Origin of the sequence: Methylotenera sp. (assembly GCF_013141425.1) — a bacterium.
Taxonomy (GTDB): Bacteria; Pseudomonadota; Gammaproteobacteria; order Burkholderiales; family Methylophilaceae; genus Methylotenera.
Window position 1 is genome coordinate 1 of record NZ_JABFRA010000034.1, and the last position, 52,746, is coordinate 52,746.

Consider the following 52,746-nt stretch of genomic DNA (forward strand, 5'->3'; position numbering starts at 1 on the left):
GCTGGCGGCGCGATGGCTGCAGACAGACGCACTTCAGGCATTTATGTAGAAGATCAAAATATCGAGCTAAAAGCCTTTAAGAAAATGGAAACCAATTTAGGTGAAGACGCTCATGTAAGCGTTACCAGCTATAACCGCAATGTGTTGCTAACTGGCGAAGTCCCAGTGCCAGAATCTAAAACAAAGGCAGAATCCCTGGTTAAGGAAATCATCAATACACGCTCGATTACGAATGAAATTAGCGTTGGGCCTAAGTCATCCCTTAGCTCTCGCAGCAATGACAGCTACATCACTTCTAAAATTAAGACCAAGTTTGTTACTGAGAATAAATTCCCTGCCAACTATGTAAAAGTTGTAACTGAAAATGGCGTAGTGTATTTATTGGGCATCGTTACCAGTGCCGAAGCAGAAGCTGCGGTGGAAATCGCACGCAATACGGAAGGCGTAAGCAAAGTCGTTAAAGTCTTTGAATACTTACCATAAGTTACTTGGGCATACCCTACTGAGCTAAAGTGCTTAACGCTATAATTAAAAGCGCGCTTCAGGCGCGCTTTTAATTTTGACATGACATCTTTTGAAAATTCAAGCTTTGAAATGTTATAATTCATGCAAATAAAATTGCTGCGTGCAGCGCAATACATGGTAAACACTGAAATGACTATTGAACAAACTACAACACAAACCCAAAACGAAATCATCATTGAAGGCAACACGCGTGCTGGCAAGCCATTTAGACCGAGCGACTGGGTCGATCGCATGTGCAGTACCTATGCCACCTTTGGCGAAGATCGCAAACTGAAGTATTCGCCTTACTTAAAACCTAGGGTGGTCAATGGTGTGCGTTGCTTAGCGGTAGACTTAAAATTAAAAGTAGTAAATCCAGAAGGTTATGCGCAATTGATGCATTTTGCCGATGAAAACCAACTTAATGTGCTTGATGCTTCGGGCAATAGCATTGCAGTACCTCACTAAGCACAAATCAATATCTGACATTAATTGTTGCTGACACCAATAATTTTTTCTATATATTGTTTTGAAATTAACCCACGTTTAATTTTTACCAACTCACCTTTAGGATTGTAAATAAAGGTGGTTGGCATAACTTCCGCAGTGCCTATTTGAGCAGTAACCGCATCATCACCCAATACAATCGGGTATGACATCAGCATATCATCGACGTAATCGCTTACTTCCTTTTGATTTTTAAAATCAAAAATAACACCAATCACCATCAAATCTTTTTTTCTGCGTCTATCATACAAATTCACCAAATCAGGCACTTCTTCTAGACAGGGCGGGCACCAAGTTGCCCAGTAATTCACCAACACCCATTTCCCCTTGTAGTCAGATAATTGATGCTGAATACCGGCCGTATCCTTTAGCGTAAAACTTGCTGCAACATTAGCTTCTGCAGGCACTTTCAAGCTGTAGAAGGTGAGTGAGAGAGCGAATAGGAGATTAAATACAAATTTAGGCATGGTTGATTTTCAAAACAGTTTGATGCAAGTCTAAATGAAATTAAGCTTTATCAAAATGATGCAAAATATAAACTAGTGTAAATATAAACATTATCATACAATCATAAAACTACTTTAACAGCTGATAAAAATTAAACATGGCGTTAAACCTTTACATTCCGACTCTAAAAGATAATCCCATTATCATTGCGGAAACACGCCCACAGAAAATCAGCCAGTCGCTGATTGCACAGCACGGCAAAAACCTCTTAGATATTGCTTCTTTCTTGAACAGCGAACTCGAAATCCTGAATCGTCAGAAAATCTCTCCAAGTACACGCGTGCAGGCCTTAGATGCTTATCGCCCTATATTAATTAGCACGGCACAAGCACTTTCTGAAGACTACAGCATTGCGGCTCTGCCTCTGCATGATAAGGCTAAACTTGCCGCCGCGGCAGTTGAATCTTTATGGCTAGAACTGGGTTATGGTTACAAGCTAGTATTGGTTGATCTGCAAAACCAATTAATTAAACTAGGCACCGATAAAAGCTCTGCGAATGCGATTCAGCGGGCTATGCATGCAGTTGCTGAACATGCACTGGTGTATTACCAAACCTATTTCACCCCACCAGAACACATTTGGAGCGACTTACATCAACTCTATTTCTGTGCGATAAAGCTTGGCATTCAAAACGTAAAAGTCGATGAGGACAAGTCGGTAGTAGGCTCAACTTCAACACATGCAAATACGATAGAGAATACTTACAAGCATGCGCTGCTAATGTCACTTGCCGACCCGCAGCATCTCACACAAAAAAACATGCGCCTGGCGGCCGAATATTTAGCTTTCCACGTAGAAAACGCCAAGATCTCTGTGGTCGCCCCCCTTGAAATTACCACCAGTTGTTTTGTTGTCGATTTATCTTCGAACAAACCACCTGTGCCCTATAGCAAACAAAAAACTGCACCAAACCCAGATAGTGACATCTTGTTGCAAACCCTAGATTTAGTCATTGCCATTCATCAGGATTTAAGTTCATTACAAAATGAACAATTGCCGAAAGATGGCGGCATTCCTGTCAATGCTAACCGCGATGAATATATTGATTTACTGACCTATCTAATTAAACATTGGGGCGTCACTCAAAAACGAATCTTTAATCGCACCAAATCGCAAGGCGAGGTAGACATCGTCACAGGCATTCCAGCCATTCATTATTTTTCCAGCAGCTTAAATGAAGCCGCGAGGGCAAATAAAAGCCCGATTGGCAAAGCGCAAACCAATGATTTAGACACACCACATGCTTCAAGATGGCACATCATTAACATTAGTGCTATTGGCATGTCTGTTAGACGCCACCCAACTGCCGAGAAAAATATTCGCATTGGCAGCCTACTGGGCTTTAAAACAAAAGATGAGCAAAACTGGTCGGTTGGCTTAGTGCGCTGGGCAAGTTGCGGCAATCGAGATAGGCTGGACATTGGAGTGCAACTGATTGCGCCACGCGCACAAAGTGCGATAGCGCGCATCAATAAAACTGGCCGCGAGGAACTGGTCTTATTGTTACCTGAAATCATTGCGGTTAAACAACTAGCCACTATTGTGGCACGTGTTGGCACTTACGAACCCGCACGCCAGTTGTCCATTACCTACAATAACAATACCCATGTCATCATGCTAACCAAAGTAATCGAGCGCTCACATCATTTTGAGCGCATACAATATAGCGTTATCAGTTAAAATAATTGGCAAGATTATATTTAGTTAAGTATTTACAGTCATAAAAATAAAGTTTATCTTGCAGAGTTGCCACTTCACTAAAACAGTTTTTTTCGTTACGATACAAGTTATTTCTTAAAGCATTAATCAATTAGAGGTTTTACCATGAGCGAACACATTACACATCTTAACGACGCAAGTTTTGAACAGGATGTTTTACAATCACAACTCCCTGTTTTAGTTGACTATTGGGCCGAATGGTGTGGACCATGTAAAATGATTGCACCCATTCTAGATGAAATCTCTAAAGAATATGCAGGCCGCCTAAAAGTTGGCAAACTGAACATTGACGATAACCAACAAACACCACCTAAATATGGTATTCGTGGCATTCCAACGCTCATGCTGTTTAAAAATGGCAATGTAGAAGCCACCAAGGTGGGTGCATTATCTAAGTCCCAATTAACAGCTTTTATTGACAGCAACATCTAAACCCATTACGCTGTGCAAATAGTCATAAATGCTTGGTTTTATACAATAAAAAATTAAGCATTTATTCTAATCAATTAATAAATTTATCCTGTAGCATTCTGCCCTTATCCTTCCCCAAACGATTCTTGTTCTAGTGAGCCTCCATGCACTTATCCGACCTTAAACACCTGCCCGTTACTGAATTAGTTGAAATGGCAATTACCGATGAAATCGACAATGCTAGCCGCATGCGCAAGCAGGATCTGATTTTTGCCATCTTAAAAAACAAAGCTAAAAAAGGTGAAAGTATTTTTGGTGACGGTACGCTGGAAGTATTACAAGATGGTTTTGGCTTTCTGCGCTCGCCTGACACTTCATATTTGGCCGGGCCTGATGATATTTACGTTTCGCCCTCTCAGATTCGCCGTTTTAACCTGCACACTGGGGACAGCATTCAGGGTGAGATTCGTATTCCTAAAGACGGCGAACGTTATTTTGCTTTAGTTAAAGTTGACTCTGTGAATGGTGAAGCACCCGAAAATACCAAACACAAAATCTTATTCGAAAACTTAACACCACTTTTTCCTACAATTCCGCTCACGTTAGAGCGAGATATTAAAGGGGTAGAAAACATTACCAGCCGCGTAATCGATATGATTGCACCGATTGGCCGTGGTCAGCGAGGCTTGTTAGTCGCCAGCCCAAAAAGCGGTAAAACCGTGATGATGCAAAACATTGCACATGCGATTACTGCCAACCACCCTGACGTCATTTTAATTGTACTTCTCATTGATGAACGTCCTGAAGAAGTAACAGAAATGACCCGTTCAGTTAAAGGTGAAGTAGTTGCTTCAACTTTTGATGAACCTGCAACACGCCACGTACAAGTCGCAGAAATGGTGCTCGAAAAAGCGAAGCGCTTAGTTGAACATAAAAAAGACGTCGTAATTCTACTTGACTCAATCACACGTTTAGCGCGTGCATACAATACCGTTATACCGTCCTCGGGCAAAGTATTAACTGGTGGTGTGGATGCAAATGCACTGCAACGTCCAAAACGCTTCTTTGGTGCGGCACGGAATGTGGAAGAAGGCGGTTCACTCACCATCATTGCCACCGCTCTTGTTGACACTGGTTCGCGCATGGATGATGTCATCTACGAAGAGTTTAAAGGTACAGGTAATATGGAAATCCATCTTGATCGCAAGATGGCTGAAAAACGTCAGTACCCTGCAATCAATGTTAATAAATCTGGTACGCGACGCGAAGAACTACTTATTGAAAAAGATGTTCTACAAAAAATCTGGGTACTTCGTAAACTACTTTACCCCATGGACGACCTCGAGGCGATGGAGTTCTTGCTAGACAAGATTAAAGCCACTAAGAACAATGCAGACTTTTTTGACAGCATGCGTAGAGGTTAATGCCACATATTATTTTAGTTAACCTTGCTTGATTTCTTAAAAATCAATATAATACGCGGCTAATTTTATTAAACGTGCCGTATCGTTCGGCAAACATAGAGGCTCAAATTATGAAAGATGGAATTCACCCAGAATACCGCGATGTTGTATTTCAAGACATCGGCGCAGATTTTAGTTTTATCACACGCTCTACCATTAATGCTAGAGACACCATTAAATGGACAGATGGTAAAGAATATCCATTAGTAAAAATTGAAGTATCTTCAAAATCGCACCCGTTTTACACAGGCAAACAAATGATTTTAGATACCGCTGGCCGTGTAGATAAATTCCGTAAAAAATACGGTATGTAAGTTTTTTGTAAATTTAATTGCACTTGATTTAATTGCTCTAGGTTAATGGTACTTGAATTTACTTAACATACAGTCTTTTTAGTCAGACGAAGGCAGCTTAGGCTGCCTTTTTTTATTTTGCCATTACCTAAATTAAGGTTGGCTCAAATGCTTGTAAACGCCAGCAATCGGTTAAAATATAGCTAACAAACAACAGCGAACAATATGCGCTTTCAACTTGATCACGATTGGCAAGGCAATATGTCAACCCCACGCGCACGCGTCGGTGATGGCGTTAAAACGCAGTTATTACTTGTGCTGTGCGCTATATGGATTATTCTTGGTTTGGTTGGTCATGCTCCTTGGAAACCACTCGAATCAACCAGTATTAGCATCGTCAAAAATATCCTAGACGGTGGTAGCCTAATTGCGCCAAATGTTATTGGCACGTCATCCATTGAAACGCCACCATTATATTATCTAACTGCGGCCGCCAGCGCAAAATTACTCTCCCCAAATCTTGCCATGCATGATGGTGCAAGATTATTTAATGCAATATGGTTATCCATTCTGTTACTGATGGTCGGAATGTCGGGTCGTGAATTATGGTCACGTGGCATCGGTCGTCACGCGACATTTATCATGATAGGCACCATTGGATTAGTCTTTAGCGCCCATAGTTTAAGTGCAGAAATCGCCAACTTAGCATGCTTAGCGATGGGGTTCTATGCTTTAGCACTTTCTAAACGGCGCCCATGGCGCGCAAGCGGACTGTTAGGTATTGCTCTTGGAATTGGTTTTTTGAGTTATGGAATACTGCCGGTTTTAATATTGCTTAGTGTAGCGCTTAGTTTGCCAGTTCTTTTCAAAGTATGGAGAACTACAAGTTTTGCAAAGTTTTTGCTGAGTGCCTTTTTAATCGCCAGCCCAATTATTGGTGCATGGTTGCTTTTGTTGCATCAATACTACCCAACTGTTTTTTTAAGTTGGTGGCAATACAATCTCAGTATCTTTAATGAGCTTAACCACCTCTATTTTCTGCGCATTCTTGCTTGGTATGCGTGGCCGGCATTACCATTTGCCCTGCTTGGCTTATGGCGCTTTCGATTACAATTACTTAATAAACCTAAATTTCAGTTAATAATTGTCTTTTTCGTTTGCTCATTAATCATTTTAGGCTTCACTGAAACCACAAAAGATATAAACGCACTTCCACTATTATTACCGCTAGTAGCGCTTGGCGCAGGCAGTGTAGATCACCTCAAGCGTGGCTCTGCTGCTGCACTTAACTGGTTTGGCATTACATTATTTGGCTTAATTGGTGCTTTAATTTGGTTAGGGTGGCTCGCCATGCTAACTGGCTACCCAGTCAAAATAAAGCAGCGCATGCAGTTTTTATCTGGCAGTAACGATATTCATTTTAGTTGGATCACATTAGCCATTGCACTTGCAATTACGGTAATTTGGATAATCGTCTGCATTCGCGCCAAACAAACCAATAAATCCACCATCACAAACTGGGCGGTTGGCATGACCTTTGGTTGGACATTATTAATGTCACTGTGGCTTCCTTTACTAGACTCAGCTAAAAGCTATCAGTCAGTATTCACCTCATTGAATAACGCATTGCCTAATGAATATAATTGTGTAAATAGCCTTGGAGTAGGTCAACAGCAGCAATTATTACTCCATTATTACACTGACATTAAATTACAACCTTTCGAAAGCACGCAGAAACTGGACTGCAATTTCTATTTGCTTCAAGATGTACGTGGAGTCGGGAAAATGCAACCTGGCCAGGAATGGAGTTTAATCTGGAGTGGTAAACGAACTGCAGACAGAAAAGAATCGTTTAGATTATTTAAGCGCATCAATGGTGTTTAAAAATGGTGATTAAAAGAAAGCCTTAAAAAACCTCAAGTTTAAACGACCCCAAATAAAACTAGGCCATTTAGTTTCACCTAAGAATTAAGAGCTTTATTTCAATTAACAAACAGTACTCATTGCTGTGCAGATATACACCAAGTAATTTAGATGCTTTGTAAACCGCATCTGTTCTAAAGATGCAAATGTGCCTTTACTGCACTTGCTACTTGCGCATGCAGGCCTGCACCGCCTTGTTGCACATATTCCGCAATTTGCTTACGCATCGGCAATGCCCAGAATTTGTTCAAATGGCCTGCGATATCTTGCTGTGCATGGCTTTGATTTGGATAGGATTCGTAAAAATCTCCTATTTGATTAGCCATTGAAATTAAGCGTTGTATATCCATAGTATTTTTCTTTTACTCATTCAAAATATGTTCTGCGTGGCTATAGACCACTAATCGGTTTTCTCTTGCAAAGCCAACCAAAACTAACCCACATTGCTCAGCCACACGGACTGCCAAACCTGTTGGGGCAGAAACTGCCACCAGCATACCCACCCCTGCGCTGGCTGTTTTCTGTACCATTTCAAAGCTAGCGCGACTGGTTGTCACAATAAAGCCTTTTTTGTCTATGGTGGATTTAGCCAATGCGCCTATCAACTTATCTAACGCATTATGACGGCCAACATCTTCGCGCAGCAATGCAACTTCACCATTTGGACTCACGTAGGCACTGGCATGGGTTGCGCCAGTCTTTTGCTGTAAGGCCTGATGCATTTGCAGGCCCCGCAAGCTGCGTGTGATGCTACCTAACTCATACTTGCCCTGCACTTTTAAAATCGGCGGATAACGCATGGCTTGTGTCAAACTCTCTGCACCACACAAGCCACAACCCGTTTTACCTGCCAAGGTACGGCGACGTTCTTTAAGTTGCGAAAAGCACTTACTAGCAATTTCACAATGCAACTCAATGCCATTGGTTTGCGTTTTCAACTCTACACTATACAACTCACTTACACTGTTTATAATACCTTCGGATAACGAAAATCCTAAGGCAAAATCTTCCAAATCTTGTGCTGTTGCAAGCATAACTGCATGTGAAACACCATTGTAAATCAAGGCTACAGGCGTTTCTTCGGCCAGGCAATCTTGGGCATTTGTTATTTCACCAGTTTGCCATTGCGCTACATTAAAAATACTTAGCGGCACGTCTAGCACCGCAATATGCGCTGCATTCTCGTTAATTAAGCTCAATTTTAGCGGCTTCTAAATCTCTACCCGCATAGGCCAACTGCGCTTCACTAAAGGTTTTATAGTGTTTTTGCCAATCTGAAAGCTGATTCACCCGAGTCACTTGCACGGCCGTCACCTTAAACTCAGGACAATTGGTCGCCCAATCTGAATTTTCAGTGGTAATCACATTTGCGCCAGATTCAGGGTGGTGAAAAGTTGTATAAATCACACCCACTTGCACACGCTCGCTGATTTTTGCCCGCAACACTGTTTCACCCGCACGGCTTTTAATGCCAATCCAGTCACCATCTCGAATCCCACGGTCATCTGCGTCTTGCGGATGAATTTCAACGATATCCTCCGCATGCCATGCCACATTTTTTGTACGGCGCGTTTGTGCACCTACGTTGTATTGCGACAAAATACGCCCTGTAGTCAGTATCAACGGATATTTCGCATTTACTTTTTCTGTAGTTGGCACATATTGCGTAATAAAGAATTTACCTTTCCCGCGCACGAATTCATCAATATGCATCGTCGGCGTACCCAGTGGAGCTTCATCATTGCATGGCCATTGTATGCTACCGAGTTCATCTAACTTCTTAAAACTCACGCCTTTAAAAGTAGGTGTTAAGGCGGCGATTTCATCCATAATCTCGCTGGCATGATGATAATTCATGTCGTAGCCTAAAGCTTTTGAAAGTTTGGCCGTAATTTCCCAATCTTCATAACCTGCTTCCTGCTTGCCATTGATAGTGCCACCATTTTTTGGATTCATCACACGGCGCACAGGGGAGATTCTTCTCTCTGCATTGGTAAACGTTCCACTCTTTTCAAGAAAAGAAGCACCTGGGAAGAATACATGCGCAAACATCGCGGTTTCGTTAAGAAACAAATCTTGCACAATTACACACTCCATTTGCTCGAGTGCGTGCGTCACGTGTTGCGTATTCGGATCGGACTGCACAATATCTTCGCCCACGCAGTACAAGGCTTTAAAGCTACCCTCCGCTGCAAAATCTAACATATTGGGGATGCGCATTCCTGGCTCTTTACTGAGAGGCCTTCCCCAAGCAGTCTCGAACAGGGCGCGAGTTGCATCATCAGAAACGTGGCGATACCCTGGAAATTCATGTGGCATAGAACCCATGTCGCATGAACCTTGCACGTTATTTTGACCGCGCAATGGATTTACACCCACACCTTCCCGGCCCACATTGCCTGTTGCCATGGCTAAATTGGCAATGCCCATTACAGTAGTTGAGCCTTGCGCATGTTCAGTCACACCTAAACCATAATAAATGGCCGCGTTACCGCCCGTTGCATAAAGCCTTGCTGCAGCTCGAATATCCTCGGCCTTAATGCCCAATTCACTAGCTAAACTTTCTGGTGAATTTGCGTCTAGCGCCACAAAATCTCGCCATTCTACAAAAGAATCCCACTCACAACGCGCTTTGACATACTCTTCTTGCACTAATCCTTCGGTCACAATCACGTGTGATAACGCAGAAATTAACGCTACGTTTGAGCCAGGGCGCAATTTCAAGTGATAGTCTGCGCGAATATGCGGTGAATTCGCCACTAAATCAATCTCACGCGGATCTGCCACAATCAGCTTTGCACCCTCACGCAAGCGCCGTTTCATTTGGCTGGCAAATACTGGGTGGCCATCGGTCGGGTTTGCACCAATCACAAAAATTACGTCGGATTGCATCACCGAATCAAACGTCTGCGTACCTGCAGATTCACCCAAGGTTTGTTTTAAGCCATAGCCAGTTGGGCTATGGCAAACGCGAGCACAAGTGTCAACATTATTCACGCCAAATACTGCGCGAATGAGTTTTTGCATCACATACACTTCTTCATTCGTACAGCGGCTAGAGGTAATACCGCCAATCGCATCTTTACCGTATTGTTGGTTAATTCGAGCGAGTTCGCTCGCCGCGTAGTCAATCGCCTCATCCCAGCTCACGTTTTGCCAAGGGTCTTTAATACTTTTACGAATCATTGGCGTAGTGATGCGGTCTTGATGGGTTGCATAACCCCAAGCAAAACGTCCTTTAACACAGGAATGTCCATGATTCGCACCTCCATTCTTGTTCGGCGTCATGCGTACTACTTCCTCACCCTTCATTTCAGCATCAAATGAACAGCCCACACCGCAATAAGCGCAGGTAGTCGTTACTCTGTGCTCTGGCACACCATGATCAATCACGGTTTTTTCAATTAAGGTTGCTGTTGGGCAGGCTTGTACACAAGCACCACAAGACACACATTCGGAATCCATAAAATCGGCGATTCCTGCTGCCACCTTAGATTCAAAGCCACGTCCGGAAATAGTGAGCGCAAACGTACCCTGTGTTTCTTCGCATGCACGCACGCAACGTGAACAGACAATACATTTCGCGGGGTCAAAACTAAAATAAGGATTACTCTCATCTTTGACAGACTTAAGATGATTTTCACCTGCATAGCCATAGCGCACTTCACGCAAGCCCACTGCGCCAGCCATATCTTGCAATTCACAATCACCATTGGTTGCACAGGTGAGGCAGTCCAATGGATGATCGGAAATATAAAGCTCCATGGTGCCACGACGGATATCAGCCAGCTTGGGAGTTTGCGTATGCACTTTCAAGCCTTCTGCCACTGGCGTGGTACAAGAAGCAGGATAACCGCGACGACCTTCAATTTCCACCACACATAAGCGACATGAGCCAAATGGTTCAAGAGAATCCGTCGCACACAATTTAGGTACGTTAATTCCAGCTAGAATAGACGCGCGCATAATAGAAGTGCCTTCAGGCACGGTAATTTCTCTATCATCAATCAATAAAGTGACTTGCACATCAGAATCACTTGCAGGCGTGCCGTAATCTAACTGGTCATCATAATTAGTTCGGCTATGTTCATGTTGGTGATGCGTGTTGCTATATTTAATGTCATCCATTTTGCTTCTCCTACTCGCGGCTTAACAAATCACTCAAACTGCGGCTTTCGCCTTTTTAATTTCAAAATCTTCCGGGAAATGATTCATTGCGCTTAACACGGGATATGGCGTCATGCCACCCAATGCACACAAAGAACCGTTCAACATCGTGTCACTTAAATCGCGTACCAACTTAATATTTTTAACAGTATCCGTTCCAGCGATAATTTTATCGATTACTTCCACACCGCGCGTTGAGCCAATGCGGCACGGCGTACATTTTCCACACGATTCAATCGCACAAAATTCAAAGGCGTATCTTGCCATCTTCGCCATATCAACCGTATCATCAAACGCCACAATGCCACCATGGCCGAGCACCGCCCAAATACTGGCAAAGGCCTCGTAATCTAACGGAGTATCAAATTGCGATTCGGGCAGGAATGAACCTAGTGGCCCGCCAACCTGCACCGCTCGTATTGGCCTACCAGTGGCTGAACCGCCACCATAATCATAAAGCAATTCGCGCAAGGTAATGCCAAATGCTAGCTCCACTAACCCACCGTGCTTAAGATTTCCTGCCAACTGAATCGGCAAAGTGCCACGTGAACGCCCCATGCCGTAATCAGCATAAAATTGTGCTCCTTTGTCTAAAATAATAGGCACCGTTGCCAACGAGATAACATTATTCACCACAGTTGGCTTGCCAAACAAGCCTTCAATGGCTGGCAAGGGCGGTTTAAAACGCACCATGCCACGCTTGCCTTCTAGGCTCTCTAATAATGATGTTTCTTCGCCACATACATAGGCGCCTGCAGCACGACGAACTTCTAAATGAAAGGTATGCGTCGAACCAAGAATTTTTTCACCGAGATAGCCCGCCATTTCGGCTTTTGCAATTGCCTCATTCAACACTCTAAGCGAATGCGGGTATTCAGAACGTAAGTAAATATAGCCCTGTGTAGCGCCTACCGCAATGCCTGCGATGGTCATCCCTTCTATCAACACAAACGGATCATTTTCCATAATCATGCGATCTGAGAATGTCCCTGAATCACCTTCATCGGCATTACACACAATGTATTTTTGGTCAGCTTTACAGCCTAACACGGTATTCCATTTAATCCCTGTTGGGAAAGCAGCACCACCACGGCCACGCAAACCTGAGTCTGTAACTGCTTTTACAATTTCCACACCCGACTGAACCAGTGCATTTTTAAGGCCTTTATAACCATCGTGCGCAATATAGTCTTCAAGCGAAACTGGATCCGTCACGCCAACCCGCGCAAATGTTAAGCGCTGCTGCTTTTTCAGCCATTCAATTTCTTCAGTAAGCCCTAAGCTTAAAGCATGTGGCTTGGCGTTTAAAAAATCAGCTTCAAAAAGTGATGCAACGTCTTTCACTTTTACTGGCCCATAGGCAAATCGGCCATTTTCAGTAGCCACCTCCACTAGCGTTTCTAACCAATAAAGGCCGCGCGAACCGTTACGCACAATCTCTGCGTCTAAATTACGGCGCTTGGCTTCTTGCGCTATGGCAATCGCCACCTTTTCAGCGCCGACAGAAAGTGCACTGGAATCACGAGGGATATATATTTTAGTTGCCATATTAAACCCTTACCCTAGGTGATCTTGCCTCAAAAATTAGCGCATCTAGATCGGCTGCAGACACCCGCCCAAATACTTCTTCATCCAACGTCACGGCTGGCGAAAGCGCACAATTACCCAAACAGTATACGGGCTCTAAGGTAATCGCCTCATCAGTAGTAGTTTGGTGATAGTCGACATTCAAACATTTTTTTGCGTGTGCTTCTAGTGCGGCAGCGCCCATCGACTGGCAGGATTCAGCACGGCAGATTTGCAAAACATGGCGACCTGGTTTGTGAGTGCGAAAATGGTGATAAAAAGTCACGACTCCATGCACTTCAGCAATCGATAGTTTTAAAGCTTTAGCAATCGGCGCATAAGTAGATTCAGGCACATAGCCTATACTATCTTGAATGGAATGCAACAAAGGCATTAAAGCACCTGGTATATCCTGATGCTGTGCAATCAAGGTATCAATCTTTAAAGTATCTACCTCGCTGATTAAATCTTGTTTTGTTTGTAAAACTTGCAACTTAATTATCTCCAAAATTACTAACAGTAAATTGAACTACATATTAGTATAATACACCACTTACAAGCTACCAATTTCGACAAGCTAAGATGAAAAAAGTGCCTAATTCCCAACAAAATCTGCAACCTAGGCTAATCGACCAATTTGGTCGAAGTGTCGATTATATTCGTCTTTCCATTACAGACCGCTGTGATTTTAGATGTGTGTACTGCATGTCAGAAGACATGACTTTTTTGCCACGCGAAGAAGTGCTAAGTCTTGAGGAATGTGCACGCTTAGTAAAACTGTTTGTACGTTTAGGGGTTAGCAAAGTTCGCATTACAGGCGGCGAACCATTAGTGCGCAAAAATGCGTTGTGGTTATTTCAAGAAATCGGTAAGCTAAAAAATCTAAAGGAGTTAGTGCTTACTACTAACGGAAGCCAATTAATACTGCATGCAGCAGCACTTAAAGCGGCGGGAGTAAAACGTATCAATCTCAGTATTGATAGTCTAAATGCAGAACGATTTAAGAAAATCACCCGTACTGGCGATTTAGGTAAAGTATTAGCTGGCCTGCAAGCCAGTATTGACGCAGGGTTTGAAGGCATTAAATTAAACACTGTTTTAATGCATGGTAACAACGAGGGTGAAGCCTGTGATTTGGTGCAGTTCGCCATTGACAAAAAAATTGACATCAGCTTTATTGAAGAGATGCCATTGGGCGAAGTTGACCATACGCGAGCCAGCACCTATGTGAGCAACACCGATACGCTGAAATTGCTTAAAAGTAAGTATTCACTACTTGCAAGTACCAAGACCACAGGAGGTCCGGCGAGATATTGGCAAGTGGCAAATTCAAACACTAAGATTGGCTTTATTTCGCCACACAGTCACAATTTTTGCGAAAACTGCAATCGAGTACGCATCACCTGCAAAGGCGAGTTATATTTATGCCTTGGCCAGGAAGATAAAATTGAGTTGCTGCCACTATTGCGCACCTATCCAAACGATGACCAACCACTAATTGATGCTATTGTCGGCAGCATGAAAATCAAGCCTAAAGGGCATGATTTTGATTTACGCCGTGCAAAGCCAGCAGTTGTGCGGTTTATGTCACACACTGGTGGCTAATTTGGTAATCTCAGCCATCATTCTCTCAGGTGGACGAGCCACTCGTATGAACGGCGTAGATAAAGGTTGGGTGCGCTTGCAGCAAAAGCCTTTGATTCAACATGTAATTGAACGTTTGACGCCGCAGGTGGATGAAATTCTAATTAACGCCAATCGTGAAATCTCCAACTACCAATCCTTTGGATACAAAGTACTGCAAGATGAGATTGAAGATTTCTTGGGGCCATTAGCTGGCTTTAGCCTTGGCTTAAAGCATGCAAAACACGATTACCTGCTCACCGTACCTTGCGATTCTCCACTCTTACCCCATGATTTAGCGCAGCGCTTAATAACGGCACTGTTTAATAATGAGGCCAACATTGCCGTGGCAAGTAGCGACGGCAATCCACACCCAGTATTTTGTTTGTGTAAAAGGAATGTGTTGCCATCACTGTCCACTTATTTAGAACAAGGTGAGCGACGCGTGAGCGCTTGGCAAAAAAGCCAAAAATATATCGAAGTTGACTTTAGTGATTGCAGTGAGGCCTATGCAAACTTGAATACGTTTGAAGATTTGGCTGCGTTAGAGTTAAAGTTATCGCTATAATCACTCCACATTAACTTAATCAATAGGCATCATGACTACGTCACTTACTGACTTCATTTCAAACCCCAGTTGCATGGATGACTATGACCCAAATTCTATGCCTGTGAATAAAGCACGAGAATTGATTAAACAATTTTTAAGCCCAGTCTTTGAAACTGAATCTGTGTCGATTCGAGAAAGCTTAGAGCGAATATTAGCTCACGAAATATCATCGCCATCCAATGTCCCTAATTACGACAATTCTGCTATGGATGGCTTCGCGTTCAAAGCAGAGGACATGAAGCTTGAAAATCACACAGTATTAAAAGTTATCGGAACAACCTTCGCAGGTAAAGCTTTTGCGGGAGAAATTAAATCGGGTGAGTGTATTCGCATAATGACGGGAGGAATCATGCCCAAAGGCGCAGATACCGTTATCATGCAGGAAAAGGTAAAAATGGAGAATGATGTCATTACCTTTGCGGAAGCCCCCCAACCTAAAGCCAATGTGCGCTATGCCGGTGAAGATCTAAAAATTGGGCAAATGGTGTTAACTAAAGGCCACAAAATGCGTCCAGCCGACTTAGGCCTGCTAGCTTCTCTAGGCATTACTGAGGTATGCGTTTATCGCAGACTTAAAGTCGCTATCTTCTCCACCGGAGATGAGTTAGTGAGCATTCACAAATCATTAAAAACGGGGCAAGTTTATGACAGCAATCGATACTCACTTTACGGAATGTTAACTAAGCTAGATGCAGAAATAATCGATTTAGGAACAATTGCGGATATGCCTGAACTATTAGAAAGCACCCTGCTAAAGGCAAGCCAGCAGGCAGACGTAGTGATTACCAGCGGTGGCGTGTCGGTCGGCGAGGCTGATTACATGAAGTTACTGTTATCAAAACATGGCCAGATCGTATTTTGGAAAATTGCCATGAAACCTGGCAGGCCCTTAGCCTACGGCAAAATAGGGGGGGCTCATTTCTTTGGACTACCTGGCAATCCTGTTGCAGTGATGGTAACTTTTTACCAATTTGTGCGGGAAGCATTACTGATACTAATGGGGCAACCCAATCCCGTAGCACTACCAATTTTTAACGTTACCTGCACGGAAAGCATTAAAAAACAGGCTGGCAGAACAGAATTTCAACGCGGTATATTATTTGCAGATACCGATGGTAGTTGGAAAGTAAGACCAACCGGTGCTCAGGGTTCAGCTATATTAAGCTCTATGTCACTCGCCAATTGCTTTATAGTACTCAACGAGTCAATTGGTAACTTAGAAGCTGGCACTAAAGTACAAGTTCAAGTTTTAGATGGTCTTGTATAAAAATAAAATATAAAAACCTTGAATATAAAACCAAAATCGCTAAAAGACCTACTGCTCATTCATGAGCTGATTTTCATTTTTCTTATAGTATTAGCGGCCACTGCAGGCTCAATCGGCATCCATTTATGGGAAAAGTCTAGCCAAGAATCTTCAAGAATAAGTCTATTAATCAATGAAGTACAGCAAACCCGCGGCGATTTATATCGACAAATGAAAGAGTTGTTTGATGCATATTTTTTAGATGATTTAGAAGCCCAGTCTGAGTACGACAATTTCACCATTACCGTAGAATCGCATTTCGTTAAATTAAAAAAGCTTGCTGTGGATGAAACAGAAAAAGCCGTCATCAATGACCTCCACGGAAACTACAAAAAATTTGTCATTGAAACCCCCGCACTCTTTGATCAGTTTAAAAATTCCAATACCGATGAATCAAAACGTGCAATTAACACTGATATTGAAACAGGACTATTCAAGCGCTACGAAGATATTCTTGCACGTACAGAAGTGATACTGAATCAAAAACAGATTGAACTCGATAGTCGCCTTGCTGAGTCGAAACGTATGACCATTATATTATTAGTGATTCCATTGCTACTTTCAATATTGCTACTCATTTTCTCCAGGATATTTTTAAAGCGCGCTATCGTAAAACCACTCAACGATGTTTTGAAGGCCACCGCGCAAATTAGTGCTGGGAACCTCTCATATAAAGCGCCAGATGAAGGCATTGAAGAACTGGTAGCGGTTTCAAGTGCAATCAATCAAATGGCTGATAGATTATTGGTCAGTCAAGAGTCTTTAGTGCGAACAGAAAAGCAAGCGGCACAAGGTCTTTTAGTACCTATGCTAGCGCACAATATTCGCAACCCGCTAGCAAGTATTCGTGCGACTGCACAAGTGATTGATGACCCTGGACTAGACAGCGATACACAAGATTCACTAAGAGGGATTATTGATACCGTTGACAGACTGGAACGCTGGACGGGCGCTCTTTTAGCCTATTTATTACCCTTAAAACCACAACCCAATAACACCAGCATCAAGGTCATCGTAGAAGGCGCATTGGCCCCACTTCAACAAAAAATAAAAGAAAAATCAATAAAACTTAAACTGCCTAACTGGCAGGAAAATAATCGCATTTACACTGACCAACACCTATTAGAACAAGTGATTTACAACTTAGTATTAAATGCGATTGATGCCTCAACAAAAGACGCAGAAATTGAAATTATTCTTAAAACAAAACCAAACACATTCATCTTGCTATTACTGGATAATGGATGCGGCATGCCATTTACACCCGACCCCAGCGCCATGAGCGCTCCTACCACCAAACGTTTTGGCACTGGCTTAGGCATTCCATTTGCTTTTAAAGTATGTGATGCCCTAGGAGGTGAATTAAAATTTAATGCTCGGCCTGAGGGGGGAACCGCAATCACCATCTTGCTGCCTAAAACACTAAACTTAACTATTAATTAATCAAACTTTTTAACTTAATTCTATTGAACTAGGCTTTTCAAAAACTACTCATTACCAAATATTTTTATTTATATGACCTAGGCTATTGCCTTAAACTGGCTTTTTATCAACAATGTAGGGAGTCAATAATTCATCATGGAAACCTCAATGCTAAATCACGTAGTACCTGATTTTCAACTTCCCGCAACCAGTGGCAAAACATTCCAGTTAGCAAACCAACTTGGTCAACATCTCATTCTTTATTTTTATCCTAAAGATTCGACGCCGGGATGTACCACGCAGGGCATTCAATTTAGAGATACGTATGATGATTTTAAAAATCTGAACGCTGAGATTTTTGGCATATCACGTGACAGTTTAAAATCGCACGAAAATTTCAAAGCCAAATTTACTTTTCCGTTTGAATTGCTAGCCGATACCGAAGAGTTAGCCTGTACACTTTTTGGTGTAATTAAAATGAAGAATATGTATGGAAAACAAGTACGTGGCATAGAACGAAGTTCCTTTATTATCGATAAAAATGGTGTATTAGTGAAAGAATGGCGTGGCGTTAAAGTCGATGGACACGCGGCTGAAGTGCTGGCTTTTATTAAGACCTTATAATTTTCAACAATCAATAAACCATCTAATGAAAGATTTTCATGGCTAAAAAACAATTGAACGCCACCAAACTGTTTGTGCTGGACACCAATGTACTTATTCATGATCCTTCCAGCCTATTCCGATTTGAAGAACATGACATTTTTTTGCCAATGGTCACGTTGGAAGAGCTGGATAACAACAAAAAAGGATTAACAGAAGTTGCAAGAAATGCGCGCCAAGCGAGCCGCAATTTAGAAGAAATTGTAGGTACCGATTTAACCAACCTAGAACTTGGCTGCCCGCTCAACATCAACGGTAATCGTCACCTATCGGGTCGACTGTTTTTACAAACCATGCAAGTTACCACTGAACTGCCTGGGTTGGCTGGCCTAAAGGCGGACAATCAAATACTGGCAGTAGTGCTGGATCTACAAAAAACGAATCCAGATCGCCATGTAATTCTAGTCAGTAAAGATATTAATATCCGCATCAAAGCCCGTGCAATGGGCATGCCAGCAGAAGATTATTTCAACGACAAGGTACTAGAAGATACTGACCTCTTATATAGTGGTATTAAAGAATTGCCGGCTGATTTCTGGGAAAAGCACAGTAAAGCCATGGAATCATGGCAAGAAGCTGGGCGCATGTTTTACCGCATCAATGGCCCGCTATGTAAATCGTTTCTAATTAATGAATTTGTCTACTATGAATTTGAAAAACCATTTCATGCCATAGTTCGGAGTGTCGATGGCAACAGCGCCGTGCTTGAAGTGGTAAAAGACCACATCAACCCGAAACACAGCATTTGGGGCATCAATGCACGTAACCGCGAACAAAATTTTGCACTTAATTTATTAATGGATCCAGAAATTGATTTTGTCAGTCTGTTAGGGCAAGCGGGGACGGGTAAAACCTTGCTCACTTTAGCGGCCGCACTGACGCAAGTGCTAGATAAAAAAATCTATTCTGAAATTATCATGACACGGGTTACGGTTTCAGTCGGTGAGGATATTGGCTTTTTACCAGGCACCGAAGAAGAAAAAATGGGGCCTTGGATGGGCGCACTAGACGATAACCTTGATGTGCTGAATAAGAGCGATGAAGATGCAGGTGAATGGGGACGGGCGGCTACACAAGACTTGATTCGCAGCCGCATTAAAATCAAATCGCTCAACTTTATGCGTGGCCGCACATTCTTAAATAAATTTTTAATCATCGATGAAGCGCAAAACCTGACACCCAAGCAAATGAAAACATTGATTACCCGCGCAGGCCCTGGCACTAAGGTGGTATGCTTAGGCAACATTGCCCAAATTGATACCCCTTACCTAACAGAAGGTAGCTCAGGGCTTACTTATGTTGTAGATAGATTCAAAGGTTGGGGTCACAATGGACATATCACGCTACTTCGTGGTGAGCGTTCTCGATTAGCAGATTTTGCTGCAGAAATTTTATAGCTAATTTATCAGGCCAAAATCTCAATGCATTCTTTAAAATCAAACCATGCGTTTCATGACTACCGGACTAAAGGCGTAATGAAATGAACATGTGTAAAGGTTTTTACACATTGCTCATGGCCCAGTTTTTATCGGCATTAGCAGACAATGCCTTATTATTTGCAGCGATTGCCTTGCTTGCCCAGTTAAGTGCACCTGACTGGCACACCCCACTGCTACAACAGTTTTTCGTCATTTCTTACATTATACTCGCACCTTTTGTCGGCTCATTTGCCGATGCTTTACCTAAAGGTCGTGTGATGTTCATTGCCAACGCCATTAAATTTATTGGCAGCCTATCCATGGTATTTGGCATGCCCCCGCTATATGCCTATGGCATTGTAGGAATCGGGGCAGCAGCCTATTCGCCTGCGAAATATGGCATCTTAACCGAGCTTTTACCACCTGAAAAACTTGTAAGTGCTAATGGCTGGATGGAAGGCTCAACAGTCATGGCAATTATTTTAGGTGCGATTATAGGCGGCATCATGGCAAGTAAAGACCCCTACTTTGCCATGATTATAATTACCTTACTCTACTTACTGGCGGCAATATTCAATACCTACATACCAAAGTTACCTATCGACCATAAACTTCCGAAGAAAAATCCAGTGTTTATGCTGATTGACTTCTGGTTTTCATTCAAGGCACTTTGGAAAGACACGCGCGGTCAAGTATCCCTAGCAGTAACCACCTTATTTTGGGGTGCAGGCGCCACCTTGCGCTTAGTGGTAATTGCATGGGCGGCAAGTGCTTTAAATTTTGGCTTAGAACAAGCAACCCAACTGATGGCATTACTCGCCGTTGGTATTGCGGTAGGCTCTGTAATTGCTGCGCGCTATATAACATTAGAGCATTCAACTAAAGTATTGCCCGCTGGCATCTTGATGGGCATACTCGTCGTCATTATGGCGTTGGTTCAGCACTGGCAATTAGCAGCTTTACTGCTTTTTATTATCGGCGCGCTGGCTGGGTTTTTTGTGGTGCCCCTTAATGCGCTTTTGCAGCACCGTGGTCATGAGTTAATCGGTGCGGGGCATTCCATTGCGGTGCAAAATTTTAACGAACACATTGGCATCTTACTGTTACTGGGCGCCTATTTGCTCATGGTAAAAGCCAACATTCCCATCAACGCGATTGTGATTGCCTTTGGCATCTTTGTCAGTCTATGCATGACAATTATTCATCGCCGCTACCGCCACTTAAACTAAGCGCAAATATTCAGCAATTCTTGAGAAAAACACTTAAGGCTTAGTTTAATGAAGCTTTACCTGAGATTCTGTGCGTCTTGTAATTGTGCGTGCCAATGTTTGTAAGGCCATACTCCAAAAGCCATGCAGCGCCATCAAGTGCATTTTATACAAGGATTGATACATAATTCTTGCAAACAAACCTTCTATAAACAAGCTGCCTCCAGAAAGAGCACCCATCAAGTTACCAACTGTCGTGTAACTACCCAAATTTACTAGAGAACCATAGTCACGGTAGGTAAACTGCGGCAATTCCTTTTTACCTGAAATACGATATTTAATGGTTTTAATTAACATTGTCGCTTGCTGGTGCGCCGCCTGCGCGCGCGGTGGCACAGTATCTCCAGCATGCCCAACCCATGGGCAAGCCGCACAATCTCCAAAAGCAAATATATTTTCATCTAAAGTTGTTTGCAGCGTTCGGTTAACAATCAACTGATTGATACGATTTGTTTCCAAGCCATCAATTTCATGCAAGAAATCAGGCGCTTTAATCCCTGCAGCCCAAACTACTAATGCAGAAGGTATAAATCTACCACTGTGTGTTTGTACGCCTTTATCTGTTACCTCAGTAACACGCTCACCCGTATAAAGATGCACACGAAGCTTACTTAACTCTAATTCAACAGAGTTTGATAGTTTGGGAGGCAAGGCAGGTAGCACCCGACTATTTGCCTCAATTAAAGATATTTGAATGTCTCGATCTGGATTGATTTTATCTAAACCGTATGCGGCTAGTTCACGCGTTGTATTGTGCAACTCAGCCGCCAGTTCCACACCTGTCGCACCTGCCCCTACAATAACCACTTCAAGCTGCCCAGCCTGTACTGGCGCCACTTGGGTTTGCGCACGCACCAAAGCGTTATGTAAGCGCCGATGAAACTTCTCCGCTTGTTCTTGGGTGTCTAATGCAATTGAATATTCACCTGCACCTTTTACACCAAAATCATTCGTCGTACTGCCAACCGCAATAATCAGCGTATCGTACGACAAAGTCCGCTGCGGGATAACTTCCACTCCATCTTCATCAAAATGTGGCGAAATCGTAATTTCACGTTTCGCTCGATTGAGACTGGCCATACTGCCCAAGCGAAATTTAAAATGATGCCAGTGCGCCTGCGCAAGATAGTTCAGTTCATGCTTATCTGGATCCATACTTCCTGCAGCTATTTCATGTAACAAAGGCTTCCAAACATGGGTCTTAGTCTTATCAATCAAGGTAATAAGCGCCTTGCCCTTACGCCCAAGCGAATCGCCGAGTTTCGTCGCCAACTCCAAGCCACCTGCGCCACCACCGACAATGACGACATGATGCAGAGAATTATTATCTAGTTTTTTCAAAATAGCCTTTATTGGTCATAGAATTATGCTTACAAAGTAAAATGAAAACGGCTACTGCAATTATACAGTAGCCGTTTAAGTCATTACAGCAACAAGCAATATGACTGGATGCTTGTTAAAGTAAAATTATTTCAACCAAGTTTTTTCGCCATCGCCTTTATATACAGTACGAATATAAGCAACAGCTTTTAAAATATCATCGGTTGGCAAGCCTTCGCCTGTTTTACCTGGCAATTGGTTATGCCAAACAAACATAGTGCCTCCAGAAGTACCTGGCGTACCACCCGCGATTGTTTCAAACATACCTTTATCCGTTGCATTTTTCTCGTAAACCCATTTTGTATCAAAAGCGCCTGTACCACCATTTTTAACAAGCGAAGGTGCCATGAGTCCGCCTAAATTACCACCATGACATCCTGTACAACCGTTGTAGGTCATCACTTTTCTACCTGCTTTAGCCGCTTCGGCATCTGCGGCATATTTTTTTGTATAGGGGTTCACACACGTTGCTAAAAACTCCTTCGCTTCAGGTGTATCTGTTGCCACCACTTTAATTGCTAACGGGCTGTTATCTTTAGTTGACACCAAATTACATACACCTGCAGCTGCTTCTTTTGTAGAACCGCCAGAAGCATCTGAACCTGATTTCCCACATGCTGCCAAAGCACAGACAAGCACTAACACCAACGCACTATTACTATATTTACTCATGTAAGCCTCCCTTTAAAACATATAATTTTACACGAACTTCAGATTTTGATAAAAAAAACGACCATCTAATATGGTCGTTTTAATAGTAGAAATTGAGATCTATTGAGGCTTCTCGTTTTCCCAAGGTTTATCACCACCACCTGAGTAAGAGGCACGCAACCAACCAATAATTTTAATAATATCGTCTGTAGTCACTAGCTCAGGATTTCCAGAAGTTTGTTGATGCCAAGTTGGCATACCTGCATTCGTTCCACCGGCGATTGTTTCAAACATACCTTTGTCTGATACATGTTTAGCATATTGCCAGTTATTATCTAAAATACTTGGACCTGTTTGGCCGCCACCATTGCCGCCGTGGCATTGTGAACATGACCAAAAACCAAATCTTTTCTTACCAATCTTTGCTGCTTCTGGGTCTGATGCAAATTTCTTTGTGTATGGATTAACACAGGTTTTGATAAATTCTTTTGCCTCTGGCGTATCCGTTTCTACTGCCTTAATATTCAAAGGACTTCCGTCTTTTGTCGATACAAAGTTACAGTCAGCTTTTGCCTGAATGGACAACGTAAGACCTGCAAGTGCCAACAAACCCGCGAACAATGTTGACTTTAATGTTTTATTGCCTAACATGCTTTCTCCTAATCTATATCACAAAAATAAGCTACGTATCTTTCATGCAACTGCATTACTGAACGTGTAATCATCAAACGCATTTATTATTCAATTGGTTGACGCACTAACCAAATAACATGTTTTACTGATCTCGTTGTCAAATTAGCTGTGCATAGCTTATATGCACCGACACTTAACTAACCCGAGATTATACAATAGGCTTTGAATATATTACAGATTCAAAGCACAAAAAATGCCGCAAATAATTTACGGCATTATTTTATTACTTTTTTAATTACTTTCCATCGGAAGCTTTATTGTTTGCGCCGTACTTTTGATAAGCTTTGGCCAAAGTATCGCCTTCTACAACTGGCACATGGGGAATACCAAAATCATCTAGAATTTTCATGATTTTATCTTGGTTTCTATCCAAAGCACCTTGAATTAATGCCATACGATCTTTCTCTTTCTTGCGCACAGCTACTGAGATATTCCAATACTCTTTGCCTTTTGCGTTAGAAGTTTCGTATTCAGGAATTAATGAAACTACCATGGGTACTTTTGATTGCTTTGCAAAATAACCCCCTATTGGGCCCCAAGCGATGGCAATATCAATGTCACCTTTTGCGAGGTCATCAATCATAAAACTTGGTGGTAAGTTCAAATCACGTTGAATACGATAAGGGCGTGCATTAGCAATTAAGCCATTGGCATCCATTGGTATGGTGGCTGGGCTATGATCGACTACGCCAATGAAACCTTTACGAAGGTCTGGGGATGTCCAATCTGTAATATTGAAGTTACTGTCTTTACGCCATACAAATACATGGCCAGAACGATAATAAGGTTTGCTTGTTCTTAAGGAGTCGTTATCTGAAGTTGTACTGATAATCACATCACAGCGCATGGCATTGATTGTGTTTCTTAAGAACCCTTGACGATTATAAGCGTAGGTGTAAGTCAGTTTTTTACCTAAATCTTTTGCCAACACTTCAGCGATTCTATCTTCAAAGCCCTCTTGCTTTGAATTCGAAAATGGCATGTTATCTGGATCTGCACATACTTTAAACTCAGATTCATCTACTACGCGTCGCACCTCGCCAATACGACCTTCATCGGGGTTGAGGCTTGGAATATCAGGCGCCTCTGCATAGCTGAAATTTGCTGTTATTGCTAACAGTGTAATTAAACCTAACTGCTTTTTAACATGTTTAAACATTATTTATATTCCTTATCGTCAAATTTCGGCTTTTAAAATTACCGCTTGCCTTATAGAGTACCGATCAACTTAAAAGTTCTATCCTTTATTGTTGCTTACTGATTACATTTTGCCTGATTTACATCAGCCTGTAATTGTAACTAATTCCTGATGTTATATGGATTATTTCTGTGGTTTGTCTAGGTAAAAATGCACATATATTCATTAGTCTTGACAATAAAAAAGCCCCGACGAATCGGGGCTTTTCATTTGAACTAACTTGTACTAGCTACAGTTTAATCTTGCGATTAAATTATAGGCTGAATACGTTCAATACACCGCCGCCAGGAGCCGCATTGTATTTAGTTAATTCTGCATAACCACCCGCAGCGCCTAACGCGTCTGTTGGGTTAGTCATACCAAGGTTCATCGCCACGCCAGCCCAGCCACCGATACCTGATAGCACACCAACGTATTGTTTACCTTTGTTACCGTAAGTGAACGCATTACCAATCACGCCAGAACCTACTTGGAATTTCCAAAGTTCTTTACCTGATTGAGCATCAACCGCTTTGAACCAACGATCCAAAGTACCGAAGAATACCAAGTTTGAAGCAGTTGTTAAAGCACCACCCCAAGCAGAGAATTTCTCTTTGTTGTACCAAACTTTTTTGTTGGTCATTGGATCATAAGCAGCGAAGCCACCCATTACACCATCTGGACCTGGGAACATGGTCAATGTAGCACCAACCCATGGTTGACCAGCAACGTATTTAGACTCAACTGGCTCGTATGTCATACACACGTGGTTCAATGGAGAATAAATCAAACCAGTTTTTGGTGAGTATGCCGCTGGTTGTTGGTCTTTAGTACCCAATGCAGCTGGGCAAACGCCTTTAGCATTGTAATCTTGGTGAGTTGAAGCTGAAGCCAATTTTTTCGGCACGCCAGTTTTTAAATCAACGCCAGTTGCCCAGTTGACGAATGGGTGCACTTTTTCAGCCGCAATTAATTTACCGTTGTGTGCATTCCATGTGTAAGCAAAACCGTTACGGTCATGGTGCCAAGCGTATGTTTTGCCACCTTTGTCGAACAATATTACTTCGTTAATACCATCGTAATCCCACTCATCGTGTGGTGTCATTTGCATACCCCATTTAGCCACACCAGTGTCTAAATCACGCGCAAATACTGTCATAGACCATTTGTTGTCGCCTGGACGTACATCTGGGTTCCAAACTGAAGGGTTGCCTGTTCCGTAATACACTAAGTTTGTACGTGCATCATACGGCCACCAGCCCCATACAGAGCCACCACCATGTTGCCAACCATCTTTAACTGCTTGTGGTTTTAACCATGTGCGAGTACCCAATTCTTTTTCACCAATTTTCAATTGGTCATTTGGTAATGCTGTGAAAGAACCGCCTTGTTTGTTACCACCGTTTACGTCTTGGTAAACTGATAGTGCGCTGTACTCAGGTGTATCTTTGTTGAAATCCGCGCCGATTAACACTTCAGCATCTGGACCTGTTGAGTATGCTTTCCATGCTAAAGAACCATCTTTTAAGTTGTAAGCTGCGATAAAGCAACGTACACCGAACTCAGCACCTGAACAACCAGTTAACACTTTGTCTTTGATCACGTGTGGTGCGTTTGTATTTGTAGCACCAACTTTTGGATCATTTACTAAGGTTGACCATACTTTAGCACCTGTTTTAGCGTCTAAAGCAACTAAGTTACCATCGTTTTGTTGTAGGTAGATTTTGCCGTCGCCGTAGCCTAAACCACGTGAAACGTTATCGCAACACAAAACAGCTTGTACTGATGGATCTTGTTTTGGGAAATATGACCAAACGATTTTTTGATTGTCGCTTAAATCAAGTGCATATACGTTGTTTGGGAATGCTGTATGTACATACATCATGTTACCAACAACAACAGGTGAACCTTCGTGACCGCGGTTTACACCAGTTGCGAATGTCCATGCTGCTTTAAGGTTTTTAACGTTACCTTTGTTAACTTGTGCAAGTGCGCTGTAACCTTGGTTATTGTGCTGACCACGTGGGTGAGCCCAGTTATTTGGGTTTGCGATTGCTGCCTCTTGGTCTGCTGCTGCTGATGCTACCATTGGCATTGCCACTGATAAACCTGCAACTAAACCTAATGCTAATTTGATCTTGTTGATTTGCATATTAATCTCCAAAGTTGAACTACTAAGGGTTTATAAAATAATTTCGCATATTTGCTAAAGTTTTGATGTATCCTCAAATTTTTAGCAACTAATTGATAATATTTCGTATCACATTTTCATGTGCGTACAGCACTATATTCCAGACTCACACGAATTGCAATACATTAGTTACAATTTACTTACATTTAGTTCATTTTTTATTTATATAGTCAATTTTACACATGGTGGCCTTTGTCAAAATTATTAATAAATCCTTTAAAATCAAATAGAAAGTAAAAATTTTAGCATGCAAGATAAAACTTACAACTTGTATCCTGAATTGGAAATTTTTACAAAAAAATATCTTATTTCAGGAAATTCACACGAAATCTATTATGAAATTTGCGGAAACCCTATAGGAAAACCAGTGGTTTTTTTACATGGGGGTCCAGGCAGCGGTTGCAACCCAAATCAGCGACGCTTTTTTGACCCCGCCCATTATCAAATCATACTTATTGACCAGCGCGGTTGTGGTCGTAGCCTACCGCAAGGTTCTATCGAGCAGAATACAACGGATGATTTAGTGCAAGATATAGAAGCCATTAGAATCGAATTGAATATTGAACGATGGTTAGTATTTGGCGGCTCTTGGGGCAGCACATTAGCGCTATGTTACGCGTTGACTTATCCTCAGCGCGTTGCAGGGCTAATACTGCGAGGAATATTTTTAAGTCGGCCATCCGAATTAAATTGGTTTTTAGGTGAGGTTCAGGCATTTTTTCCCGAATCCTGGGCCAAGCTATGCGATTATCTACCCGCGGCAAAAAGACAGCATCCTTTAGAAGCCTACGCAGCGCTTATTTTTTCAAAGGATACTAAGGTTAGTATTCCTGCCGCCATCCGTTGGAACGCATTTGAGGGTAGCATTATGAGCTTGTTACCAAGACAGCCAGCCGACGCGAGTGAAATTAACGGCGCAGTGGAACTTGCCCGTGCCAGAGTGCAAATTCATTACATTCAAAACCAATGCTTTATCGGCCACCGCGATTTATTGGCTGAAGCGAAAGCCAATTTGACTCAGATACCCACACAGATTATTCAAGGGCGTTATGACATGGTCTGCCCACCCTTTACCGCATGGGAACTTAGTCGTGCATTGCCACAGGCTAACTTTCAACTCATTCAAGACGCAGGCCATTCCGCTATGGAAGCTGGCATTACGTCTGCACTCGTAGCGGCTACAGAAAAATTCAAGAGCTTAAATTGAGCAGACTAGCAATCATGTTTGAATTAATAAAAGTTAATTTACTCGCCAATTTCTGTTGTTGCGCTAAACTCTAACTGTGATGAAAAAAGACCCGCTTACCGATATTACAGAGACTGAATTGCAGCCAAGTAAACATAGGTTTACCTCCAGCCTGCAAATCGCTATAAACAAGCCTTTAGATGCGTATGCAAAACAGCGCTACAACACGCCATTATTCGTGCTACACGAAATGTTTGGCGCGTTTCGCCGACACAACACCTTTGGCTTATCTGCATCTTTGTCTTTTTACGCCATGCTTGCGCTTATACCCATGGTCTTGCTGATGTTTTTTGCTCTTAGCCAACTCGTTTTTAGTTCCGACTACGCAGTGGTAAAACTAGCCATTATTATGGGTAATTTAGTGCCTAAATTTAGCAGCGCAATTATGGTGGAAGTATATAACGCCGCTCAACATAAAGCCGTTTGGGGCGCAGCTGGTTTGTTTGTTTTGCTGTGGGCGGTTACACCACTGGCAAGTGCAATGCGCTCAACTTTTTACACTATTGCCACCCTGGTAGAAGCACCTTCGTTTTTCCAGCGAAAAATTAAAGACATGATTGCAGTGGTAGGCATGTTGCTGCTTTTCTTTTTATTCACTTTTGTTGGGCTCATGCTGGAAAAAATCATCGCGTTTCTTGCGGCTAACAATCAGTTATTTAAATACGAGATAGTGACAACATTCGCCTCGCTCGGCCTCACCACACTATTGATTGCAGCGTTCTATTTTGCTTTCTTTCCGGTACGTTTATACCTCAAACACATTTTCATTGGCGCACTTTTTACCTCCGTACTTTGGTTATTCATGAGGCCTGCGTTTACTTTGTTTTTAAGCATCAATGAATCTTATGGCTCTGTCTTTGGCAGCATGAAAAATCTTTTTATCTCCATTACTTGGCTGTATTTCAATTTTATCGTCTTCTTGCTAGGTACTGAGCTAATCGCCACTTTACGAAAAAAAGATGTACTGATATTAAAAGGCTTATTTGAAGATCAGACGAGCAATGCCTTCGCGCCAAAATCTAAACTGCAATCTGGCTACCTTGATAAATTAATGCAGCGCTATGGCAGAAACTACCAACAAAATGAAGCTATATTCAAGCAGGGCGAGTTAACGCGTAACTTACATTATTTAGTAAAAGGTCAAATACAACTTGTACGTAACGGCAATGTCATACGCACCATAGAAACCGGCGAGTATTTTGGCGAAATGGCCTTGTTGTCGAACCTGCCTGCCATTGCCGATGCCATTGTGAGTTCGGAACAAGCAGACGTGATATTGATTTATCCAGATAATATTGAAACGTTATTACTAGAAGAGCCAAAAGTTGCCATGATGTTTTTACGTCAAATGGCCACCCGATTACAAATGCGCGATGAATAGTTTTATTCTAAAATAACCATATTACAAATTAGTGGTGATACCCATCATGGCAAAACAACCTTCTCCATTTATGCAACAGGCTTACTCCCCACAACCTAGTCAGCTCGAAATGCAACCAGTTTTGCAATTATTTAATGCAGGAAAACTTGTCGAGGCAGAGTCTGCCGCAAAAAAATTGGTAGCGCGTTACCCGAACACCTTTATTCTTTATCAAATATTAGGCATTTGTCAGGATGGTCTATCTAAATTTTCCGAGGCCGCAGAAAATTATGCAAAAGCATTGACCCTGCAACCCAAAACGCCTGACCTGCATTTCAATTTAGGCATAACACTCACAAATTTAGGCAAATTTGCAGAGGCTGAAATCAGTTACCGCAAAGCCATTACCTTACAGCCACGTTTTTTTGAAGCCCACGGCAATTTAGGTACAGTCTTACAAAAACAAGGACGTTTAGAAGAAGCCGTTGCGAGCTACCATCATGCACTCAGCATTCACGAAGACCCGAGAGGCCACTTTAATCTTGGCACAGCCCTGCGCGATGAAGGCAAACTCGACGAAGCCATTACCCACTTCAATCAGGCTATAGCGATGTTCCCCAACTATGCCGATGCGCATAATTACTTGGGCGAATGTTACCGCGATCAAGGCAATATGGAAGATGCTATTAAGAAATACTTTGATACCCTCGCGCTCAACCCTAACCATGCAGGGGCCAATTACAACATGGGCGAGTTTTTATATCTTGCTGGGCGTTTTGATGAAGCAGTTGACTACCTGGAACGCTCTAAATTAGATGATTGGCAAGAACGCGCTTTATATTGCACTTACAAAGCCGAACATTTTGAGGCATTTAAAAATAAGCTAGATCACATCGTTCATGCCCACGAAAAACACAATGCGCCATTTTTACAAACTTTATCCACACATCATGCTGTTAATTTTGGCGTAGAAGACCAGTACAATTTCTGTAAAAACGGTTTTGATTTTGTTTACCAAAAAAGCATTCCAGAACTCGCTGAACCGAATAGTCAATTTCTGAAGGATTTACTGAACGACATTGAAAATACCGCAATAGAAGTGCGTGCGCAGGCGATGGTGATTAACGGTAAACAATCTGCTGGCAATTTATTTAAACGTCCAGAGGCTTCTTTTAGAAAACTGGGCGAAATCGTCAAACAGGAATTTATTAACTATAAGAATCGTTTTGCAGGCGCAGATTGTGAACTGATTAAGTCTTTTCCGAAAGAATTGGAATTTACAAGCTCTTGGTACGTTAGGTTACGCAAGGGCGGCTATGTTGACCGACACATTCATGAAGTGGGCTGGATTAGTGGCGCCGTCTACCTTGTGCTACCAACCGACAAAAAAGACCCCACGGAAGGCTGTTTTGAATACGGCTTGCATGGCGATAATTATCCCCTAAAACATGACAACTTCCCGGTTGGCATTGCCACTCCCAGTGTGGGCGATATTGTATTATTCCCTTCGTCGCTGTTTCACCGCACCATTCCCTTCACCTCCAATGAAGAGCGCATCTGCATCGCGTTTGACTTGAAGCCAGAAGGGGATATTTTTATTCGCTCCAGTTATTAATTCCACACAAAATGTGTCAGAATTAGAATACCAAAAAGTGTCAATATTCTGTCCTTATTTGTCAAAACTTAGACAAGTAAAGTCAGAATAAAAATAACGTCAATAAAGAAAATATGTAAATTTTTAGATATATCAAGAGTAAAATTAGTTTTTATTTCCATTAGCTATTGATTTAATTAATTATTTTTATTTTTATTTTATATAAATTTACCATTTGTTAATTTACATTAAAATCAGGCCTGAATATTGCTTAAATCTATCGAACTTAATATCGAAGTTAATGCAACACAAGGCATGCTACAGGATACCTATCAGTGATAAACATAGATTCATTTGATGACTGCTCAGTACTCATTGTTGATGACCAATCAACCAGCAGAGCCATACTTGCGCAAGTAGTAAAAAGCATCAATCCCAATATCACCGTTGAGGAAAAAAGCAGTCCAGACCAAGCCTTAGATTGGGCGGCTGAACATACGGCTGATTTAGTATTTGTTGATTACTTGATGCCAGAGATGAATGGCATTGAATTTGTACGCTTGTTAAAAATGCTACCTCAATACACCTCAGTTCCCGTCATGATGATTACCATCAAGAAAGATTCAGAAACGCGCTATGCCGCTTTAGATGCTGGGGTAACTGACTTTATTAACAAACCAGTTGATATGCACGAATGTGTAGCACGCAGTAAAAACTTACTCACCATGCACATACAACATATCACGCTACAAAACAGAAGCATTCTGCTTGAAAGCTTGGTAGATGAAGCCACGGCAGATATCAAAGCGCGTGAAAAAGAAACACTGATGCGCCTCGCCCGCGCGGGTGAACACAAAGATTACGACACAGCCATGCACCTGCAACGCATGTCGCTTTATAGCCGTGCGCTGGCAGATGCCATTGGTTTAAGTGAAGAAGAAGCAGAAATTATTGAACTGGCCGCACCGTTACATGACATCGGTAAAATTGGTACGCCAGACGTCATTCTGCTAAAAAATGGCTCGTTGGATAATGAAGAACTCAAAGTAATGCGCAGACACCCGCATGTCGGTTTTAAAATTTTGGAAGATAGCCCTTCAAAATACCTACAAAAGGGTGGTGAAATTGCACTTTCACACCACGAACATTTTGATGGTTCTGGATACCCAAGTGGGCTAATCGGCAACGAAATACCCCTGGCCGCCCGCATAGTGGCGATTGCCGATGTGTTTGACGCCTTAACAAGCATTCGCCCATACAAAAATGCATGGAGCTTTGATCAAGCGTTTAAATATATATGCGAGGAAAGTGGCAAACACTTTGACCCAGAGTTAGTGGATGCCATGATAAAAATTCGCGCTGTTTTTGAGAAGATTCACTCAGAAAACTCCACTACGCCACAAGATTTATAGAGAGTTGCAATTTCAATGAGTGTTAGCAGCATACGAAGTGCGCCTAAATTTAGGCAAACCGCTTTATTGATTGATGACCAATCAACAGTATTAGATATTCATGCGGCAATTTTGAAGTCACTAAAAATGAATCTCAAAATTGTCAAAATGACTGACCCAGTTGAAGCGCTAGAATGGATGAAAAATAAACAAGTGGACTTGATTATTACTGATTTTCGGATGTTGCAAATGAATGGAATGCAATTTGTGCAAGCCATTAAAAGTGCTGGGCATGATTTATTGCGTTCAATTATTGTCGTCACTGCAATTAAAGATAAAAGCGTTCATCAAGAATTACTTGCTGCCGGAGCATCGGCCTGCTTAACGAAACCAGCTCAAACACAAGAATTGGCAAACATAGCTAAAACATTGCTAGAAAAAAGCAAATACCAATACGGTCTGGCACAAGTGAATTAGGGTAAATCATGCTGAAATCAATTAAAAACTGGTACAAAAATGCTGCCTTCAAATGTGACCCATTAGAACTTGAGCAGGCAAATATAAGAATCCCTGCTGCGATTGTAATTTTCGGCTTAGTTACATATAGTCATTTTACTCACGCACTGGGCCAACCAGAAAGAATTGCATTTGTCATTCTCTTTGTTTATGCACTCTTTTCACTTCTGCTTATTTCTACCATACTTAATAATAAATTCAACCCTGTTTCCCGTAGATTAGCAGGGGCTTGGCTTGACATGGTGGCAGTGTCCGTATTTATGTCACTAACAGCGGATATTGGCGTGATGCTAGTAGCGGTGTATTTATGGGTGATTTTTGGTAATGGCTTTAGATACGGGAAAAAATATCTCTATCATGCACAAGCGCTCAGTCTTGTTGGCTTTATTGTTGCAACTAACTTAAGTCCATACTGGGAAACACACCAAACCATCGGTTACAGTCTGATTGCAATGCTTATTGTACTGCCACTTTACGTTGCAAAGCTTATTTCACGTTTACATGATACGACACACAAAGTTGAAATTGAGCGGCAAAAAGCAGCAGATGCCAGTATCGCCAAAACACAATTTGTTGCCAATATGAGTCATGAAATCCGCACACCTCTCAATGGCATTATTGGCATTAGTACACTATTTAAAACAACACCTCTGAATGCAGACCAAAGAGATTTGCTAAAAACACTAGAGAGTTCCTCTAAACTCCTGCTTTCTCTACTTAATAACGTACTCGATTTTACAAAAATTGAAGAACGTAAATTCACTATTGAAAATGTTGCTTTCTCACCCAAAGAAGCTGTTTATGAAACATTAGAAATATTTCAGGCACAAGCCAATAGTAAAGGCGTTCAATTAGGCGCCAGTGTTACTGAATCACTAGGCACACTCAACGGTGATGCTTTTGTACTACGTCAGGTGCTGGCTAACTTATTAGGCAACGCCATTAAATTTACCCTAGAGGGGAGCGTGACCATTTCGGCCACGGTGTTGCAAGAGGATGCCAAAAACGCAACCGTTCGTTTCGAAGTCGCCGATACTGGCGTAGGTATAGCAACGGATAAGCAAGATAAAATATTTGAAAGTTTCACTCAAGCCGATTCCTCCACAACACGTAAATTTGGTGGTAGCGGCTTGGGGCTTACCATTGCTAAACACATGGTAGAAGAGATGGGCAGTACACTAAGCTTTCAAAGTACCGAAGGCGTGGGTAGTCATTTTTGGTTTGTATTATCTTTAGAAAAAACGCAGGTAGATGAAGTGCCACTTAAATCAGTCGATCAGAGTGATTCATCCTCAGAAAAACTTACGATTGCATCGATTGAGCCGATTAACAAAACGCAATTAAATACGTTTAGTAAATCACTTAAAATTTTGGTTTGTGAAGATGAAAGTACCAACCAAAAAATTATTACCCGCCTGCTTTCTTTGCCAGGACACCAAGTCGAAATTGTGGTTGATGCCGATGAAATGCTTGATGCGTTAGAGCAACGGAAATTTGACCTAGTAATCACAGATTTGAATATGTCGGGGATGAATGGTGCCGACGCGTTAAAACTTTATAGATTTACTAAACCAGATGACCACGACACACGCTTTATTCTATTTACTGCAGATGCTACGTTATCAGCTAGAGAAATGGCGAGTGATGCTGGTTTTGACGCCTTTTTAACAAAACCAATTGACGCTGCCACATTATTTAGCACGATTGAGCGTATTCTTGACTTAGCGCCTAATACCGCCACTCAGTGGATGAATAATGCTCTAAATTCACCCGTGAACATCCGATACGCAGCTTTGGATGAGCATCCTGCGCTTGATATGCAAACATTAAAAGAACTTGAGAAAATTGGCGCTGGGGATGATCTATTTATGCACAGGCTGCTTAGAAATTATTTAAATGATTCTGCAAAACAAATCACTAAAATAAATGAAGCACTTAAACAAAAACATTTCGGTGCATTGCAAGATTACTGCCATGCTTTAAAAGGCAACAGCTTGAGTGTTGGTGCTACTCAACTCGCAAATACCATAGAGGTCTTTGGCAAAATAAACTCTTCGACCAATGCTACCCAAACACTTGAAATGTTAGAACATCTCAATAATGATTTCTCTCAACTTACCGCCAGCGTAGAAGGCTACCTCAGACTTCCAGAGGCAGCCCTAAACAAGTAACTCATCTTAAGCGGATTGCTTTTCATGCACGTGTGCCACATCTGCATTCACTTTAGAGTTTTGCGCACGCACCAAACGTTCCATTACTTTTAAGTTGCGTTCGTCTAAACGCAATGCAGCATCCACCCAAATTTCAGTGATATCAAAAAGCTCTTCTGCTGTTAATGGATTAACGCGTTGTTTAGCTCGGTTAATTGCTTGGAAGGAATTCAATGATTTATGATTCTTTTTAATCCAATTATTGAGTGCATACTCGCCCTGACCATCTTCTGCCAGTACATCGACCACGCCCATTTGATACAACTCTTCACCTGTATAGATTTTACCTGATCGCACCATTTTTTCAGCAACGTTCATACCAACTTTACGTGATAAGAAACTCAACGCCCCCATACCTGGGAATAAATTAAATAACACTTCAGGTAAACCCATTACTGCACTTTTTTCAGCTATCAGCACATGAGCGGATAAGGCAGATTCAAAACCACCACCCATCGCTTGACCTTGTACTAAAGCAACAGTAGTTATAGGAGCTTCCATGCTATAAAAAGTCCATAAATTTTCGACGCAAAGCTTTGCATATTCAAATAAATGATCTCTATCTTGCGCTTGAATTAACTGTCTAAATACGGACAAATCACCACCCAAATTAAACACTCCTTCAATATTTGATGCTAAAACCAAATAATTAACTTGTTGTGGCACACCTTGAGAAATTATTCTCCCTTTTGAATTTTGCAAATAGGTGTGATGTTGCAATAAATCGTTTAAGCAAATTTTATTAAAACAAGGACGTGGTTCGGGGTTCATGATAGACCACATCACACCGAATTCACTATCAAAACGTGTGTTGATTTGTTGAAAATTTGAGATGCTAAATTTATTAAAATCTACAATAGTGTTCATACTAAACCCCTTAAATGATTAAAGTTATTGAATAAAAAGAACTAACAATTGCAACTATAGGCTTAAAAAATACACCTCTCAAGCAAATGATTTTATTTAACTACAAATTTTCCTCAGCATATGTTGGAAAATTGCAACACCTTATGATTTCATCAAATTGTTACAAACATGTATCAAAAAGTATCTTGATGTGTTATTTTTTTGTTTTCTGTACCTTTTAACTAAAGAAAATCGAATCCATTATGAAAAAATTATTGTTATCATTTGCGATGTTGTCTAGCCCAATCGCCAGTCAGGCAGCGGGTTTTGCGTTAATTGAGCAAAGCGCCAGTGGCATGGGAAATGCTTTTGCAGGAGGTGCTGCCGCCGCTGAAGATGCCAGCACGATATTCTTTAACCCCGCTGGCATGACGTATATTCAAGGCACACAGATTGTGGGTGCGATTCATTTGATTAAACCGAATGCGGAATTTAATGATCAGGGCTCTATACCTGCAAACATTAATTTTGCGCAAACAGCTTTTAGACCTATAGGTAGCGAGGGTCCCAACGCAGGCGACCTAGCTTTTGTGCCTAATTTTTATTACAAACGCGACTTAACCGACACCATAAAATTCGGCTTAGGCTTAAATGCACCCTTTGGCCTTAAAACGGAATATGACGATAAGTGGATTGGTCGCTTTCAAGCGGATAAATCTGAGGTCAAAACCATCAACATCAACCCTTCAATTGCTTTCAAACTCAATGACCAGCTTTCGCTAGGTTTGGGCGTTTCTGTCATGCGCGCAGAGGCTACACTTACACGCGCTGTTAACTTTGGTCCGTTTGGAGAAGGTTCGGTAAAAGTAAAAGGTGACGACTGGGGATTTGGTGTGAACTTGGGCGCGATTTACCAAGTAACGGCAGACACCAGAATTGGCGTGGCTTATCGCTCTAAGGTTGAACAGCATTTAGATGGCAATGTTAAGTTTAGCCGTCCTATTGGGTTGCCTGGCCCACTTGTGGCAGCGACACCAAATGGTGGAGTCAAGGCTGATTTAACGTTACCTGAAAATTTTTCTGTCAGCGCTTTTAGCCACGTAAATGACAAATGGGACTTGATGGGCGATGTGACCTGGACACGCTGGAGCCAGTTTAAAGAATTAGCCGTTTATCGTGACGGTGGAAAATTGCTAACGAATACCATTGAAAATTGGGAGAACACGCTACGTTACTCTATTGGTGCAAGTTATCAGTATAACGACACACTTAAATTACGCGCGGGTTTGGCGTTTGACGAAGAAGCGATTAATGATAAATTTCGCACTGCGCGTATTCCGGGTAATGATAGAAAATGGCTCTCATTAGGTGTCAGTTATCAATTAACGCCTGCGTCTAAATTTGATCTAGGTTATTCGCATCTATTTATCAACGATGCAAAAGTTGACGACAATCAAACCGCTGTTAGTCCTACTGCACCATTTAACAGCGGAAGATTACGCGGCAGTTTTGATGGTAGCGTCGACATTTTAAGCGCTCAATACACGCATAATTTCTAATAACAATTAGTAGTTACAACAAAGCCCACTTTGGTGGGCTTTGTTATTTACAGCGGCCTAACTCGCAAAGAAACTTACTTCTAAATACAGTTGTAATTCTTTTTGCATTTAATTGTTATACTGATTACTGCAAGCACATCCGACTTTTTGGAGGACGCAAAATGAAAAAACTATTTTATATCGACTACCCTCAAGAGCACATTGAAGGCCAAACACACAAGTATCGCTGTACTTACTGCAAAGAAGAAACAACCATTATCAACGGCAGACTAGAAGGACATCTGCCTACGTGTGAATATCGAATTAAGCTAGAGAGCGCTGGATACGAGCCTGATCAGGCGAAATCTGTAAAAGATCCGGTTTCGCACGATGCGGATGATATTGACTAAATTTATCCACATCCGAATTACCCGTTGTTAATTAATTCAATGATTTTTTAGATCACTAATTTTTTCTGCTATAACTTCTGCTTGTAGCTGGCTTATCGGTAAAATTTGCGCTTTCAATTGCTCAAGGGCGCTTAAATCACTTTGTGTATAAGCAATTTTGGATAATGCAATCATTGCATCTAAGTGACGGGTATTAAGTTGTTGAGCTTTAGTGAAATTTTCTTTGGCTTGCGTAATTCTACTCTCACCTTCTTCTGCTAGCCCTAAAAAATACCATGCATCCGCCGACCTTGGCTCTTGTCCTGTCCAGGCTTGAGCAATTTCTTTTAAGGAAGCCCATTCGTGATTCTGGTAGGGAATCACTATTTGCATAAAATAAGGCCTTTGTTCTAAGGGTAAGGCCCAAAATGGTATATCATTTGTGTTCAGTGAAATTATATCAGGGGCATCAAATAAGCGTTTTATCCACTCTACAGGCAAACTATAAAAATAGCCTTGGGAACCCGGGCTTTTAAAACTGGTAATTCCAATTAAATTAAATTGCTGGTCAAATAATGCTCCACCACTTGAGCCTAGCCCAAAAGCAGCATTTGTACGAATAATTACACTGTCATCTAAAGGGTATGAACCTTTAACATAACCAAATGAAGGTTGTGGAACATTGTTGCCGACTGGGTAACCTAGACTAAATACCTCTTCTTCGTATTGCAAATTTAAACTATCACGCATGGCAACTGGCTTAAATGGCAAACCATCAAATTTCAGCAGACATAAATCATGTTTCCAATCCGCCTTCAGCGCAATAGGTCTATGGCTATCACGATACTTTGAAATGCTGGCACCTTTCGCATTTGCCAGCACATGACAATTGGTCGCCACGTATTCTTTGCTTACGACCACGCCAGAACCGCTGCCAGTGTTGCCATTTGGCAGTTCCACCGATACTTGTACTAGTGAATCATTTAGGGCCAATATTTCGACAATGCCTGGTTGTGCATTTGCATTTGAAACATAGAGAGTAGCGATGGCAAGCAGAAAATAATTTTTCATCTTTCAATTCCAATTTGAATTTAAGTAAACTGACTGCACTAATTGCATCGTCAGAATACGGCATTCAAATTGGCTAAAGGTTCAGCATTCTTGTAATATTTAACCATCAGACTATGGATAAACTTTTTCTTACAAATAGAAAAAGCCTCTAAAGAATGTTCTTTAGAGGCTTTTTCATTAATACTGATTTATTTACATCGTCCGTGCAGGTCCAGAGCTTAATTGAAAACTCGCCTATTTTAGAGCCTTGTTTCTTGCGTATTGTTTTGAATATTGATTGGAGAATCCACTTTCTTGAAGCCCTTAAAGCCTTTGAAATCTTCCCAATTTTTAATATCAGTTTCGTTGCAGTTTTGATAGCTTTCACTGCATGCAAAATACGCGGCTTGTTTAGCTTCATTGGCATCAAAGTAACCTAATGCCCAAGCACAATGATCACCACAGGCAACTGCACCATAGCCAGGCACGTTAGATTCCTCAACTACAACACAATTTTTTGCTAAGTTTTCTAGCCCACTCTTTTTCGCTTGTTCACGGCAACCTGCTATTGCGTTTTTATTCGCTTCCTTTTGTGTCTCAAAATTGTATGAGCTATAAAATGTTGCTTGCGAGTGCCCTTTTACAATGGCAACGGATGAAAAAGCTAAACTTTCAAACGAAAGTAGTGCAAAGATAAAACCGAGAATGCTGTTAAATAAAAATTTATATTGAGTCATTTTTAATCCCCTATCTAATTAATTTCTAATTAGTAGATTTTCAACCTAAAACGTCCATTCAACTCTGAGCAATAAACTACAAACTCACAACGGAACATAAGTTATAAATATCAAATCCACCCTTGTTAATAACAAGGGAAAAACCAAAAACATTGGGAGGCGAGCCGAGTACATTTACTTTTGCGGTAAACGGCGGTTCCGCTATCATAGGCACTTGGCCCTTAGATCGGAAACTTTGCGTCCCTGCTTTTCAACAGGTTTGCCCTTAAACTACGACTACACTTTACTGGTAAATTTCCCTGAAATCAAGTAATCGTGCGACTAGCTGACAAACGGCACAATTTTCTAAATAAGCGGTCATTCTGCTCATTTTAAGTTAACGTTTTTAACCCGACCAGCCATTCCAAAGTCAATTGCTTTCATCTTGTCACGTTATCAAACCTACCAAATTGTTTTATGCGCTTCTACTTGCTCTAAATCCTTTAGTTTCTTGATTTACCATCGCTTCAACATCTTGATAAGGAAATGGAAACCATACGGCCATATCATCTAGCAACAAGCTTAATGCTCTATTATTTTTTTGGCCGTTAACAACTTTACTATTCTTAGCGATTACTTTTTTACTAATCATTTTTATGATCCTTTACGACTTTTAAACAGTTAGATTAATAATTACAATAATTATTAATATGCAAAGTCTGTGCCAACACCAATAAGCTGCAAGCTTAAATATAACTCATTGATTTAATGTGATTTAAATATAGTTTATTTAAAAGATTCGTTGAAAAATGATAACTAACGTTGAGTTGTCGTCATTATTTATGGGGTGATAAATACATTTAGGCTGCCGTTTAATAAAGCGATTGCCGAAAAAATAAAGGACATAGAAATATCTATGCCCCTTATTTTAGGTGACGCCTTAAATTACCGAAGGATTAATTTACATGGTCAATTTAGAGTCTGCCACGCTAGCCAACTTGCCATTATCAAAAAAATGTACGATTACTGATTTTTGTTTTCTAAGCTCGGTCAACTGTGATTCTTGTAGCTCAAATACTTTTGCGACTTCTCCAACTGGCACAGTGGTGTAGCCATTTCTGCGAATTGAATCTTTAAAACGATAACGCTCTATTTTAGCCCAGCCTATAAGCACGATGCTGATGATGACTACGATGGCTGAATATAAACCTAATTTTTCAACTATACCCGCATATCCATTTAGCTCCACCATTTGCAGGTGAAACAATTCCACCCCTACCCACCATGCAACGAGAGTAATAAAAGGTAACCATAAATAGATATATAACAACCAAAACAAAAAAGTAATCGAACTCCATCCATATCGATGCGCTTGTGATTGCAATTCGGGTTTTTCAATGATTAATGTTCTAGTCATGTTGTTGTCCTAATTTTTGATGAATCCCGCGATCCGGGCTCGTCCAAGTTGCACGTTTATTTCGATCTTTAAATATTGCAGCTGGCAAACCAACTACAGTAGTAGCGGCAGTGAGCATCCAGAACAACATGGGATACCAAATCATCCAATAATAGTATCGGCGGATTTTTAGCTCATAGCGACTATCAATAAATAAACTTAAGGCAAATTGCAAAAGGCAAGTCATGGCAAGTAACACACCATTCCATTCTGGGACAATGGTATTAATATGAAGGTAGGCGGGTAAGGTTATAAACAATCCTAGACCCCACAGCACGAAAATAGCACACATTACATAAGCCCAAATAATACTAATTACCAACTCTATATAAACGGGCCACATGCGGCGTTTTTTTATGTTTGTGAAAATATCCTTAAATTTCAGCAGCACTTCTGCACCGCCCTGTGCCCAACGTACGCGCTGTTTCCAAAGTCCTTTTAACGTTTCTGGCATGAGTATCCAACAAAGGGCATTGGGCTCGTATCGCACATCATAATAGTGTGTTTGCATTTTCCAACTGATGTCGATATCCTCCGTCACCATATTGGTACTCCAGTACCCAACTTCGTGTAATGCAGATTTACGGAATGCGGCGACTACGCCAGAAACTGTAAACACCCGACCATAAACACGTTGGGCACGCTTAATAAGCCCAATAACGGATGAAAACTCGCCTACTTGCAATTTGCCAAGCATCGTTGAACGATTACGAATTCTTGGATTACCAGTCACCGCGCCCACTCTTGAACTTGAGATAAAATGCCGCATCATCCAGGTAATGCAATTGGCATCAAGCACAGCGTCGCCATCAATACACACAAGATACTCACTGGTAGACAACATAGCGCCCATTGTTAGGGCCATTGCCTTGCCCTGATTACTCGCCAATTGAACTACTTTGACCTTAGAATGCTTAGAGGCAATATCTTGGATAATGTCGGCCGTGTTATCACTGCTTCCATCGTTAATAGCAATAATGTCGTAGTTTGGGTAGTTCAAATCAAGCAATGCACCTATGGTTTCATAGGCATTTTCACCTTCATTAAAACATGGCACCAAAACACTGACCTGCGGATACTCTGGCAATATTGGTGGAGAATCATAGAGTGGCTCACCCCGTTCTTTGCTGAAATAAAAATAGAGTGCACCCGCCATCCACAAATAAGCCATAAAAAGTGGGTAGTAAAATGCGAAGCCAAGTAGCCAATCAGTTATATTTTGGTACCACATCTTAAATTATGTCCTTATTTTTCATATCAGCGCCAACCCTTATTTATTTTCTTTAGGTAAATAGGGGAAATTTCGTGACGAAATATATGGGCGAATGACCTCTATTTCGGGTTGATTAATTAAAAAGTTATCTGGATAGTAAGCCATGTGTTTAGCGCCAGCCTCCGCAAGCACTTGCAATTCACGCTTTAATGTTTCTGTATTGATAGCACGCTTTAATTTCCAATCCCTTGCCTGTAGCTCAAAAACTGTTTTTTGTAACCCGCTATTCGTCAGCTTTACTTGTTTTACTAAAGACTTTAACCATGCCTCTGGATTTACAACATTTTCCATAAATGGCATAGCCATTACGACGGTGTAATCATAAGCCGAGATAAAATTTGGGTAATTTTGATTTAACCAACGTTCACTATCTACATTTAGCAATGCCGATGCGTATAAATTACGCGCTGTTTTTAATTCCGGCTGATATTGTCTGAGTTCTTTGGCTAAATCCAATGTAAAGTCAGTAAGGTGCTGGCTTTTTAATGTTGTTAACTTTTTAGCTTCATCAGAGTTTTGATTGATTTCTGCAATTGTGAGGCCAAGCAGTTTAAAATCTTTCAAATAGACAGCTCTTGCATATTCGCTATCATCTTCATCTTCTGAAAACACCGCATCATCATGAAAAAGAACTCCATTGAACTTAGTATAAGCACCTAAATCACTGTATATCTCTTTGACAATTTGTCTCGCTTCTGACGAAAAGGGTGTTAAGCGCTTGTAGGCAGCTTTATCAACCAAGGATTGTGCTGAAACCACTTGTAGCAAGTTCTGTTTTTGCTTGTCTTTTAACTCAAAAGCAAGTACTGGCATCCAGGCATAGACCTTAACGTTCGCACGTGTCATCAGTTGCCACGCCACACGACCAAACAGATCTGCACGCACGGCAACATGACGATTGGGAAAATAAACCGCTTCGGCTACACCGTCGCCATTTTTATCTGAAAACGCCTGTAAATAAATCGTTGTTGGCGCTAATGATTTCACACGATCTAAAAGTAAATCTAGATTTTTAGCCGTTTGTTCAGCACTGTCATCATATACATAATCTAAATCGATATGCATGATGCGCTGTTTATCCAGAACTGGCTCATGATTTTCAATCTCAGCCAGTCGCATTTCTGTAGGATTGCCAACGATTAAGAACCGTCCAACATGCATTAGGTTATTTGCATGTGCCTGCTCACTTTCACTTAAGTTTAGCATAATTGGCATGCCTGCTTGACTTGCAGCTTCTGATGCAATGTCATTGTGCCAGCCATAAGGCCACACCATCACCCGGGGAGATTTTCCCGTAATACTCTGAATGACAGCATTATTTTTATTTAAATCTTGTTTAATGCGATTACGATAGTTTTCATGCAATTCATAGGTCTGGCTAGCTGTGTCATATTGCAAAGTAACGGCCGCCGCTGTCTGATTGCCTTGTGGATTCGCCTGAACCCCTCGATGCAAATCAAAACTGTGTGATGCAAATTCGATCAAACCAGAATCTGACATTTCTTTTATTTGTGCACTTGATAAAAAATGTTCACGTGGCACAAGTTCATCACCATAGTGTACATTTCCACCTGCTTTAACTTCCAACCAACTGCCGACTAAAGCTGAAACTGCTGGATAGTTATATAACTTAAGCAAAGGAAATACACGTGAATACAAACTTTCGTAACCATCATCAAATGTCAGCAAAACTGGCTTGCTAGGTAATTGTTTTTTACCAGATGACGCATCCAGTATGTCGTTAATACTTATGGGATGGTAGCCATGCGCTTGCATCCAAGCAAAATGGCGTGCAAGGTTTTTCGTTGAGATGGTGGTGGTTTCTTGCTCTAAATCACCATCGACATTGTCTCTAACGTCATGATAACTAAACACCTCAAACGTATTATTTGCATCAATAGTTGATGCTGCGCAAGCGCAGGCATTTAACATTAGCAAAATTATAAAAATTATTTTTTTGATCATTTTAAAAAAGTAGGTTTAACCTAGTAAAAAATTGGGTTGAATACTCATTTGTTCCGTCGTATGGGTGGCGACTTCGAGTTATGCCATAGTTAACTTCAAAACTGTCGTCCAGTTTGAAACCTTGCTCATAACTTACCATCCAAGTGGAATCCGAACCAAAATTCTTCTGCCAATAATTTCCAGCGCCAACTTGCAGGCGGTGATTAAAGGAACGGTCATAGCGACGCCATAATATCCATTCATTATCAAGCACTATGCTAGTGTCTAAATCACGCTCTGGATTAAAGTAGATAGCATCATTTTTACTGTTACTAGAGGCGTCCACACGTAAATGTGTCGTCAATTTATAGTGTGGCTGTGTGATCAACCGCCTATCAAATTGTAAATTTAGTGATTTTCGGTGGTTACCATCACTTACATTCAAATACCCGACACCTGCAGATGCACGGGTTAAATCACTCCATCGATATTGAGTATTCGCACTTAATAAGTCACCACTTACACCTGTTTTTAAACCCCGAAGCGGCATTTGTGTAGAATTAGCCTCTAATGAGGTAGCGAAAGACCAATGATCATTTAATCGATAGTCTGCTGTAACTGCCGCAGTAACTCCGATTTTTGATAAACTCGCCTGACTTATTTCGCCCGTTAAACGCCAATCTCGTTTAGTGTATTCCACACCGACACCTGGATAACTGACATTACCCGAACCTTCAACAAAGGTGGCATGGTTATATTTTGCGCTTGCAAAAGCCCGATAGTTATAATTAATTGGGCTAGAATACAAAACAGCATTCAAGCCTTGAGTGCGGCTACCAAACGTAGATCCGGAAGATTGACTGCTAAATCCATCTAGACTAAATTGACGTTTATTATGCAGTAGCCAACGTCGCTCAAGTGCCTGTACAGAAGCATTCTCTGGATACTCTTTTACTATTGGCAAAATTAGATTTTCTGCAACTTGCCAATCTTGCAAATCCAAAAGTGTTTCAGCCAAATTAATTTTAGCTTTCAATAGATCTGGGTAATCCTGACCAATCTCAGAAAATCGCTTTTCCGCTAGCTCAGCCCAACCACGCCAGCGCCAAATTTCACCTAATGCCATTCTGACATCATTACTCATCGGGCCAATATTATTTAACGCCTGAAACTGCCTTTCAGCACTTGCTAAATCGTCACCATAAGCACTTAAATAGAAGGATTTACTATCAATAATCAACTTGTTCTCATCTGCACGAATGACAGGGTTTTTAGGCCGTTGCCTATAGGCGGCAGTATTTATGGATAAATTCTCAATAAGTGTTCTGGCATCCTCAAACCGCTCCAATTCAACCAAGGCATAAAACTTGGAAAATTTAGTTTCATTATTGTCAGGCACTTTGGCGAGTGAAGCGTCATAAATTTTGATGGCTTGTTCAGGCATCCGTTTATATAAATAGGCATCGCCAGCTGCATTTAAAACATAAGCAGGCATATCTACGTTTGAATGAAGTAAATACTGATAATGCGTGATAACCTCTTGCATACGATACCTGTCGCGCAAGGCTAGCATCCGGTCAAATATTAAATTCTGGTTAATACCTGACTTTAAGTCCAGCTTATTCCAGTCGCATTTACAAGCTTCGTCTAACTTAACTAATGCTTTATCTGTATCAGCAAATCTTTCACTAGGATTTTTCGGGCTGTAATGACCCCATGAAATATAATTCGCAGCACTGTCGTTGTTGATTTTATCGATTTCATCTTGATTAATCACATTTGGGTACTGCTCTGCTAATTTTAATGCCTGTTGAATAGCCCCGGCTTCTCGTGTTGCCTTAACCAATGCACGAACCGCATCAAGATCCTGATGATTTAACACTAATAAACGAGTGTTTGCATCAATCACCATTACGGGCTGCTTAGATTGCTGACCCAAATATGATACGGCACGTAAAACATCAACATTATTTGGGTGCTGATGACGTAATTTCATCAAAAGTGACTCGGCATCGACAAATTTCTCAGTATCGATGAGCACAAGAACTTTCCCTAGTACCGAATCGAGATTACTCGGCTCAAGTAAAATTAGCTGCTCATAATATGCAATTGCGGTGCTGTACTGACTAGTATTTCTTGCTGCCTTTGCTAACGCGTTCAAGCAATAGTTAGGTATTGCTTTTGCATCCATACCGCTTGCTTCGGCTAGGGCTTCTCGGTCTTTTTTTGCCCAAGTAAGAATCACAATGTAATCAGCTTTAATGCCGACATCCTTTGGCGCATCCTTTACCAGAGTCATAAGCGCTGGTATCGCCACATCAAACTTACCATCACGCGCATATTGCAATGCCGCTTGACGTCGCTCACCCAAACTTAATTTTTCACTAATAGTTTCTGCCGCCATGGCTGGCACAGCTAAAGCTAAGACTAGCAACAATAGCGTGGTTATTTTAATAATTGCATACTTAATAAATTGCAAATCTGTACACCTTCAAACGAATAAATAACAATATTCAAATTTCAACTTCACCATAATTTTGGTTTTAGTTTAAAATAAAGCATATTTCGTGCCAATAATTAATGAGTCATGCAGAAAGCAACGATGGCTTGAGATAATTACTACTAATCAAAAATAAAAACGACCTAGAGAATTCTCTCTAGGTCGTACTAATTGGTGGCCCCTCTGTGAGTCGAACACAGCACCAACGGATTATGAGTCGGGCAAATAAATAAATCACCATAACTCCACAATAAACTAAAGCAACTGAATCAATGAGTTGGTTATTGTCGATTGTTCCCACCTTCTTTAGATTTTTTGACTCAAGTGTGCCAGAAGTGTGCCAACTTCAAGACTAGAATTAATCGCCCGCCGACACATGCTGACTTTTGCTGACTTTTGATTGCTTTTGATTGCTCATACCCGTGACTAATGATGACAAATGATGACATTTATGGACATGTCCACTGATACACATGCCTCTCCGCCTGAGCGCTTCATGTGACTTAACTAACTATGAATACCACCGATGAATTAACGCGTCTGTAGCGCTTGCCGTAGCTTCAGATGAAGCCTCTCATGCTATGGCTGTGGCGGATTACTTTCAAACTGACTACGCAGGTCATCCATATCTTTGATGGCCTCAAGCTGTTGTTGTGGAGACAGGCCTCTAAAGATTTTAATAATTTCTGTTAGGAACTCTATCTCACCCGCTGTTTGTTCTACGTTCATAATTGACCCTTTGCTTTGTTGTTTGTATGTACCGCAAAGCAATGTTAGCGCTTTCAATAATTAGATGTGCGCCAAAATAAGTAGCATTTGAAATGAAAAAACCCGCCGAGGCGGGTCATGGTATTGCGGGGGTTATTACTTTTGCTCTTTGATGCTAACAAGCTCCCACTTGTCGCCCTTTTTCTCTAGCTCACACACTGCCACACTCTTAACAGTTGCGTTGAAACTGTTTTTTGCTCTAACAGGCTGTGTTGATATTGCGGTTGTCTTTTCTGCGTTAGTGAACTGAAATTGACGCTCCGCTCTAATCCAGTCAACTGAGTCAGGATTTTTGGCATTCTTCTCGAAAGCCATTTTACAAACCACTTCGGCCATACCAATGTTTTCATGATTGGCCTTTGCTTCCACATCTTCAGGCGACTGGCTCTGTAAGTAAGTGTTAATAAAAATAAATCCGACCACTCCTAAAAGTGAGTACTTAATAATAGGACTCATTGGTTTCTTTGGCTCTTTAGGTTTAACTACCTTGGCTCCACATGAAGGGCAAACTTTTGCCTCCGTGCTTACATCTTTACCGCATTCATGACACTTCACTAACGCCATCTCTAACCTCCTAGTTATTGTTGTTTGTAACTGCCGTCTAATAGTACAACAAAATTTATGTGACCCTAAACTTAGCAATAACTTTTCAATACGGGTGACATTGGCGGGAGGCGTTTGAAGGTATCCACTAGCAGTGATTAGAATTGGAAGCATATACAGAGCATATGCTTAGAGACCATTTCAGGCATCAAAACATATATATGCTTCAACGGATAAAGCTACCACGACCTTTGGAGCGCTTAATATCAATAAATGATTTATCCTTCTTTACTGCTAGTGGTAACTCAATGGAGAGAGCCTGCGCGCAAGGCAAAGGGTCTTTATGAATGGCGTCACGAAAAAATGGCCATGCGTTAGAGAGCATCACAGGGTCATCTTTTAAGCGAGCAATAATCAACTTCTCAAGAGCCAATTTCTCCTCCTTAGACAGTCGAGCTTTGCTTCTGCTCATTCCATAATTGCGAGCAACATCAGCATGAAACTTGTTAATAAATCTCATCAAGTTAGCAGTGCCTCCTACCATGGCACTCCCTCGCATCTTGCCTTCAATCAAAGGTAAAATTATTGCGTGTGCGTGTGGTGCCGCTTCATCCAAATGTACTTCAAATGATAGCAATTCACCTCCAAATGTTTTAATTGTCCAGTCATAACAGTCCAAGAAAAACTGCTTAGTGTTTTGATTGTGTCGTTCATTTGGCAAGCTATATATCACCTCAACTGCTTTTACTTGGTCCTTACGAGGCTTTTCTATGCCTGCCTTGAGCATTTGGACTTTAGCATGTAGGGCAAGCGCTTCCGGTGTTTCAGCACTAGCAAGCGAGTAATTTAGGTGAGTACGATTAGAATCAATATGAGCCTTGTCCTTTGGCAAGGCTCTCTTATTGTGCTTCAGTGCTACTAACACACCATTTTCACCTCTAATCTTGCCTAGCCTAATGATGTGGCTAGAAGCCATGATTAACCTTCAGCCATACGTGACAAGTACAAATATAGCGCCCACAGCTCTATCAAACTAAGTGTAGCTATATCAGCACTAATGCCAAGGTAAGAAAAGCGCTCTATCAGCAAAGTGAGGTGTGTGAGCCATGCTTCTGTATTAGTCATTGCGTGACTCCTCAGCTTCTAACGCCTCAATTGCTATGGCCATATTCACATCATCAAGCCAATATCTCATGACGCTGGTTTTAGTACCTTTGAAGTTTGGCACTCGTTCCATTTCTCTCGAAAAGTACACGCCATACTTTTTCTGAAGGTCCGATATTGTTGTATTTAAGACTGAGTCATGATGATGCCTATTAGCCTCAAAACGGTTAAGCCCACGCCTACCAGCTTGAATGAACTCCGACAACATTGTCTGATTTTTTGTGATACCATTTTGGTTCTTAGTAGTAATTTCATTAGCCGTCGCGGGTGCGTCCAACACCCCTTCGGCTTTTGTTTTTCCTAGTCTTGCTAGTGGTGGAGTATGTTCCATGATTACACTCCCATCACTATGCGAGATTGAGCATCCTGAGCGCCGCGCTCTTTCGCCCAATGTAAGAACTTCTCAGCATCAATTAGCACCTTACGACCTACGCGGACGATTGCTCCACACTCTAGCAATCCATTACCATGAATTACGCCTTGGGTTGATTTACGTGCCTCAGAGCCATGTATCAAATTGCGCAGTGCTGATTGTGTAAAGGCAGGCTGAATTTCAGCGAACTGTTCAACAGTGAATAACGTTTGGATTAATGATTGCTGAATTAATGGGCGGGATATTAGTTTTGTTTCTGCTACTTTAGTCTGATTTTCCATCACTTTATTACCTTTCGGCTTATGGCCGTTGTTTAAGATAAGTGAATGGTATTTGTAGTTCTTTGCTGTGTATTTAGAAGCGCGCTGTGGCAAGTACTAGCGCGCATTAGCGAGACTTGGCGCGCCTCAATCTGTCTGAAAAGTTCTTTTTTGATAGAATTTTAATGCCGTCATCTGTTTCATATTTAACTCCCTCGCCCTCAATAAATTCCAGCAGGGGTGGGTACGTATTTCCCTCAGCCATTTTTTTAAATTCAATCCATGCGCTATTAGTATCGTCTGGTTCTGTTGCCATTGATACGGCCAAATCAATTACAGCCGTCAAAGCGTCAGTTCTTGTTGATTTTGTCTTATTTGATTCGCATTGCTCCTTGATTAATTTTTCACGTAACAACGCACTCCAAATATCCCAGATACCAATTTTCAGTTTCTCCGCTATTCCAATTAAATCACTTGGCCGATATACAGCTTCACCATTTTCATCACATCCTAGAGGTGAGATTTCTTTCGCCATGATTGACCTATTGATTAGGTCAACGTCATCTCCATTGTTAGCTTTTGGAGGAAATATTGTAGAACGGGTACTTACCGGCTCTAGGCCGTATAACAAAAGGTGAGCCTCCCCAAGCGACCAACAAGGCTTATTCAGCCACTTAATAGCATTGGGTTGTATCAAAACGTCTACTTTAATTTGATTTATTTTATTTTTAATCATACTTAAACTCCGAGCCTTGCGGCCAACTTCTCACCAGTTGCGACAATATGTTCATCGCTGAGGTGCGCATATCTGGCTACCATAGCAAGCGTTCTGTGCCCCAATACCTTTGCTATCTCAACCAAAGATACTCCGCTCATGGCTAGATAACTTGCGGCTGTATGTCGTAGGTCATGCCAGTGAAAATCTTTGATGCCAGCCGCCTTCAGGGCGACCTCCCAAGGTAGGCGCAGGTCTAGGCACTCTGCTTTTTTTGCTTTAGCTGTTGGTGGGAACACTCTATCATCAGTAAGGCTTCTGACTTTTGAACGTGCCTGTAACAGTTCAAATGCCTCACCCACTAGCGCTAGTGCGCGCTTGTCGCCATTCTTAGTTTTGTTTAAGGTTATGACCTTGCGGTTAAAATCAATCTGTCCATAGCGTAGGGTCATAATCTCACCTTGGCGCGCACCGGTGGTGAGGCTTAGTACCACAGCCAAATATAGGTCGCCATGTCCACGGCAGGCATCAAGTAAGCGGGGGCGCTCATCGTCACTCAAAAATCTTACTCGCCCATCACCTTCTTTTGGTTTAGTAACACGCTCACATGGATTACGTTCTATCCACTGAAGTGGTTTCACTCCATAAGAAAAGCATGATGACAATGCCGCAATGTATCTGTTTACAGTTGCGCCGGTGCGTTTCGCTCGTGTTCTTTTAGCATCATTCTCTGCGTTACCGGTTGGGAGGGTTGAGTAGCGGGTGGTGTCCTCCGACTCTAATGTTTTTATCTGCCTGTTTATACGCTCAGGAGTAATGTCAGCTAAACGATAACTGCCAAATATTGATTGCCAGTACTCAAGGCGCTTAACATCTTTGGCATGAGGCCTGTACTCCTCAACAAGGTCATCAAAAGTACGACGCTTACTTTGGCCGAAATACTTACCTGCTCGAATTTCTGTTTCAGCCTTAGCCGCCCACTCTTTTGCGTCAGATAACCTTTCAAAACTCGCTGTTGCTGGCTCTTGACCTTTGAGCCTAACTTGGACATGGTACTTATCTCCGCGCTTCCTAAAAGTTGCCATCACTTTCACCCTCACTCAAACAATGGCAAAAGCATACAACACTGAGCAATAAATAACAACAACGGATTAGCAATCCAAGCGTTAATTTACATAACTACCTGTATTAATAGTTATTTATTTTATTAAAATATTATCAGGCACAAAATTGGCACAGTTACGACGATTTCAACTATCGGGCAACGGTCTAAATGAGATGTTACTTTGGTCTGGTGTGCCAAAAGTGTGCCAAATGTTAAAAAAGAAAAAGGCCTACATCGCTGTAAGCCTTGTTTCAATTGGTGGCCCCTCTGTGAGTCGAACACAGCACCAACGGATTATGAGTCCGCTGCTCTAACCAAGCATGAGC

General features: G+C 41.5%; 49 protein-coding genes and 1 riboswitch. Of the genes, 22 read left to right on the top strand and 27 right to left on the bottom strand.

Features of this window, described 5'->3' with window-relative positions:
* The coding region (locus HOO90_RS02860) for a BON domain-containing protein (RefSeq protein ID WP_292839267.1) at nucleotides 1–483 on the top strand (483 nt) is incomplete at its 5' end.
* A gap of 171 nt (nucleotides 484–654) precedes the next feature.
* Nucleotides 655–972 carry a DUF3579 domain-containing protein gene (locus tag HOO90_RS02865; protein ID WP_292839354.1) on the top strand — a complete coding sequence of 106 codons (318 nt, stop codon included), beginning with the start codon at nucleotides 655–657 and terminating at the stop codon, nucleotides 970–972.
* 20 nt (nucleotides 973–992) lie between these two features.
* On the opposite strand, the gene HOO90_RS02870 is transcribed toward HOO90_RS02865, so the two are convergent.
* Nucleotides 993–1,478 carry a TlpA disulfide reductase family protein gene (locus HOO90_RS02870; RefSeq protein ID WP_292839268.1) on the bottom strand — a complete coding sequence of 162 codons (486 nt, stop codon included), beginning with the start codon at nucleotides 1,476–1,478 and terminating at the stop codon, nucleotides 993–995.
* 137 nt (nucleotides 1,479–1,615) lie between these two features.
* On the opposite strand from HOO90_RS02870, the gene HOO90_RS02875 reads away from it, so the two are divergent.
* The 5 genes from HOO90_RS02875 (at nucleotide 1,616) to HOO90_RS02895 (ending at nucleotide 7,289) form a co-directional block, all read left to right on the top strand.
* Nucleotides 1,616–3,199, top strand: a complete 1,584-nt coding sequence (locus HOO90_RS02875) for a hypothetical protein (protein WP_292839270.1) — start codon at nucleotides 1,616–1,618, stop codon at nucleotides 3,197–3,199.
* A gap of 144 nt (nucleotides 3,200–3,343) precedes the next feature.
* The gene (trxA, locus tag HOO90_RS02880; RefSeq protein WP_292839272.1) at nucleotides 3,344–3,670 is read left to right on the top strand and encodes a thioredoxin TrxA; all 327 of its coding nucleotides are present in this window, start codon (nucleotides 3,344–3,346) and stop codon (nucleotides 3,668–3,670) included.
* A 143-nt stretch (nucleotides 3,671–3,813) separates the two neighbouring features.
* Complete coding sequence (gene rho / locus HOO90_RS02885) at nucleotides 3,814–5,073, top strand: transcription termination factor Rho (protein WP_292839274.1); 1,260 nt, start codon at nucleotides 3,814–3,816, stop codon at nucleotides 5,071–5,073.
* 110 nt (nucleotides 5,074–5,183) lie between these two features.
* A complete protein-coding gene (locus HOO90_RS02890) occupies nucleotides 5,184–5,426 on the top strand; it encodes a type B 50S ribosomal protein L31 (protein ID WP_292839276.1) in 243 nt (80 codons plus the stop codon).
* Between the two features lie 204 nt (nucleotides 5,427–5,630).
* Nucleotides 5,631–7,289 carry a glycosyl transferase gene (locus HOO90_RS02895; protein ID WP_292839278.1) on the top strand — a complete coding sequence of 553 codons (1,659 nt, stop codon included), beginning with the start codon at nucleotides 5,631–5,633 and terminating at the stop codon, nucleotides 7,287–7,289.
* 173 nt (nucleotides 7,290–7,462) lie between these two features.
* On the opposite strand, the gene HOO90_RS02900 is transcribed toward HOO90_RS02895, so the two are convergent.
* The 5 genes from HOO90_RS02900 to HOO90_RS02920 are packed head-to-tail and all read right to left on the bottom strand — an operon-like array spanning nucleotide 7,463 to nucleotide 13,554.
* Nucleotides 7,463–7,654 (bottom strand): formate dehydrogenase subunit delta, encoded by a 192-nt coding sequence (locus HOO90_RS02900; protein WP_366928735.1) that lies wholly within the window; start codon nucleotides 7,652–7,654, stop codon nucleotides 7,463–7,465.
* Nucleotides 7,655–7,690: 36 nt separating this feature from the next.
* Complete coding sequence (gene fdhD, locus HOO90_RS02905; RefSeq protein WP_292839282.1) at nucleotides 7,691–8,527, bottom strand: formate dehydrogenase accessory sulfurtransferase FdhD; 837 nt, start codon at nucleotides 8,525–8,527, stop codon at nucleotides 7,691–7,693.
* Nucleotides 8,514–11,456, bottom strand: coding sequence for a formate dehydrogenase subunit alpha (fdhF, locus tag HOO90_RS02910; protein WP_292839284.1), 2,943 nt, complete (start codon nucleotides 11,454–11,456; stop codon nucleotides 8,514–8,516). Before fdhF ends, fdhD begins: the two co-directional genes overlap by 14 nt.
* A 33-nt stretch (nucleotides 11,457–11,489) precedes the next feature.
* Nucleotides 11,490–13,043, bottom strand: coding sequence for an NADH-quinone oxidoreductase subunit NuoF (locus tag HOO90_RS02915; protein ID WP_292839286.1), 1,554 nt, complete (start codon nucleotides 13,041–13,043; stop codon nucleotides 11,490–11,492).
* A 1-nt stretch (nucleotide 13,044) separates the two neighbouring features.
* On the bottom strand, nucleotides 13,045–13,554 hold the full coding sequence (locus HOO90_RS02920; RefSeq protein WP_292839288.1) for a formate dehydrogenase subunit gamma: 510 nt from the start codon (nucleotides 13,552–13,554) through the stop codon (nucleotides 13,045–13,047).
* Between the two features lie 89 nt (nucleotides 13,555–13,643).
* Here HOO90_RS02920 and moaA point away from each other — a divergent pair, with 89 nt between their 5' ends.
* From moaA to lplT, 7 genes are all read left to right on the top strand, one after another.
* The gene (gene moaA / locus HOO90_RS02925) at nucleotides 13,644–14,666 is read left to right on the top strand and encodes a GTP 3',8-cyclase MoaA (RefSeq protein WP_292839290.1); all 1,023 of its coding nucleotides are present in this window, start codon (nucleotides 13,644–13,646) and stop codon (nucleotides 14,664–14,666) included.
* Nucleotide 14,667: 1 nt separating this feature from the next.
* Entirely contained in the window at nucleotides 14,668–15,252 is a 585-nt protein-coding gene (gene mobA / locus HOO90_RS02930; RefSeq protein ID WP_292839356.1) for a molybdenum cofactor guanylyltransferase MobA, read from the top strand.
* Nucleotides 15,253–15,283: 31 nt separating this feature from the next.
* Complete coding sequence (gene glp / locus HOO90_RS02935) at nucleotides 15,284–16,561, top strand: gephyrin-like molybdotransferase Glp (protein WP_292839292.1); 1,278 nt, start codon at nucleotides 15,284–15,286, stop codon at nucleotides 16,559–16,561.
* A gap of 18 nt (nucleotides 16,562–16,579) precedes the next feature.
* Entirely contained in the window at nucleotides 16,580–18,043 is a 1,464-nt protein-coding gene (locus HOO90_RS02940) for an ATP-binding protein (RefSeq protein WP_292839294.1), read from the top strand.
* Nucleotides 18,044–18,190: 147 nt separating this feature from the next.
* Entirely contained in the window at nucleotides 18,191–18,646 is a 456-nt protein-coding gene (locus HOO90_RS02945) for a peroxiredoxin (protein ID WP_292839296.1), read from the top strand.
* A 38-nt stretch (nucleotides 18,647–18,684) separates the two neighbouring features.
* Complete coding sequence (locus HOO90_RS02950) at nucleotides 18,685–20,082, top strand: PhoH family protein (protein ID WP_292839298.1); 1,398 nt, start codon at nucleotides 18,685–18,687, stop codon at nucleotides 20,080–20,082.
* Nucleotides 20,083–20,171: 89 nt separating this feature from the next.
* Nucleotides 20,172–21,332 (top strand): lysophospholipid transporter LplT, encoded by a 1,161-nt coding sequence (gene lplT, locus HOO90_RS02955; RefSeq protein ID WP_292839358.1) that lies wholly within the window; start codon nucleotides 20,172–20,174, stop codon nucleotides 21,330–21,332.
* A 45-nt stretch (nucleotides 21,333–21,377) separates the two neighbouring features.
* Here the strand turns inward: lplT and HOO90_RS02960 are convergent, their stop codons facing one another.
* The 5 genes from HOO90_RS02960 to HOO90_RS02980 form a co-directional block, all read right to left on the bottom strand.
* Complete coding sequence (locus tag HOO90_RS02960) at nucleotides 21,378–22,715, bottom strand: NAD(P)/FAD-dependent oxidoreductase (protein ID WP_292839360.1); 1,338 nt, start codon at nucleotides 22,713–22,715, stop codon at nucleotides 21,378–21,380.
* Between the two features lie 123 nt (nucleotides 22,716–22,838).
* The gene (locus tag HOO90_RS02965; protein ID WP_292839300.1) at nucleotides 22,839–23,423 is read right to left on the bottom strand and encodes a c-type cytochrome; all 585 of its coding nucleotides are present in this window, start codon (nucleotides 23,421–23,423) and stop codon (nucleotides 22,839–22,841) included.
* Between the two features lie 99 nt (nucleotides 23,424–23,522).
* A complete protein-coding gene (locus HOO90_RS02970) occupies nucleotides 23,523–24,053 on the bottom strand; it encodes a c-type cytochrome (RefSeq protein WP_292839302.1) in 531 nt (176 codons plus the stop codon).
* Between the two features lie 277 nt (nucleotides 24,054–24,330).
* Nucleotides 24,331–25,254 carry a quinoprotein dehydrogenase-associated putative ABC transporter substrate-binding protein gene (locus HOO90_RS02975; RefSeq protein WP_292839304.1) on the bottom strand — a complete coding sequence of 308 codons (924 nt, stop codon included), beginning with the start codon at nucleotides 25,252–25,254 and terminating at the stop codon, nucleotides 24,331–24,333.
* Between the two features lie 292 nt (nucleotides 25,255–25,546).
* Nucleotides 25,547–27,424 (bottom strand): PQQ-binding-like beta-propeller repeat protein, encoded by a 1,878-nt coding sequence (locus tag HOO90_RS02980; RefSeq protein WP_292839306.1) that lies wholly within the window; start codon nucleotides 27,422–27,424, stop codon nucleotides 25,547–25,549.
* A 286-nt stretch (nucleotides 27,425–27,710) separates the two neighbouring features.
* Between HOO90_RS02980 and pip the strand changes: the two genes are divergently transcribed.
* The 6 genes from pip (at nucleotide 27,711) to HOO90_RS03010 (ending at nucleotide 35,741) form a co-directional block, all read left to right on the top strand.
* A complete protein-coding gene (gene pip, locus HOO90_RS02985; RefSeq protein ID WP_292839308.1) occupies nucleotides 27,711–28,670 on the top strand; it encodes a prolyl aminopeptidase in 960 nt (319 codons plus the stop codon).
* 79 nt (nucleotides 28,671–28,749) lie between these two features.
* The gene (locus HOO90_RS02990; RefSeq protein ID WP_292839310.1) at nucleotides 28,750–30,090 is read left to right on the top strand and encodes a YhjD/YihY/BrkB family envelope integrity protein; all 1,341 of its coding nucleotides are present in this window, start codon (nucleotides 28,750–28,752) and stop codon (nucleotides 30,088–30,090) included.
* A gap of 46 nt (nucleotides 30,091–30,136) precedes the next feature.
* Nucleotides 30,137–31,684 carry a tetratricopeptide repeat protein gene (locus tag HOO90_RS02995; protein WP_292839312.1) on the top strand — a complete coding sequence of 516 codons (1,548 nt, stop codon included), beginning with the start codon at nucleotides 30,137–30,139 and terminating at the stop codon, nucleotides 31,682–31,684.
* 314 nt (nucleotides 31,685–31,998) lie between these two features.
* On the top strand, nucleotides 31,999–33,075 hold the full coding sequence (locus HOO90_RS03000) for an HD domain-containing phosphohydrolase (protein WP_292839314.1): 1,077 nt from the start codon (nucleotides 31,999–32,001) through the stop codon (nucleotides 33,073–33,075).
* A gap of 15 nt (nucleotides 33,076–33,090) precedes the next feature.
* Nucleotides 33,091–33,531: a response regulator gene (locus tag HOO90_RS03005; RefSeq protein ID WP_292839316.1), complete on the top strand. Its 441-nt coding sequence runs from the start codon at nucleotides 33,091–33,093 to the stop codon at nucleotides 33,529–33,531.
* An 8-nt stretch (nucleotides 33,532–33,539) separates the two neighbouring features.
* Nucleotides 33,540–35,741 (top strand): ATP-binding protein, encoded by a 2,202-nt coding sequence (locus HOO90_RS03010; protein ID WP_292839318.1) that lies wholly within the window; start codon nucleotides 33,540–33,542, stop codon nucleotides 35,739–35,741.
* A gap of 6 nt (nucleotides 35,742–35,747) precedes the next feature.
* Here HOO90_RS03010 and HOO90_RS03015 read toward each other — a convergent pair whose 3' ends face one another.
* Complete coding sequence (locus tag HOO90_RS03015) at nucleotides 35,748–36,647, bottom strand: crotonase/enoyl-CoA hydratase family protein (RefSeq protein WP_292839320.1); 900 nt, start codon at nucleotides 36,645–36,647, stop codon at nucleotides 35,748–35,750.
* Nucleotides 36,648–36,889: 242 nt separating this feature from the next.
* On the opposite strand from HOO90_RS03015, the gene HOO90_RS03020 reads away from it, so the two are divergent.
* Both HOO90_RS03020 and HOO90_RS03025 read left to right on the top strand, forming a co-directional pair.
* Nucleotides 36,890–38,185 (top strand): outer membrane protein transport protein, encoded by a 1,296-nt coding sequence (locus HOO90_RS03020; RefSeq protein ID WP_292839322.1) that lies wholly within the window; start codon nucleotides 36,890–36,892, stop codon nucleotides 38,183–38,185.
* Between the two features lie 161 nt (nucleotides 38,186–38,346).
* Nucleotides 38,347–38,574 carry a hypothetical protein gene (locus HOO90_RS03025; RefSeq protein WP_292839323.1) on the top strand — a complete coding sequence of 76 codons (228 nt, stop codon included), beginning with the start codon at nucleotides 38,347–38,349 and terminating at the stop codon, nucleotides 38,572–38,574.
* Between the two features lie 36 nt (nucleotides 38,575–38,610).
* Here the strand turns inward: HOO90_RS03025 and HOO90_RS03030 are convergent, their stop codons facing one another.
* The 15 genes from HOO90_RS03030 to HOO90_RS03100 form a co-directional block, all read right to left on the bottom strand.
* Nucleotides 38,611–39,624, bottom strand: coding sequence for a serine protease (locus HOO90_RS03030; protein ID WP_292839324.1), 1,014 nt, complete (start codon nucleotides 39,622–39,624; stop codon nucleotides 38,611–38,613).
* A gap of 239 nt (nucleotides 39,625–39,863) precedes the next feature.
* Nucleotides 39,864–40,340: a hypothetical protein gene (locus HOO90_RS03035; protein ID WP_292839326.1), complete on the bottom strand. Its 477-nt coding sequence runs from the start codon at nucleotides 40,338–40,340 to the stop codon at nucleotides 39,864–39,866.
* A 188-nt stretch (nucleotides 40,341–40,528) separates the two neighbouring features.
* Nucleotides 40,529–40,614, bottom strand: a riboswitch (cyclic di-GMP riboswitch).
* A 180-nt stretch (nucleotides 40,615–40,794) separates the two neighbouring features.
* Entirely contained in the window at nucleotides 40,795–40,971 is a 177-nt protein-coding gene (locus tag HOO90_RS03040) for a hypothetical protein (protein ID WP_292839328.1), read from the bottom strand.
* A 309-nt stretch (nucleotides 40,972–41,280) separates the two neighbouring features.
* On the bottom strand, nucleotides 41,281–41,736 hold the full coding sequence (gene pgaD, locus HOO90_RS03045) for a poly-beta-1,6-N-acetyl-D-glucosamine biosynthesis protein PgaD (protein WP_292839330.1): 456 nt from the start codon (nucleotides 41,734–41,736) through the stop codon (nucleotides 41,281–41,283).
* On the bottom strand, nucleotides 41,729–43,006 hold the full coding sequence (pgaC, locus tag HOO90_RS03050) for a poly-beta-1,6-N-acetyl-D-glucosamine synthase (protein WP_292839332.1): 1,278 nt from the start codon (nucleotides 43,004–43,006) through the stop codon (nucleotides 41,729–41,731). The genes pgaD and pgaC overlap by 8 nt, the downstream gene beginning before the upstream one ends.
* Before the next feature lie 39 nt (nucleotides 43,007–43,045).
* Nucleotides 43,046–44,980, bottom strand: a complete 1,935-nt coding sequence (gene pgaB, locus HOO90_RS03055; protein WP_292839334.1) for a poly-beta-1,6-N-acetyl-D-glucosamine N-deacetylase PgaB — start codon at nucleotides 44,978–44,980, stop codon at nucleotides 43,046–43,048.
* A gap of 34 nt (nucleotides 44,981–45,014) precedes the next feature.
* Nucleotides 45,015–47,471 carry a poly-beta-1,6 N-acetyl-D-glucosamine export porin PgaA gene (gene pgaA / locus HOO90_RS03060; protein WP_292839336.1) on the bottom strand — a complete coding sequence of 819 codons (2,457 nt, stop codon included), beginning with the start codon at nucleotides 47,469–47,471 and terminating at the stop codon, nucleotides 45,015–45,017.
* Between the two features lie 600 nt (nucleotides 47,472–48,071).
* Nucleotides 48,072–48,221: a hypothetical protein gene (locus HOO90_RS03065; RefSeq protein ID WP_292839338.1), complete on the bottom strand. Its 150-nt coding sequence runs from the start codon at nucleotides 48,219–48,221 to the stop codon at nucleotides 48,072–48,074.
* A gap of 135 nt (nucleotides 48,222–48,356) precedes the next feature.
* Nucleotides 48,357–48,824, bottom strand: a complete 468-nt coding sequence (locus tag HOO90_RS03070) for a zinc ribbon domain-containing protein (protein ID WP_292839340.1) — start codon at nucleotides 48,822–48,824, stop codon at nucleotides 48,357–48,359.
* A gap of 205 nt (nucleotides 48,825–49,029) precedes the next feature.
* Nucleotides 49,030–49,779, bottom strand: coding sequence for a plasmid recombination protein (locus HOO90_RS03075; protein WP_292839342.1), 750 nt, complete (start codon nucleotides 49,777–49,779; stop codon nucleotides 49,030–49,032).
* A 2-nt stretch (nucleotides 49,780–49,781) separates the two neighbouring features.
* The gene (locus HOO90_RS03080; RefSeq protein WP_292839344.1) at nucleotides 49,782–49,928 is read right to left on the bottom strand and encodes a hypothetical protein; all 147 of its coding nucleotides are present in this window, start codon (nucleotides 49,926–49,928) and stop codon (nucleotides 49,782–49,784) included.
* Nucleotides 49,921–50,298, bottom strand: a complete 378-nt coding sequence (locus HOO90_RS03085) for a hypothetical protein (protein WP_292839346.1) — start codon at nucleotides 50,296–50,298, stop codon at nucleotides 49,921–49,923. Before HOO90_RS03085 ends, HOO90_RS03080 begins: the two co-directional genes overlap by 8 nt.
* A 2-nt stretch (nucleotides 50,299–50,300) precedes the next feature.
* A complete protein-coding gene (locus tag HOO90_RS03090; protein ID WP_292839348.1) occupies nucleotides 50,301–50,621 on the bottom strand; it encodes a hypothetical protein in 321 nt (106 codons plus the stop codon).
* A 106-nt stretch (nucleotides 50,622–50,727) separates the two neighbouring features.
* Entirely contained in the window at nucleotides 50,728–51,336 is a 609-nt protein-coding gene (locus HOO90_RS03095; protein ID WP_292839350.1) for a hypothetical protein, read from the bottom strand.
* Nucleotides 51,337–51,338: 2 nt separating this feature from the next.
* Nucleotides 51,339–52,400, bottom strand: coding sequence for a site-specific integrase (locus tag HOO90_RS03100; RefSeq protein ID WP_292839352.1), 1,062 nt, complete (start codon nucleotides 52,398–52,400; stop codon nucleotides 51,339–51,341).
* Nucleotides 52,401–52,746 lie beyond the last annotated feature (346 nt).

What these genes read in the sequence shown, in the direction of transcription:
- HOO90_RS02990 (WP_292839310.1), top strand. Translation starts at nt 28,750, where the DNA reads ATGAAAAAAGACCCGCTTACCGATATTACAGAGACTGAATTGCAGCCA.
- HOO90_RS03100 (WP_292839352.1), bottom strand. Translation starts at nt 52,400, where the DNA reads ATGGCAACTTTTAGGAAGCGCGGAGATAAGTACCATGTCCAAGTTAGG.
- HOO90_RS02915 (WP_292839286.1), bottom strand. Translation starts at nt 13,043, where the DNA reads ATGGCAACTAAAATATATATCCCTCGTGATTCCAGTGCACTTTCTGTC.
- HOO90_RS02875 (WP_292839270.1), top strand. Translation starts at nt 1,616, where the DNA reads ATGGCGTTAAACCTTTACATTCCGACTCTAAAAGATAATCCCATTATC.
- HOO90_RS03010 (WP_292839318.1), top strand. Translation starts at nt 33,540, where the DNA reads ATGCTGAAATCAATTAAAAACTGGTACAAAAATGCTGCCTTCAAATGT.
- HOO90_RS03040 (WP_292839328.1), bottom strand. Translation starts at nt 40,971, where the DNA reads ATGATTAGTAAAAAAGTAATCGCTAAGAATAGTAAAGTTGTTAACGGC.
- pip (WP_292839308.1), top strand. Translation starts at nt 27,711, where the DNA reads ATGCAAGATAAAACTTACAACTTGTATCCTGAATTGGAAATTTTTACA.
- rho (WP_292839274.1), top strand. Translation starts at nt 3,814, where the DNA reads ATGCACTTATCCGACCTTAAACACCTGCCCGTTACTGAATTAGTTGAA.
- HOO90_RS02970 (WP_292839302.1), bottom strand. Translation starts at nt 24,053, where the DNA reads ATGTTAGGCAATAAAACATTAAAGTCAACATTGTTCGCGGGTTTGTTG.
- HOO90_RS02950 (WP_292839298.1), top strand. Translation starts at nt 18,685, where the DNA reads ATGGCTAAAAAACAATTGAACGCCACCAAACTGTTTGTGCTGGACACC.
- HOO90_RS03065 (WP_292839338.1), bottom strand. Translation starts at nt 48,221, where the DNA reads ATGAACGTAGAACAAACAGCGGGTGAGATAGAGTTCCTAACAGAAATT.
- trxA (WP_292839272.1), top strand. Translation starts at nt 3,344, where the DNA reads ATGAGCGAACACATTACACATCTTAACGACGCAAGTTTTGAACAGGAT.
- HOO90_RS03070 (WP_292839340.1), bottom strand. Translation starts at nt 48,824, where the DNA reads ATGGCGTTAGTGAAGTGTCATGAATGCGGTAAAGATGTAAGCACGGAG.
- HOO90_RS02975 (WP_292839304.1), bottom strand. Translation starts at nt 25,254, where the DNA reads ATGTTTAAACATGTTAAAAAGCAGTTAGGTTTAATTACACTGTTAGCA.
- HOO90_RS03080 (WP_292839344.1), bottom strand. Translation starts at nt 49,928, where the DNA reads ATGACTAATACAGAAGCATGGCTCACACACCTCACTTTGCTGATAGAG.
- HOO90_RS03020 (WP_292839322.1), top strand. Translation starts at nt 36,890, where the DNA reads ATGAAAAAATTATTGTTATCATTTGCGATGTTGTCTAGCCCAATCGCC.
- HOO90_RS02980 (WP_292839306.1), bottom strand. Translation starts at nt 27,424, where the DNA reads ATGCAAATCAACAAGATCAAATTAGCATTAGGTTTAGTTGCAGGTTTA.
- HOO90_RS03085 (WP_292839346.1), bottom strand. Translation starts at nt 50,298, where the DNA reads ATGGAACATACTCCACCACTAGCAAGACTAGGAAAAACAAAAGCCGAA.
- HOO90_RS02995 (WP_292839312.1), top strand. Translation starts at nt 30,137, where the DNA reads ATGGCAAAACAACCTTCTCCATTTATGCAACAGGCTTACTCCCCACAA.
- HOO90_RS02890 (WP_292839276.1), top strand. Translation starts at nt 5,184, where the DNA reads ATGAAAGATGGAATTCACCCAGAATACCGCGATGTTGTATTTCAAGAC.
- glp (WP_292839292.1), top strand. Translation starts at nt 15,284, where the DNA reads ATGACTACGTCACTTACTGACTTCATTTCAAACCCCAGTTGCATGGAT.
- HOO90_RS02865 (WP_292839354.1), top strand. Translation starts at nt 655, where the DNA reads ATGACTATTGAACAAACTACAACACAAACCCAAAACGAAATCATCATT.
- HOO90_RS03015 (WP_292839320.1), bottom strand. Translation starts at nt 36,647, where the DNA reads ATGAACACTATTGTAGATTTTAATAAATTTAGCATCTCAAATTTTCAA.
- HOO90_RS02900 (WP_366928735.1), bottom strand. Translation starts at nt 7,654, where the DNA reads ATGGCTAATCAAATAGGAGATTTTTACGAATCCTATCCAAATCAAAGC.
- pgaD (WP_292839330.1), bottom strand. Translation starts at nt 41,736, where the DNA reads ATGACTAGAACATTAATCATTGAAAAACCCGAATTGCAATCACAAGCG.
- fdhF (WP_292839284.1), bottom strand. Translation starts at nt 11,456, where the DNA reads ATGGATGACATTAAATATAGCAACACGCATCACCAACATGAACATAGC.
- HOO90_RS03030 (WP_292839324.1), bottom strand. Translation starts at nt 39,624, where the DNA reads ATGAAAAATTATTTTCTGCTTGCCATCGCTACTCTCTATGTTTCAAAT.
- HOO90_RS02965 (WP_292839300.1), bottom strand. Translation starts at nt 23,423, where the DNA reads ATGAGTAAATATAGTAATAGTGCGTTGGTGTTAGTGCTTGTCTGTGCT.
- HOO90_RS03025 (WP_292839323.1), top strand. Translation starts at nt 38,347, where the DNA reads ATGAAAAAACTATTTTATATCGACTACCCTCAAGAGCACATTGAAGGC.
- HOO90_RS03075 (WP_292839342.1), bottom strand. Translation starts at nt 49,779, where the DNA reads ATGGCTTCTAGCCACATCATTAGGCTAGGCAAGATTAGAGGTGAAAAT.
- HOO90_RS03095 (WP_292839350.1), bottom strand. Translation starts at nt 51,336, where the DNA reads ATGATTAAAAATAAAATAAATCAAATTAAAGTAGACGTTTTGATACAA.
- HOO90_RS02895 (WP_292839278.1), top strand. Translation starts at nt 5,631, where the DNA reads ATGCGCTTTCAACTTGATCACGATTGGCAAGGCAATATGTCAACCCCA.
- pgaB (WP_292839334.1), bottom strand. Translation starts at nt 44,980, where the DNA reads ATGTTAAATGCCTGCGCTTGCGCAGCATCAACTATTGATGCAAATAAT.
- HOO90_RS03035 (WP_292839326.1), bottom strand. Translation starts at nt 40,340, where the DNA reads ATGACTCAATATAAATTTTTATTTAACAGCATTCTCGGTTTTATCTTT.
- HOO90_RS02870 (WP_292839268.1), bottom strand. Translation starts at nt 1,478, where the DNA reads ATGCCTAAATTTGTATTTAATCTCCTATTCGCTCTCTCACTCACCTTC.
- HOO90_RS03090 (WP_292839348.1), bottom strand. Translation starts at nt 50,621, where the DNA reads ATGGAAAATCAGACTAAAGTAGCAGAAACAAAACTAATATCCCGCCCA.
- moaA (WP_292839290.1), top strand. Translation starts at nt 13,644, where the DNA reads ATGAAAAAAGTGCCTAATTCCCAACAAAATCTGCAACCTAGGCTAATC.
- lplT (WP_292839358.1), top strand. Translation starts at nt 20,172, where the DNA reads ATGTGTAAAGGTTTTTACACATTGCTCATGGCCCAGTTTTTATCGGCA.
- pgaC (WP_292839332.1), bottom strand. Translation starts at nt 43,006, where the DNA reads ATGTGGTACCAAAATATAACTGATTGGCTACTTGGCTTCGCATTTTAC.
- HOO90_RS02945 (WP_292839296.1), top strand. Translation starts at nt 18,191, where the DNA reads ATGCTAAATCACGTAGTACCTGATTTTCAACTTCCCGCAACCAGTGGC.
- HOO90_RS03005 (WP_292839316.1), top strand. Translation starts at nt 33,091, where the DNA reads ATGAGTGTTAGCAGCATACGAAGTGCGCCTAAATTTAGGCAAACCGCT.